The following is a 57,671-nucleotide window of genomic DNA, read 5'->3' as shown; positions in this document are numbered from 1 at the left end:
GCCGCGCGGGCCGCGCTGCGGAAGGTGACGGGGTGCAGGGGCAGCCGGGCGATGACCCACACGAACACGGCCCAGTTCGCCACCACCGCCAGTGCCAGCGACGCGACTGTGAGCAGGAGTTCCACCCGACCCGACTCGTGGATGTGCAGGCGGTCGAGGAGATGGATGATGAGGCCGCCGGAGGCCAGCACGGACAGGCCGAGGGAGATGAGGATCGCCACGAACAGTCCGATCAACGCCAGCAGGTCGGACGCCTTGGCGACGAACCAGTTTCGCTCCGTGCTGGGCTGATCCCACTGCTCGGTGAGCGCGGCCCGCAGGTTGCCGATCCAGCCCAGCCCGGCGTACGCGCCGGTCACCAGGCCGATGGAGCCGACGCCGGTGCGCGATTCCACGGCCTGGTGGATCAGGTCGTTGATCTGGCTGCCAGCCTCACCCGGAATATTCTCGACGATCTTGTGCTGGATATCGGTGAGCCACTGCGGATTCCGCGACAGCACGAAGCCGGCCACCGCGAAACCCACCATCAGCAGCGGAAACAGCGACAGCACCGTGAAATACGTGATGCCCGCGGCGTAGTAGTCGCCGCGCTGCCGCTGATAGCGCCCGCCGGCGCGGACCAGGTGGTCCAGCCAGGGGCGGCGCTGGATCTGCTGTTCGATCCACGCCTTGACGTTCCCGACGACCTTGCCGAACACTCCGCCACCTCCGCACACCCGGACGCCCCGCGGCCGGTTCAGCGGGCCAGGAAGCCCACTCGGTCGTACACCTGCGCGAGAGTCCTCCCGGCGACCTCCCGCGCCCGCTCGGCGCCCGCGGCGAGGATGCGGTCGAGTTCGCCCTGGTCGGACATGTATTCTTCCACCTTCGCGCGCAGCGGTGTCACGAACTCGATGAGCGCGTCGGCGGTATCAGATTTCAGGTCACCGTAGCCCTTGCCGGCGTAGTCCTGTTCGAGCGTGACGACCGGAGTGTCGGTGAGCGAGCTCAGGATGACCAGCAGGTTGCTCACGCCCGCCTTGTTCTCCGGGTCGTAACGGATCTCGCGCTCGGTGTCGGTGACCGCGGAGCGGATCTTCTTGGCCGAGACCTTGGGATCGTCGAGCAGATTGAGCAGGCCCGCGTCGGTGGTGGCCGACTTGCTCATCTTCGCGGTCGGATCCTGCAGATCGTAGATCTTGGCGGTGCCGGTCACGATGTGCGGCTCGGGCACCACGAAGGTCTTCTTGTAGCGAGTGTTGAAGCGCTGCGCCAGGTTTCGGGTCAGCTCCAGATGCTGGCGCTGGTCCTCGCCGACCGGCACCAGCTGGGCGCGGTAGAGCAGGATGTCGGCGGCCATGAGCACCGGGTAGGTGAACAGGCCGACGGTCGCGTTGTCCGAGCCCTGCTTGACCGACTTGTCCTTGAACTGGGTCATGCGGCCGGCCTCGCCGAACCCGGTGATGCAGTTCAGCACCCACGCCAGTTCGGCGTGCTCGGGCACCTGCGACTGCACGAACAGGGTCGACTTCTTGGGGTCCAGCCCCAGCGCCAGCAGCTGTGCCGCCGAGATCTTGGTCCGCTTGCGCAGCTCCTTGGGATCCTGCGGCACCGTGATGGCGTGCAGGTCAGGAATGAAGTAGAAAGCGTCGTAGTCGTCCTGCAACCGCACCCAATACTGCAGCGCGCCAAGGTAGTTGCCGAGGTGGAAGGAATCGCTGGTGGGCTGAATTCCGGACAGGACCCGCTGCTTACGCTCAGCGGTCGGCTCAGGACTCGACATACGCTGAGCTTAAATTGCCCCTCCGCTTCGCTCCTGGGCGGGTTCGCAGCCCCGAGGTCTCGATCCTTCCCTCCCTGCGCTCCTCCGCTACGCTCCCGCGCTCCACTCAGTCCAGAATCGAGACGGCCGCGAACCTTCAGTTCATCGACCGAAACGCTGGTCACGCGCCAATTCGGTCCGACAGTGGGCGTGGATCGACCCCCGGCATGCTGGGCCGGCCGGAGCCGATCAGGCGCTGTTCGCGGCGGGTGGCCAGCTTGTAGAGGGGGTAGCTGGGGCCGGTCAGGGGGGCGGTGAGGGGGTTGCCTACCAGTGGTGGGGAGAGTTGGGCGGTGCGGACGGCGCGGGCCAGGGTGCGGAAGGCGACCTGTTCGCGGAGGCCCCAGTCCAGTTCGTACATGTCGCGGACCCGCCTGGGCAGGCTGCCCTGGACCAGGAGCGAGAAGCCGGTCAGGGCCTGCCGCATGGGCATCGGCAGTGGGTGGGCGACGCGCTGGCCCATCAGGTAGGACCCGACCAGTTTGGCCTCTTCGGTGAGGTGGGGCTCGTCGGAGGCCAGGTAGCCGTCGAAGTAGTCGCGGAATTCGCGGTAGGTGTAGGGCGCGGCGCCGCGCGGCATGCCGAACAGTTCACCCCAGCGCACGTAGTCCTGGTACAGCCCTTCGCGTTCGGTCCGTGTGAGGCGGCGGACCAGCAGATCGTGCATGACCTCGGCGGAGTCGAAGGTGAAGGCCATGGTCATGAACATCAGGTGCGGGTCGCCGGCGGAGTAGCGGGTGCCGGCCGGGTTGGCGGCGCCCGCGTCCTCGGGGAGCACGCCGTCGACGGGGGCGTGCCGTTTGCGGGTGAAAGCCCGTGCGCGATCGGCCTCTTCGCGGGTGCCCAGGGAGACGGCCTCGAACAGGCGGCCGGTGAGGGCGAGGCGGGTGTAGGGCGTGGTCCGATGCTGGGTGTTCTCCGCGGTGCCGACATAGAGCAGTGGATGGACCGCGCCGATCACCAGCGCCCGCTGGCCGTAGGTGAGTCCGACCGCGCGCTTGCGCATGACCCGCCGGATCATCGAGTCGTCGGAGAAGTAGCCGCTCTCGGCCGCGCGTGCAGGCATCGTCGCCTCCCGGTGGGTGTGATGCGGGCCATCACATCTGGAAATAGATTCCCCCGGATTCCGAATTCTGGCAAGACCCTCTGCCAGAATCCCGGCCGTGCCAGAATCGGTTCGTGACCGGGCAACGGACCTACGGCGGCATCTCTGCGGACGAACGCCGCGCCCAGCGCCGCACCGCCCTGCTCGACGCCGCCCTCGATATCCTCGGCACCCAGGGCATCGACAAGCTCACCGTCTCCGCGCTGTGCGCCGGCGCGGGCCTCAACGAGCGCTACTACTACGAGAACTTCGACGGCCGCGATGCCGTGCTGTCGGCCCTGTTCGACAGCATCGCCGAGGAACTGGCCGGCGCCCTGCTCACCGGCCTGCCAACCGCCCCCGACGACCCGCGCGCCAAGGCGCACGCCGCCATCACCGCCGGCGTCCACATCCTCACCGACGATCCGCGCAAGGCCCGGGCGGCCCTGGTCGTCAGCTCCGCCACCCCCGAATTGCGCACCCGCACAACGCACACCATCAAGGCGTTCGCGAATCTGGTGGCGGCCGAGGGCATCGACTTCTACGGCCTCACCGAGGGCGACCCCCAGCCCATGATCGGCTTCCGCGCCACCTATCTGGTCGGCGGCCTGGTCCAGGCCCTCTCGGCCTGGCTCCAGGGCGACCTTCCCATGACCCGCGATGAACTCATCGACGCCACCACCGACGTCTTCGTGCTGCTGGGCGAGGATCTGGCCCGGAAGATCCGTGGCTGAGTCGAGACCCGAATCGCGGTCTCCGAACGGAATCCGGGTCAGCGCGCGATGGCGACGACCGCGGACGCGCCCGGGTCGTCCTCGGCGGATTCGACGTAGCAGTGGGTGTCGCCGACGGCGAAGGACACCTGGGAGCCTGGCTTGTCCGGAATCGACTGCGTCCAGCGGATGAGACCGGTGTGCGCGTCGACGGCGCGCAGGGCGCGACCGGCCAGCAGATAGAAGGCCCCCGCGCTCGGGTAACCGCCGACATCGGCGGCAACGCCCTGCGGGGAGATGCCGATGCTCCACAGCTTGGCGGCCTCGCTGCCGGGAGTCATCGCGTGCAATGCCGTGCCGTCGCACAGGTAGTACGCGTCATCGGAACCGAAGACCACGCCGGCCGTGTAGGGCAGGTCGGGTGTGGTCCAGAGCGCCGCACCGGTTTTCGGATCCAGGCCGGAGACGAGATGGGCGCCGTCGGTGGCCAGCACCGCGCCCCGGACCAGGCCGGAGGCGATGGTGGTGGCGGAGACCGCCGCGTCGCCCGCGCGGGACCAGGCGGTCGCGCCGGTGCCGAGGTCGAGGGCGGCCAGATCGCCGCCGGTGCCGGGGCTCTGGTTGTAGAGCAGAGAACCGTTGTCGGGCACGGTGAGTCCCTCGGCGTCGCAGGGCACCCGCCAGCGCACGGTCTTGCTCTCGAGGTCGACGGCCCACGCCTCGCGCCCGACCCTGTCGCGATCGGAGGCGATCAGGTAGAGCACCCGGTCCCGCACCCCGAAGACGCCGCCGAGCGCGATCCCGTCGGGTGCGTCGAAGGACCAATTGCGTTTCCCCGACGCCAGATCCACGGCCACGGCCCGGTCGCCGGTGGCGTCGGGTTCGGCCCCGCAGACCACGAGTGCGTCGTTCCAGAGGCAGGAGCGGCGGCCTATCCCGGGTGTCGCGATCGGGAACCGCCACAGCTCCCGGCCGCTCTTCGCCTCGAGTCCGGTGAGCACCGCGGCATTGTCGACCACCACCGTGCCGGTGCCGTATCGCAGTCCCCGTACCCCGCCGTCGACCCGGTATTCCCAGGCGATGCTCCCGGACGCCGCGGTGCCCGCCACCTGCCGCGGCGCGGCGCAGGCCGCCGCCACCCCGGCAGCGGCCAGAATCGCCCCGTCCCGCAACACTTTTCGACGACTGATCACCACGGAACCCCACTCGCTCGACACACTGTCAGCGACTATAGGGGGAACCGTCCCCACCCGAATACAAAACCGCCCGGCCTTTTCCAATGGATCGGGCCGGGCGGTCGAGGAGTGCGGCGCTAGCTCGCGGCGCCGGTCTTCGGGTCGAGCTGCAGGGTGGGCTGGGCGGCCGCCTTGAAGTCGAACAGGGCGTCCAGCGCGCCGGCCTTCTCGTCGAAGGAGTCGTCGCCGATGCGGCCGGTCTTCCAGTTGTCCTCGATGAACTTCAGGACCGAGGCCTGGTCGGTGACACCGTGGTCGACGAAGTTGGTCTTCGAGTACGGGGACACGACCAGCAGCGGGACGCGCTGGCCGTAACCGCAACGACCCTGATACTTGGCCGGATTCGCCTTCGCGTCACCGCAGGCGCCGGGACCGCTGTAGGCGTCCTGCTCGGAGGCGGAGTTCATGACCAGCTTGGGAGCGGTGTGGTCGTACCAGCCGTCGGAGTCGTCGTAGGCGATGACGACCGCGGTGTCCTTCCACTCCGGCAGCTTCTGCAGGTGGTTCATGGTCTCCACCAGGAACTGCTGCTCGTCCAGCGGGTCGGAGTAGGCGGCGTGGCCGTCCTGGTAGCCGGGGGCCTTCAGGTAGCTGACGGCGGGCATGTTGCCCTTGTCGGCGGCGGCCCAGAAGTCGGTCAGGTCGTACTGGTGGTTGGCCTGATCGTCGTGGCCGATCTTGTCGACCGAGGTCGGCGGCAGGTGGTGCGGGTTGGCCGTGGACGGGTAGTACTGGAACGGCTCGTGGTGCGGAATGTAGTCGCCCTTGGTGTCCCAGGCCTTGTCACCGGTCTTGCCGGTACCGCCCAGCGCCACACCGACATTGTGGGTGGCGCCGCAGACGGCCTTGCCGTCCTTGGTCTCGGTCGGTTTGAAGCCGCCCTGGAAGAAGCCCCAGCTGACGCCCTTCTTGGAGAGCAGGTCACCGATATTGGTGCCGGTCATCTGGACGGTGTCGCGGCTGGAGCAGTCGTCGCCATAGGGCTGCGGGTCGCCGACCACGGTGCCCTGGCCGTTGCCGGCGTTCTCCAGCACGGTGTCGGCGGGGAAGGGCTGGCCCGGCTTGGGCGGCTCCATCTTGGTGACGCCGTGGGTCTGGCCCGCGACCAGGTTCAGCGCGCCCACGGTGGACGGGCCGAAGGTGGAGGTCCAGGAGTTGTCGCTCATGGCGTAGTGCTGCGCGTAGTTCCACAGCGCGGTCACCGAATTGCCGTCGTAGTAGCCCATGACCAGGCCCTGCGGACCGTAGACCGGCGCCTTGCAGGACTTGCCCTCGGACACGTTGGTGTGCTCGACGAACTGGTCCATCTTGCCGCCGTTGAGGGCGAGCTGCTCGTCCTTGTACTCGTGGTCCTGGTCGCAGGTGATCTGCTGGCCCGGGCCGCCGAGGCGCACGGGCTGCGCCTTGTTGGGGTTCTTGGTGAGCAGATCCGGCGTGAGGCCGTCCACCTTCGGCGTGTTCGGCTGCGCCGTGAACTTGGTGCCGTCGGTATTGGCGGCGTTCGGGTAGGTGCCGAAGTAGTGATCGAAGGAGACGTTCTCCTGGAAGATCACCACCATGTGCTTGATGGGCGTCGCTGTGTCGGTGTCCGGGGCCACCTTGTCGGACGATGACGAACACGAGGTGGCGCTCAGCGCGAGCAGCGCGGCGAACGCGGCGGCGGCGCGGCTTCGTTTGCCGAAACGTCGGCCATGGGCGACTGCCGGGCTCGGGCGGCGGCGTCGGAGTGCCGAGGCGGGCATGGAACCTCCAGGTCTATCCGGATCGCGTCGACCGCGATCGCATAGCGGAACCATTGCAGCGTCCAGGACAGTTTTGTTCGACCGCAGGTTAACTGACGAGGAAAACCCGATGAATCAAGAATTTTCGGTTTCGGGGTCCAGAGCCAGGGGTATCACCGGCAGTCCGGGCGGCGTGGCGTCCTGGAGGACCACCCGGAACGGGATGCCGCGGGCCGCCCAGACGGCCGCGCAGTCGGCCATCGCCTCGGCGAACCAGTCGCGCTCGTCGGGCTGCCGGTCGAGCATGAGCGCGGCGTTGCGGATCACCACCACGTATCCCTGTGCGGCTCCGGCGAATTCGTCGAGATCGCGCAGGCACTCGTCGAAGGCGTCCTTGTTCTCCCCGAAGTAATAGGGGAATTGGAACGCGGCCGCGAATTCGTCGAAAACCTCGGTAACCGTGCGCATCTTGCGCCCGCGCAGTTCCCGCGCGAGGTAGCCCTCCGGAATCTGGTAACGGACACCGGAGAATTCGGCCGCCCCGACCGGCAGCACCCCGAGCACCGGGGCGGGGGCCCGGCGTTCGGCGATGTCCGCGGCGGGGGCGGAGAGGAACTGCGAGAGCGGCATGGGCTCGGTCATCAGCGCATCCTGGTGAAGGTCTTGTAGTGGTCCCCGGTGTAATACGCCGACCCGTCGCTGCCGGTGATGATGCGTTCGGCGTCGCGGGTCTGCCCGGGCTGCTTGGGATTGACGTCCCATTCCTGATAGTTGATCGCCCTGCCGGAGGCGTCCTTCCGGGCCAGGCTGCCGTCCCGGTTGTTCCAGGTGTCGCCACCGTGGGTGCCGGGCGAGTTGGCCGACCCGGGCCAGCGTCCGGCATCGATCTCCACCAGTGTCCTGTACACCTGGTCGGGCACCCCGGCCACCTTGGACGGCGGCGCCGACTGACCGACGACGCCGGGCGTGGCACCGGTTTTCGCGGCCGTCTTGACCACCGAGGTGCCAACGGGCTTGGCGCTGCCGGTGTCTCGCGGATGATCGTCGATCCGGTTGGCGACGATGGCGACGATCAGCAACAGCACCGCCACCCCCAGCGTCAGCCAGGCGCTCTGCTTCTTGGACGGCTTCTTCATCGGTGCTGCACCATCAGCCGGCAGTCGATCAGCAACCGAATCGAACTGGTTCCACCTGCCACGGCATCCCGGTTGAACAGGGAAGAAACCCTGCCACAGACCCTGTTGAGCGCCTTGCTGGTCGCTCGGCTATCCGTCATGACAGACGAATCTACGTCACTGCCCGGCAGTCGGAGCACCGCCGGAACCGTGTGTGCTGGAGAGGAACGGACAGCGGCCGTGGCGACCACCGACCTGAATGTTTCGGCACTTGAACAGGTGACCGCGCACCCAGAAGTTCGCGCCAACCTCAGTGAGACCGCGTTTCGAGCGCTTGACGGATCAGCCGCCGCGCTGCCTCACCGGTCACCGACTGGTTGACCAGAACATCGAACGTCCGGTGGTACACCCTGATTTCTCGCGGCTGAGTAATCGATAGCTCAGCCGTAATCTCTTCCACCAAAACCTTTTTGGAGTCGAACATCACGAAACCTGTGGTGGCGGTTTCGAACGGTGCAGTGCGGGGGACGATCCCCAACGTCACCCGGGGCATCCCCTGGACGGCCAGCAAGCGGTCCATCTGGCCAGCCATGACCTGATCATCACCAACCGTGGTGTACAACGCTTGCTCAGCGATGACGAAATGAAACAGGTGGTCTCGCTGATACAACACCTGCTGACGCTCCATACGCTTGGACACGCCTTGGTCCAGATCATTCGGTATCTGCTGGAACTCGATCACCTTCCGCAGAATGCCTGCGGCATAGTCGGCGGTTTGCAGCAACCCAGGAACAAGCACCGGTTCATACCAGCGGAGTATCCGAGCCTCCGACTCCCATTTGATGGACGCTTGCTGGCGTCGCCGGGTCCCGGTACTCAGCACCTTCCGCCACTCCAGATACGCCGTATCGATGTTCTGCCGGGTCGCAACCAAGTCCGAGAGCTGATCCCCCGCACCGCACTCCCGGCAATAGGCTTCCAGGTCCTCACGCGAAGGCTTGACCTTGCCATACTCGATCTTGGAAACCTTGCTCGGATCCCAATGGCTACGCCGGGCAAGCTCAGCACCGCTGATACCCGCATGAAAACGAATCTCCCGAAGCCGTGCCCCGAGAGATTCGCGCTGTTGGTGAATCGATTCAGTCACTGGGGATGGATGCCTTCCGCCCCCGTTGAGTGACCCGCTTCCGCATGTCGCTGGTTGACGTACTTCAGGTACGGGATACCCAGCGGCCAGAACCGTTCCTTCAGCCGGTTGCAGTAATCGGCAATATGCGGATCGGTGGTGACAGCTCCCGACCAGCCTCCGCGTTCCCCGAACGCCGAGAAGATCACTAGCTCATCATCCAACAACCAGAAGTCATCCGGCGGGACTTCCCCTGCCAGATGTCGCGGCAGATACCGGATGTCTTCCCCTGCCCGGGAGTTCAGCTCAGCTACCGCCAGAGAAAACTGGGTGTAGCCGGTGTGCGGCTCAGTGACGATACGAACCCGGGTGACCGCGACACCACGGCCGGCTGTTTCCTCCACAAGCTCAGTCCACGACTGAAACCAGGCGTAGTCGTCCGGTTCCCCTGCCAGGAACCGCCTCAGCGGTTCGTGCTCGTACGGTTCGGCGTAGGAGTCTAGGACCTCCAAGTGGAACGCTTCCCGCTTGCAGGACCGAAGCAGGGCCGGGAAACCCTCATCGGGTACTAGCCGCACCGTAGTACGCCCTCTCTCGTCTCGGTACCAGGATCACAGTCTCATCCTCGGCAATATCCAACTGTCCCAACGTTTCCGCATCCGTGACCGGCGCTCCCCGGAGGGTGAACGTCCCCCGACCGGTGTCGGTCAACGTCCCTCCGATGAACGTATCTGGTTCCAGGAACCCGAGTAACAGGTGAGGCAGCTCGACGGTGTCAACACGGTCGGTTTTCCACGCCTGGACTACATACCCGCGCTGGTCATCTACAAGCAGTGAAGGGCATCCGTTGCCAGTGCTTCCACCCTTGCCCAGAAAACGTAACGACATGATCGTTCCTCCCTGTGAACCCGTGCTTGAAGTTGCACGGGGTCCTTCAATTGTTGCTCCGTCGTAGTGACGATGACATCGGAATATCTGAAATGTGCACGAATGTGCATGATCGTGGACCGGTGCCGTTCACGGTTCGTAGCGTCGGTCTAGACGTTCGGGGCCGGTGAGAGAGGCCCCGTCCTGGATGCCTCACCAACCAACGACAGGGGCGGAGATGTCGGAACCAGATGGATTGCCTGAATCCCTGACGGAAGCAATCGAAATGGCACGCGCCGTGGCAGACCCGGACAAGGCAGTGATCTACATTTTCCGGCCGTTGCTGACCACGAAAGCCGACCTGAGCTGGGCGGAGTTCTACGCGCGGCAGAGAGCCCAACAGTTGGGGTTACGGGTGTCCGGTGTGCTGGTTGCGGACAACTCGGACCATGACCGTATCGGGATGCTGTACCGATTGCTGCGCCGGATCGACTCGGCGGTAGTGATCACTCCGAGCCTGGCGCATGTCGGCGGAAACCCCAGGCGTGTAACAGCTTTCGCTGAACTTCAGACCGTGAACCCTGCTGTGTGCCACCACTGGAGGACCAAGGTTCCACGCCGCGAGTTGGACGAAGCGCTGGAACCCGAAGACCACTCCGATAGCTCGGTAGCCACGGAAAGGGGTGAACTGAGGACCGACACATACCGAACGGCTCAGCGCACAGAAGCCGAGCCACCGGCTCACCCGGTGCGGTCCGCTGTCCGCACCGGAGAGATCCCCGGAACTACATTGATTCAGCCCGCAGGGGGACGGTCACAGGCGCACGGTCCGACCAGCGCTCTGCTTCTTCATCGGTACTGCACCGTCACCGGCGCGTGGTCGGACCAGCGTTCGGCGTAGGTCGCGGCCTTCTCGACCACGGCCTGTTTGGCGCGAGCGGCAATGTCGCCGCGGGCCAGCTGGTAGTCGATGCGCCAGCCGGCGTCGTTGTCGAAGGCGCGGCCGCGATAGGAGTGCCAGCTGTAGGGGCCGGGCACGCCCGGGTGCAGGTCGCGGACCACGTCCGCGTAGCCGGCGGCCAGCATGGACGACACCCAGGCGCGTTCCTGCGGCAAAAATCCCGCGTTCTTGACGTTGCCCTTCCAGTTCTTGATGTCGAGTTCGGTGTGGGCGACGTTCCAGTCGCCCATGATCACGAACTCGCCCGGGTGGGCCAGCATGCGCGCGCCGATGGCGTCCAGGAAACGGTACTTCTCGTCCTGCAGCGGCGTGTCGGCCTCGCCGGTGTGGACGTAGACGCTGGCGATGGTGAGATCCTCGAAGTCGGCCTCGATATAACGGCCGAGCGTGGCGAATTCCGCTGCGGGAGACCAGTTTCCGTCCTGGAACAGGCCGACGCCGACGCGCACCGCGTCGGGTTGGTGCCGGGAGAGGATGGCCACGCCCGCACGTCCCTTGAGGCCCGGTTCGGCATGGCTGAGGAACCAGCCGGCGTCCAGTGCGGGCGCCAGCGCGCTACGCGTTTGCTCATCGGTCGCCCGAGTCTCCTGCAGGCAGACGATATCGGCCTCGGTCGCGGCCAGCCACTCGAGCAGTCCCTTGCCCGACGCGGCACGCACGCCGTTCACGTTGCACGTACTGATGATTTTCGCCACTTCACGACCGTACAATGCGCCTTACCGACTCTCTTCACGGACATCGAGGTCCAGGAAGGGGTGACGACGATGACGTCAGGCACCACCCGGCCCACCGCCCCGCCCGCGCCCATCCGCGCGCTCCACACCGGCTCCGGCGAACCACTGCTCCTGCTGCACGGATTCATGATGTCCCCGCACTGCTGGGAGCAGGTGGCACAGCGCATGTCGAGTCATTGCGAAGTGTTCGCTCCAGCCTTCACCGGACATTGGGGCGGCCCCGAACTCGAGGGCTGGTACATCGATGTCAGCGTCCTTGCCGACCGAGTCGAGGATCAGCTCGACGAGATGGGCTGGCGCACCTGCCATATCGCGGGCAATTCGCTCGGCGGCTGGGTCGGCTTCGAGCTGGCGCGCCGCGGCCGGGCCCGCACCCTCACCGCTATCGCACCCGCGGGCGGCTGGCAAACCCCGTCCACGCTGCAATTTCGGGTCGGATTGAAGTTCCTGTCGATGGTGCCGTTCGTGCAGATCGGCAAGCATCTGCCGGATGCCATCGCCTACAGCGGACTCGTGCGGCAGGCGGTGGCGTTGCTGCTCGCCAAGAACACCGAGGCGGCCTCGCGGGCCGGTCTCGAGGCGGCGATCACCTCGGCCACGCACTGCGCGGCCATGCTGCCGATGCTGGTGAGCGGCCTGCGATTCCCGGCCCTCGAACACCTGGCGACGCTGCGCACCCCGGTGCGGCTGCTCATGTGCGAGAACGACCGGGTGATCCCGAATCGCTTGTACGCCCGCCGTTTCCTGGCGGAACTGCCGGAGTCGTCGGACCGCATCCTGGTGCACGGTGTCGGGCACGTCCCCATGCTGGAGGCGCCCGACCGCATCGCGACGCTGATCGCCGAACACGTCTACGCCAGCCGCACCCGCCTGCGCGCGGTGTGACGGGCCCCGAATCACCCTCGCTCTCCGGCACATCGGGCGTTGCCCGGAACAGCGCACCGGAACTCTTTCGGTTACATAGGATTACGACGGATCCACGTCGCCAGGTTCGCGGCCCGTCTCGTTCTGGACTGAGCGGAGCGGAGAGCGAAGCGGGGGAGCGCAAGGAGGGAAGTAACGAGACCTCCAGGGCCGCGAACCCGCCCGGAGCGAAGCGGAGGGCAAATCAGATACCGACAGGGGTGTGTGGAGAATGACGGAACAACCGAAGGTAGACCAGTCCAAGCCCAGTATCGCCCGGGTGTACGACTATCTCCTGGGCGGCAAGGACAACTACGCTCCCGACCGGGAGATCGGGGACTTCTTCATCCGGGATCTGCCCGGTTCGGTGGATATCGCGTACGCCAATCGCAACTGCCTGGTTCGCGCCGTCGGCGAGATCGCCCGCAGCGGCGTGAAGCAGTTCATCGATCTCGGGAGCGGCCTGCCCACCGCCGACAATGTGCACCAGGTGGCACAGCGGCATCTGTCCGAGCCGCGTGTGGTGTACATCGACAATGATCCGATCGTGCTGGCCCACGGCCGCGCGCTGCTCGAGACCGACGAATTCACCACCGTCATCCAGGCCGATCTGCGGGATTCCGAGAGCATCCGCCATCATCCGGATGTGGAGCGGCTCATCGACTTCTCGCAGCCGGTGGCCGTCGTCTTCAGCGCGATCCTGCACCACCTCAACAATGACGAGAAGCCGGAGCAGGTGGTCCGCTACTGGGCCGACCAGATCCCGTCGGGCAGCATGCTCTACATCTCCCACTTCCGCTCCGGCTTCAACGAGGAGACCCGGGTCGCCGAGCAGAAGCTGCTGAACAGCTTCGGCCGCGGCCGCTGGCGTTCCGACGAGGAGATCCTGGCCCTGTTCGGCGATCTCGATATCCTCGAGCCCGGCCTGGTGCCCTGCTCGCTGTGGCGGCCGGAGCCGACCGCCGAGGGTGTGGCCCGTATCGGCAGCGATCATCACGACCTCAGCGTCTGGGAGCAGCTGATCTCCGCCGCGCTGTCTCGCAAGCCCTGAGCATCGAAATCCTTTGCGGCACCCGCTGATCGCAGTGCGCGGTCAGCGGGGTTCGTTCAGTCGAACCATTCCGGATCGCCGGCGGCGATGAGCCGGCGCAGCGTGGCGGGGTCCGCGACCGCCTCCCGCAGGAGCGCCCCGAGTGCCCGCAGCGCCTCGGCGTCCTCGCCGTACGCGACGAACATGCCCGCCTCCGGATCGAAGTTCACCCGCTCCCCCAGCTCGGTCTCCTGGGTGGCGACGGCCGAGCGCGCCACCCCCGCCCAGCCGTAACCGCCTCCCTCGTAGCCGAATTCGGCGAAGACGGCTTCGGTGGCGAGCATGTGGTTGTCCGACAGCATCAGGCAGTAGTGCCCGGGTTTGTGGTCGTATTCGAAGAACACCAGTGGCGCGAAACGCTCCCGATCGGTCACGCACCGAACCCTAGCCACGACCTCCGACAAACCCGATATTAAGTGAAACACTCCCATGTTGGACGCATGACCAGTAGAGTCTGGGCGGCCATCCGATCGAGCGGTCCCGGGCCGTGTTCGACGTACTGTGGGGAGATTTCGCTGAGATGAGAACTGCGCGGGTTCTGTGTTCGGTCCTGTCCGCACTGGCCATTGTGGCCGGCGGGCCCGCGGTGGGCGGGGCGGCGCCGGCCGACAGCGGCTCCGGATCCGGGAGCTCCAGCGGGTCCGGTTCGGGCAGTGCCAGCGGGTCCGGGACCGGCAGCGCCGGCGGTGCGCCGACCAGCGTGCCCTCGCTCGGCCCCGACTTCCTGTGGGGTGTGGCCATGGCGGGTTTCCAGTCCGAAGGCCATGCGCCGGACAGCAACTGGCTGCGGTACGCGAATTCCGGCAAGGCGCACGACCCGTACGGCAATTCGGTCGACTTCTACGACCGGTACGCCGAGGACATCGATCTGGCGGCCGGGATGGGCCTGAAGGTGTACCGGCTCAGCATCGAATGGGCGCGGGTGCAGCCGCAGGCCGGGGTGTGGGACGACGCCAACTTCCGCTTCTACGACCAGGTCGTCCAGAAGATCCGGGCGGCCGGGATGCGGCCGATGCTCACCCTCGACCACTGGGTGATCCCCGGCTGGGAGGCGGACCGCGGCGGCTGGAAGAACCAGGGCATGGTGGCGGACTGGCTCGCCAATATGCGCCGGGTGGTCGACCGGTACGCGGCGGACGACCCGATGTGGGTGACGATCAACGAGCCCATGGGCTATGTCGCGCAATCGATCAAGATCGGTGACATCGGGGCGCTCGACGCGCTGCCCATGTTCGACCGGCTCGTCCAGGCGCACTCCGCGATCTACGACTACATCCACAGCCGGCAGCCCGGCGCCAAGGTGACCAGCAATATCGCGCAGTACCCGATCGTGCAGAACCTGACCGACCTGCTGTTCGCAGACCGCATCCGCGGCAAGCTCGACTACATCGGCGTCGACTTCTACTACGGCGCCTCCCTGACCCACCTGCCGAGCACCGCACTGCTGGGTGACGAACTGTGGAAGAACGCCATCGAACCCGAGGGCATCTACTACGACCTGCGCACCTACACCGAGAAGTTCCCGGGCCTGCCGATCTACGTGGTGGAGAACGGACTTCCCACCGACAACGCCGCCCCGCGCAGCGACGGCTACGACCGCGCCGACCACCTGCGCGACACCGTCTACTGGCTGCAGCGCGCCAAGACCGACGGCATCAACGTGATCGGCTACAACTACTGGAGCCTCACCGACAATTACGAATGGGGCAGCTACTCACCACGTTTCGGCCTCTACACGGTGGACGCCAAGACCGACCCCACCCTCACCCGCCGCCCCACCGATGCCGTCCCCGCCTTCAAGGTCATCACCGCACAGGGCGGCGTCCCCGCCGACTACCGCCCCACCCGCAAGCCGGCCCTCTGCTCGATCATCCTGCCTCTGGAGAGCTGCCTGCGGCCCGTCTCGGTTCCGTAGACCGCATGCCTCCGGGGCCGCCACCGGCGACGGGTGGCGGCCCCGGAGTCCTGCTCGCCTAGTAGGCGAGCAGGCCCTTGGCGACGTGGGTCACCTGGATCTCGTTGCTGCCCGCGTAGATCATCAGCGACTTGGCGTCGCGGGCCAGCTGTTCGACGTGGTACTCGGACATGTAGCCGTTGCCGCCGAAGAGCTGGACGGCGTCCATGGCGACCTCGGTGGCGATCTCCGAGCAGTACAGCTTCATGGCCGACGCCTCGGCCAGCGTCGGCGGTTTGCCGGCGCGGGACCGTTCGAGGGCGTGGAAGACCATGTTCTGCACATTGATCCGTGCGATCTCCATCTTGGCCAGCTTCAACTGAACCAGCTGGAAGCGGCCGATCTCCTGACCCCACAGCTTGCGGGTCTTGGCGTAATCCACACAGAGCCGGTGGCATTCGTTGACGATGCCGAGCGCCATGAAGGCCACGCCGATGCGTTCGGCGGTGAAACTCGAACGAGCGCTCTCGCGTCCGTCGCCGCCCTCGTGCTGTTCGGTCTCACCCAGCAGCCGATCCTTGCTCAATCGCACATTGTCGAAGAACAATTCGCCGGTGGGTGAGGCGTGCAGGCCCATCTTCTTGAACGGCTTGCCCTGGGTGAAGCCCTCCATGCCCTTGTCGAGCACGAAGGTCAGCACCTTGCGATCCCGCTTGTCCGCGCCGTCACCCTGGTCGAGCTTGGCGTAGACGATGACGATGTCGGCATAGGGTCCGTTGGTGATGAAGGTCTTCTGCCCGTTGAGGATGTAGTCCTCGCCGTCGCGTCGGACATATGTCTTCATCCCGCCGAAGGCATCCGAACCCGAGTCGGGTTCGGTGATCGCCCATGCCGCAACCTTTTTCATCGTCACGATGTCGCCGAGCCAGCGCTCCTGCTGCGCGAGGGTGCCACGCGAGAGAATCGTGGTCGCGCCGAGGCCGATGCTCACCCCCATGGCGGTGACCAACCCCATGCACACCCCGGACAGCTCGCTGACGAGCACCGCCATCAGCGATTCCTGCCCGGAGAACGGCCCGCCGTCACCGGACTTCGCCTTCTGCTCCGGCAACGGCTCCCCGGCGGCCAGCGCCTCCTCCCGCCTGCGTTGCTTGGCGAGCAGTTTGGCGATCGATTCCGCGCCCAGCGCGTCGATGCCGAACTCCGCGAACAGCTTCCGGATGATCGGGTACGGCAGCATCTCGCCGCTGTCGAGGGCGTCCAGGTGCGGGCGCACCTCCTTGTCGATGAAGCCGCGCACCGCGCCGCGGATCAGCTCATCGGTCTCGGACCATTCGAACATCGTTGTCCGCCTTTCTGTTACGGCAGTCGCCCGGCGATATCGTCGATGGACCAGGGCCCCTCGGTCTCGATGGTCTTCACGTCGTGCCAGCCCGCCAGTTCGGAGATCGCACCCCCCTGCACCGCGAACACCTTGCCGGTGATCGGGCACTTCTCGGTGGCAAGATACGCCACCAGCGGCGAGATATTGGCCGGACTGAAGGCATCGAATTCGCCTTCCTCCAGCCCGGCCTGCTGCGCCGCCATCATCGCGCCCATGCCCGGGGTGGCCAGGGTGAGCCGGGTGCGCGCGATCGGCGCGATGGCGTTCACCCGCACGCCGTAGCGGGCCAGTTCATCGGCCGCCACCAGGGTGAGCGCGGCGATGCCCGCTTTGGCCGCACCGTAATTGGCCTGCCCGGCATTGGGGAGTGTGGTGCCCGAGGCCGACGCGGTGTTGATCACCGCCGCGGCAGGCTGGTTGCCCGCCTTCGACTGGTCCTTCCAGTACCCGGCCGCGTGCCGCAGCACCGCCGCGTGCCCCTTGAGGTGCACGGCCAGCACCGCGTCCCACTGCGACTCGTCCATGCCCGCCACGAATGCGTCGCGCAGGATGCCCGCGTTGTTCACCACGACATCCAGCCGTCCGAACTCCGAGACCGCCTGGTCCACCAGGTTTTTCGCGCCCTGCCACTCGGCCACGCTGTCGGTGTTCGCGATCGCCCGCCCCCCTGCGGCGATGATCTCGTTCGCCACCTCCTGCGCCGGGCCGGTGTCCGCGCCCTCACCGGCATTGCTGCCGCCGAGGTCGTTCACCACGACCGCCGCGCCCTCGCGGGCGAACAGCAGCGCGTGCTCGCGGCCGATACCGCGCCCGGCCCCGGTGATGATGGCGACCCGTCCGTCGAGTGCACCCATGAAAGTCTCCCTAAGAGTTGTCGGAAATCTCGGCCAGGCCGTCGCTCAGCACGGTGTCGTCACCGCGCACGGTCCGGAAGGCATACGTGGTGACCCCGTGCGCGCTGCCGACCTTCCAGATCTGCGTCTCGAGGTCGTCGTTCGGGAACACCATCTTGGAGAAGCGCACCGCATACCGTTGCAGCCGAGCCACATCCGAGCCGGCGACCTGGCTCAGCACGCCCCACGACGACATGGCCATGGTGCAGAGCCCGTGCGCGATGATGCCGGGCAGACCGGCGTCCCGGGCGACCTGATCGTCGAGGTGCAGCGGCACCGGATCACCGGACGCCGGTGAATACCGGTACGTCTGATCGGCGTCCACGTGCGCGGCCACGGTGGCCAGCGGCTCCTGCTCCAGCAGCGCCGGATCGAACCGGTGCGGCGGCGCCTGGTCACCCACCTGTTTGCCCGCGTCCACATTGCGGAAGAACGCGGTCAGGTACTGCTCGTTGACCAGTTCCCCGTCCTCGGCCCGGCATTCGATGAGGATGGTGATGGTCGAGCCGTTGTCCTTGCCCTCGAAGCCGATGGCCTTGGCCCGCGACACCAGCTTGTCGCCGGGACGGATGGGCCGGTGGAAGTGGAAGTCCTGCTCCCCGTGCACCACCCGCCCGAAGATGCTCATCGGGGCCACGTCGATGACGGGCATCATCATGGCCTCGAAGACCGGCACGATGGCGAAGATGGGCGGGGCCGCATCGCCTTTCAGGTGCGCGGGGATGGGATCGTTGGTGGCTGCGGCGTATTCGGCGATCCGCTCGCGGGTGACCTCGAACGCCTCCTCGTCGGACCAGGCGCCCAGCCCGGACTCGTTGAATTCGACAGCGGTGGAAGTCATCTCGTCCGCCCGCCCGCGCTCAGGCCGCCGTGGCGAGGGCGTCGAGCGCGGCGAGCGTCTTGTCCAGCTGCGTGAGGCCGTCCTTCTCCACCGCCTTGCCCAGCGCGCCCTTGATCAGCGCGCCCTCGAAATCGCCGGACACCGCGAACCGGCTGCCGTCGCCCTCGGCGGTGATGTCGAAGGAGAATTGCACCTTCACCCCCGCCATGCCGGTGCCGCTGAGCACCAGCTTGTTCGGGGCGTCGACGCTCTCGACCACCCACTCGATCTTGTTGGCCATGCCGAGCATCAGGATCTTGGCGGTCAGCTTCGCGCCCGGCGCCAGCACGGCCGGCGGCTCCTCCATCCAGCGTTCGTGGATGGAGAACCACCTGTCCCAGGTCTGCGGGTCGGAGACCACGGCCCACAGACTGTCGGGGGCGGCGTTCAGGTCATTGGAGGCTTCGATGTGTCCCATGGGATTACCTCTTCGTAGGTCAAGGATGAAAGGGGCGGGTCAGCGGTCCGCGCGCTGGTAGGCCGTCACGACGGCCGCGCCGCCGAGCCCGATGTTGTGCTGCAGGGCGGCGGTGACGTTGTCGACCTGCCGCTGGTCGGCGGTGCCGCGCAGCTGCCAGGTGAGTTCACTGCACTGCGCCAGACCCGTTGCGCCCAAGGGGTGTCCCTTGGAGATCAGGCCGCCGGAGGGGTTCACCACCCACTTGCCGCCGTACGTGGTCGCGCCGGAATCGACGAGATGCCCGGCCTCGCCTTCCTCGGCCAGCCCGAGCGCCTCGTACAGCAGCAGCTCGTTGGCGGAGAAGCAGTCGTGCAGCTCGATGACCTGGAAGTCCTCGGCGCCGAGTCCCGCCTGCGCGTAGACCTTCTCGGCCGCACGGACATTCATGTCGTAGCCGATGAGGTTCTTGGCGCTGCCGTCGAAGGTGGACTGGAAGTCGGTGGTCATGGCCTGACCGACGATCTCCACCGCCTGCCGCGACAGGTCGTGGCGGTCCACGAACTCCTCCGAGGCCAGGATGACCGCGCCGGAGCCGTCGGAGGTCGGCGAGCACTGCAGCTTGGTGAGCGGGTCGTAGATCATGCGCGAGCCCAGGATGTCGTCGAGCGTGTACTCGTCCTGAAACTGCGAATACGGGTTGTTCACCGAGTGCTTGTGGTTCTTGTACCCGATCTTGGCGAAGTGCTCGGCGGTGGTGCCGTACTTCTGCATGTGCTCACGCCCGGCCGCGCCGAACATCCACGGGGCCACCGGGAACAGCACCTCGGAGATCTCCGCGAGCGCCATGATGTGGCGCGCCATCGGCTGTTCGCGATCGTCCCAGGTGGAGCCGAGCGAGCCCGGCTGCATCTTCTCGAAGCCCAGCGCCAGCGTGCAGTCGGCCAGCCCGCCCCGGATCGACTGTGCCGCAAGGTAGAGCGCGGTCGATCCGGTGGAGCAGTTGTTGTTGACATTGACCACCGGAATGCCGGTCAGGCCCAGCTCGTAGACGGCGCGCTGACCGGAGGTGGACTCCCCGTAGACGTAGCCGACATAGGCCTGCTCGATCTCGCGGTAGTCGATTCCGGCATCGGCGAGGGCCTTGGTCCCCGACTCGCGGGCCATGTCCGGGTAATCCCAGTCACTGCCGTCCTCGTTCTTGCGCCGCCCCGGCTTCTCGAACTTCGTCATGCCGACGCCGACGACGTAGACCTTGTTCGTCATCGAACTCCTCACATAGGGGAACGGAAACAAACATACAAAGCTGTATGTAAGCAGGCAAGGGTTCGGCGCGATTCTCAGCTTCCCGCGCAAGATCGGCAGCTCCGGACCGTGCGGCAGGGCATACCGCCGATGCGGTCGCCCCACCCTCGCGAACGACGAAGGCCCCCACCACGAACAGTGGCGGGGGCCTTCGAGCGGAAGTGATCAGCTATTCATCGGCGATCCGGAAGTCGGGCATCCGTGCCTCGGCCGCCAGCCGCAACTGCGCCGAGGCACGCAGCCAGCGCCGGTGCGCGCGCTCGGGATCGGGAGAGATGAAGTTGGTCACCAGGATTCCGCGCAGCGTGTCCATGGCGGTGTAGGCGAAATCGCGAACGTTCTTGCGGTCCAGCTCATTCGGCACCAGCTGGGCGACGGCCAGCAGCACCGCGTTGTTCACGAACGGCTCGACCTTCTCCATCTCGACGGCGAGCACCCTATCCGTGCGGCTGGCCACCCACAATTCGATGGCCGCGATGAACAGCGGGCCCTGATGCAGCTCCCACATGGCCTCCAGGGTCTCGCCGATCGGATCGTCCCCGATGCGGACCCGCCGGATCTCCGCCATGGCCGCCTCGGTGCGGCGCTGCGCCAGATGACTGATCGCCGCGACCACCAACTCGCTCTTGGAACCGAAATGGTGCACCTGCGCGCCCCTGGTTACCCCCGCGCGCTCAGCCACCCGCGGCGTCGTCGTCCCGGCGTAGCCGTACTCGACAAGGCACTCGATGGTGGCGTCCAGCAGTCGCGTCCGGGTCTCGCTGCTGCGTTGTTCCTGGGTGCGGCGCGGCGGTTTCGAGACGGCGGAGCTGGTCATGGGTGGATCTTACACTTACATACAACCGTGTATGTTCGCGCCGGAATTGCGGCTGTGCGCGCCCCCTGGCTCAGGCCCGAGTCCGCGAACGGCGGGCGATCAGGACGGTCGATCCGAAGAGGGCGGTGCCGACTACCGCCAGGGCGGTGCCGATCGCGGCGGGGGCGGTGTAGCCGAGACCGGCGGCGATCACCAGGCCACCGAGCCAGGCGCCGGCGGCATTGGCGATATTGAGGGCGGCGTGGTTGAGGGCGGCCGCGAGGGTCTGGGCATCGTGGGCCACATCCATCAGGCGGGTCTGGAGGGCGGGAGCCAGGGCCGCGCCCGACGCGCCGACCAGGAAGGCGCCGAGGGCCGCGGTGTACGGATTGTGCGCTGCCGCAACATAACCGGCGAGGATCACCACCATGGCCACCAGGGCGATGAAGACCGCGCGATCCACACCGCGGTCGGCGAGGATGCCGCCGGCGATATTGCCCGCGACCATGCCGAGTCCGAAGAGCATGAGCACCACCGGAACCAGACCGACCCGGAGACCGGCGACATCGGTGAGGGTGGTGGTGATGTAGGTGTAGACCGCGAACATGCCGCCGAAGCCGACCGCGCCGACCAGCAGCGTGAGCAGGACCTGGGGCCGGCGCAGGGCGGTCAGCTCGGTGCGCGGGTCGGTCATGCGGATGCCGTGCAGTTCGGGCACGAAGCGGAAGATGGCGGCGACGGTCGCGATACCGATCACGGCGACCACCACGAAAGCGTCCCGCCAGCCGAGGCTCTGGCCCAGCCAGGTGGCCGCGGGAACGCCGACGACATTGGCGGCGCTCAAACCCAGCATAACCACGGCAACCGCCTTGGCCCGCTGTCCCACCGGCGCCAGCGAGGCCGCCGCGAGCGAGGCCACGCCGAAGTACGCGCCGTGCGGCAGACCCGACACGAACCGCGCCACGGTCAGCGTCGCGAAACTGGGCGCGACCACACTGGCCGCGTTGCCCAGCGTGAACGCCACCATCAATGCCATCAGCAGCCGCTTGCGCGGGACCCGCGCGCACAGCGCGGCGATCACCGGCGCACCGACGACCACGCCCAGGGCGTACGCCGAGACAATGTGTCCCGCGGTCGGTTCGGACGCCTTCATGGCCGAGGCGATATCCGGCAGCAAACCCATCGTCACGAACTCGGTGGTGCCGATGCCGAACCCGCCGAGGGCGAGCGCGAGCATCGCGGCCACCGGCCACCGCCGCACCTCCGGCACGGCCACGGAGGCGCTGCGGTCGAGGTCGTCGAGGGCCGCGTCGGTCCCGGGTGCGGAGTTCGCCATGGAATTGCGCAACACCGGGCCGGGCATCCCCCATCCCGTCACGGTCGTGAGTCCGCTCACGCCCCGGCCGGGTGCCGGAGGTCAGACCGGGGCGTCGAGGATGGCCCGGTCCAGCTCGGTGAGCGGCGCGGCCACCGGGAAGTTGCTGCGGAACACGCCCCGCGGATCGACCCGGCGCTTGATCTCCCACAGCCGGTCCAGCTCGCCGCGTTCGAAGGCGTCGGCCGGGGTGTCACCGGAATCCAAGTAGGTGAACGGCTTTCGGCCCGAGGAGTAGCGGGACAGCTCGGTGGCGATCGCGGCGCGACGCTCCACCACGGCCGCCGCGTGCTGCGGCGACGGCGCCGGGCCCAGCATGGACAGCAGGTAGGGCTCCGGAATGCCGCCCGCCACACCGGCATTCGCCGGCGGCCGGGTCAGCGCGCCGCCCAGATGCCGCACCTGCACCAGCGCCAGCGGATACACCAAGCCGCCGGGCGCGGCCGCCGCCAGCAGCGCCTCGGCCACCGCGTCCGAGAATTCGGTGAGCAGCTCCCCGCGCACCCGGGCCGGGCTCGGATCGACCGGCTCCATGCAGATGCCGCCGATACCGGTGGGGTCCAGGGGCCGGCGGGTATCGAGCACGACGCCCGGAATCTCGTCGAACCGGCGCAGCGGCCCGGTCACCTCACCCTGGGCGAGTACGTCGACGGCCACCATGGACTGCCCGCGCAGCAACGCGGGAACCTGTGGAAAGGGCGGGAATTGGATGAGCGTCAGCCAGATGCTCAGCTCCTCGGCCGCTTCCGCCGTCGCCTCCCGGAACGCGCCCAGCACCGCTGCCGCGCGCTCGGCCGGCCACAGCATCCGACCGCCGAAAAGCGCACCGGCCTCGAACAATTCGAATTCGAGCGCCGTCACCAGCGCATAGTCGCCCCCGCCGCCCCGCAGCGCCCAGAACAGATCCGGCTCCGAATCCGCGTCCACCCGAACATGATTCCCGTCGGCGGTCACCACATCCAGCGCCCGCACCAGCGTCGCCGCCAGACCCCGGCCGCGCGCGAACCATCCGGCACCGCCGCCCAGCGTGTACCCGGTCACCCCGACCACCGGTGAGCTCCCCATGGCGCCCACCAGCCCGTGCCCGGCGGATTCGGCGACCACCTCACCCCAGCGCACCCCCGCCTGAACCCGCGCGACCCGCGCCGCCGCATCGATCTCGATCCCGCTCAGCGACCCGGTCCTCACCAGCACGGTGCCGTCCGCCGCCGCGGTCGGAGTGTGCCCGGTGGCCCGGGTGCTCACCGCCAGCCCGGCCCGGCCGGCGTACCGCACCACCGCCGCCGCGTCGGCCGCGTCCGCGACCTCGACCACCGCCGAAACCCGCTGCTCCACAGCCAGATTCCAGGCCCGCCGCGCCTCGTCGAACCCGCTCTCCCCCGGTACGCGCACCTGCCCGCGCACCACCCGCCGCAGATCATCCCCAATGGCCGACATCCGTCCTCCTACAGCGCCGCGCACAAACCCTGACACACCGATACGGCCATCACACCGGTCAGGTCATGACGATTTCATGACCTGACACCCTGCCCATTCGGCTGATGCGAAACCGGTTCGTGTAATTACGAATTCGCCATCGGACCGGAACCGGACCTGTTCGAACAGTCCGATCATCCTGTGCCGCACACTTCTTCAGCTTCCACCGGACCCGGAAAACAGTTCGGGCACCCGCCCGCCCACCGGTTCCGGTGGGGGCAGGTGCCCGTGTGGCGCGGTGAATGGTCCTGGCCGGGACTGTGGTCCCGGCCGCCATCTTCACCGCTTCGCGCTGTTCACGTTCGTCGGCGCGTCTTCCCAGGACGTCGGAACGTCCGCGGGAGTTCTTCCTTCCCCGAGCGCGGGGAATTCCTAGCGCAGCTCGCGAGCCAGGTTGGCGTCCAGCACGCCGAGGAACTCCTCGGTGGTCAGGTAGCCCTGGTCGCCGCCGACCAGCAGCGCGAGGTCCTTGGTCATCTGGCCGGACTCGACCGTCTTGATGACGACGTCCTCGAGCGTCTGGGCGAAGCCGATCACCTCGGGGGTGTTGTCCAGCTTGCCACGGTGAGCCAGGCCACGCGTCCACGCGAAGATCGAGGCGATCGGGTTGGTGGAGGTGGGCTTGCCCTGCTGGTGCTGACGGTAGTGCCGGGTCACGGTGCCGTGCGCCGCCTCGGCCTCACAGGTACGGCCGTCCGGGGTGAGCAGCACGGAGGTCATCAGACCCAGCGAGCCGAAGCCCTGCGCCACGGTGTCGGACTGCACGTCGCCGTCGTAGTTCTTGCAGGCCCAGACGTAGCCGCCCTCCCACTTGAGCGCGGAGGCGACCATGTCGTCGATGAGGCGGTGCTCGTAGGTGAGACCGGCCGCGTCGAACTCGTCCTTGAACTCGGTCTCGAACACCTCCTGGAAGGTGTCCTTGAACATGCCGTCGTAGGCCTTGAGGATGGTGTTCTTGGTCGACATGTACACCGGGTAGTTCTGCTGCAGGCCGTAGTTCAGCGAGGCCCGCGCGAAGTCCCGGATGGAGTCCTGGAAGTTGTACATGCCCATGATCACGCCGCCGCCCTCCGGCATGCGGACGACCTCGTGCTGGATCGGCTCGGAGCCGTCCTCGGGCGTGAAGGTCAGGGTGACGGTGCCCGCCTGGTGCACCTTGAAATCGGTGGCGCGGTACTGGTCACCGAAGGCGTGGCGGCCGATGATGATCGGCTTGGTCCAGCCCGGAACCAGTCGCGGCACATTGGAGATGATGATCGGCGCGCGGAAAATGGTGCCGCCGAGGATGTTGCGGATGGTGCCATTGGGCGACCGCCACATCTTCTTCAGGCCGAACTCCGTGACGCGGGCCTCATCGGGGGTGATCGTCGCGCACTTCACGCCCACGCCGTGCTTCTTGATGGCGTTGGCGGCGTCGATGGTCACCTGATCATCGGTCTTGTCGCGGTACTCGATGCCGAGGTCGTAATACTCGAGGTTCACATCGAGATACGGGTTGATCAGTTTGTCCTTGATGAACTGCCAGATGATCCGGGTCATCTCGTCGCCATCGAGTTCGACGACGGTCCCTTCAACCTTGATCTTGGACATGGATCTTCGTGTCCTCCTAGGAAGGTGGTGCTCCCATTGCACGGCCGGTGAGCACCGCTTGTAGCGGACCCCAGCTGTTCAACAGACAACGTATACGCATGGCGCTCGGCACGGGACCTGTGGTGCCAAGTCCACGTACGCTGTGGCGTCAAGCAAGACAAGCGTACTGCTGCTATCGATCTCACCGCGCGGGTGGCCCCCGCTGTGCGGGATTCAGTGCGGTTACCGATTAGTAGCTTTTCGCGTGACTTTCCGCACTTTCCAGGATGCGAAAACCCGCGGACCGCGGCAACCCCCAAACCCGCGAACCGCGGATTGCAGGTTGTCGCGACCCGCGAATGAGAATTCGATCGTTCACACACCCACGTGCACGTGCTCCGCGCCCTCGAGCAGATTCTGCGGCTTGTCCCGGACCATGAAGGCCACGATCGGAATGCACAGCAGGAAGAATCCCGCGCCGATGTAGAAGGCCACGTCATAACTGTGGATCGCGGCCCGCTGCAGCACGTGATCCACGCCCGCGTTGTTGCGCGCGTACCGCTCGGCGGCCTGCACCGAAATGGTGGTCAGCAAGGCAGTGCCGATCGAACCGCCCACCTGCTGAGCGGCATTCAGCAGGGCGCTGGCCACACCCGAATCCCGCTCGTCGACCTGGTGCAGCGCCGTGGTCTGCATGGACACGAACAGCCCGCCCATACCGAGCGCGATCAGGATGATGGCGGGCAGCAGCGAACCCGCGTAGCTGTCGCCGAACTCCAGCTGCGCCAGCCACAGCAGGCCCGCGGCGCCGAGGATCGACCCCGCCAGCATCAGCGGCCGCGGCCCGATCCGGGGCAGCAGGGCCGAGGCGATGCCCGCCGAGACCACGATGCCGGCCGGGAAGGGCAGGAAGGACACGCCGGCCTTCAACGCCGAGTAGCCCTGGGTGATCTGCAGGTAGAAGCTCAGGTTCAGGAACATGGCGAACATGGCGATCGGCACCAGCAGCGCCACCAGATAGGACCCACCCCGGTTGATCTCACCCGGGATACGCAGCGGCAGAAGCGGATTCGCGGACCGACGCTCGATGGCCACGAACGCCGCCAGCAGCGCCACCCCGGCGATGAGCAGGGCCAGCGTGGTGGAGGCGGTCCAGCCGTCGGAGGCCGCGCGGCTGAAGCCGTACACGATGGAGATCAGGCCCAGGGTCGCGGTGACCGCGCCCGGCAGGTCGTAGCCGCCGGTGCGGGGCAGCGGCACATCCTTGATCACGAAGGCGAACGCGCCGACCAGCGCCAGCAGCGCCACGGGCGTGTTCACCAGCAGCGACCAGCGCCAGTTGGCGTACTCGGTGAGCGCACCGCCGGCGATCAGGCCGATGGCCGCGCCACCCGCCGACACGCCCGCGAACACGCCGAAGGCCCGGGCCCGCTCCCTGGCCTCGGTGAAGGTCACCGACACCAGGGACAGGGCGGCGGGCGCGAGCAGCGCGCCGAACGCGCCCTGCAGGCCGCGGCCCATGAACAGCTCGGCGGCGTTCTGCGCCAGGCCCGCCAGCGCCGAGGCTCCGGCGAAGCCGACCAGGCCGATCATCAGCATGCGGCGGCGGCCGAGGTAGTCGGCGAGCCGGCCGCCGAGCAGCAGCAGGCCGCCGAAGATCAGGGTGTAGGCGGTGAGCACCCACTGCTTGTCGCCGTCGCTGATGTGCAGGTCCTGCTGAGCGAACGGCAGCGCGATGGTGACGATGGTGGCGTCCAGCACCACCATGAGCTGGGCCATGGCGATCACGCCCAAGGCCCACCAGCGCCTGGAATCACTTGTCTTACTTGATCTTTCGTCAGATTCGAGTGTTGCTGTCGCGGCGGTCATGTCGTCTCCTCACGGACGGTCCGGGACACCCTCCACAATCTTGACCCCTGACGCCAATTGACGTCAAGGGAAATTTGTCGCACTGCGTCAGTTGGCATACTTAGACAGGAAATGGGCTCGAACCCTTACCATGGAGGCATGTCGGAGTTGTCAACCCACCTCGGTGCGATCGCACGTCACCGGCCGGGACTGCGTGAGCGGAAGAAGGAACAGACCCGGGCGCGGATCGTCGACGTCGCTCTGCGGCTGTGCGACGAGCAGGGCTTCGACGCCACCACCGTGGAACAGATCGCCGACGAGGCCGACGTCTCACCGCGCACCGTGAACCGGTACTTCGAGAGCAAGGAAGACATCGTCATCGCGCCCATCGCCGACTGGGCGCGGGCGCACGCCGACGCGCTGCGCGAGCAGCCCAGCACCGGCAACGAGCTCAAGGCGCTGCTGGACAGCTTCCTGGCCATCGTCGACCGCGTCATCGAACACGACGAACCGCTGCCCTTCCGCTGGTTCCAGCAGATGCAGCGCATCATCCGGGCCACCGCCGCGGTGCGGGCGTGCAGCATGGCCGCCTCGGAGAACAAGACCGAGCAGACCGCGCAGGTGCTGGCCGAACGACTCGGCACCACCGTCGAGGATCTGCGAGTTCGATTGCTGCTCGGCACCTTCCACGCCATCATGCGCGCCGGTACCGAATCGGACGGCGCGGACGGCTTCGCCGACGAGCGTCTGATCCAGTCACCGCGCGGCATGGCGGACGCCGTGGTCGCCGCCTATCACGAATTCGTCCGCACCTGCGCGGCCCCTGTTGTGTGCGGCCCCACTTCCGAAACAGCGGCGTCCGCCCGTTAGAATCGCGCAACAGGTCAAGAGCATCAGCGTTAAGGCCCCGGCTTGCTGATCGGCAACCCTCCAGCTGCGGTGGGGTGCTCCGGGTGCAGACCGGGCGCTCGAAGGCCGAGCGCAAGCGCAACTAGGAGGTCTACCGAAATGTGTTGTTGTCGAAGCCCATTCGCCTCTCGATAACGTCAAACTTCCGCCATTCGGCGACCTTGTCTTTGGAGCAGAACACATGAGTGACTCGACCGCGCCCGCGGCCGTCGCGGCTGACGGCACCCTGGATCCGGCCGGCTGGTCCTTCGAGACCAAGCAGATTCACGCCGGCCAGGCTCCCGATCCGGCCACCGGAGCCCGCGCCCTGCCCATCTACCAGACCACCTCCTACGCCTTCCGCGACACCGATCACGCCGCCGCGCTGTTCGGGCTGGCCGAGCCGGGCAATATCTACACCCGCATCATGAACCCCACCCAGGACGCGGTGGAACAGCGCATCGCCGCGCTCGAGGGCGGCGTGGCCGCGCTGCTGCTGGCCTCCGGCCAGGCCGCGGAGACCTACGCGATCCTGAACCTGGCGCAGGCCGGCGACCACATCGTGGCCAGCCCGCACCTGTACGGCGGCACCTACAACCTGCTGCACTACTCGCTGCCCAAGCTGGGCATCGAGGTCAGCTTCGTCGAGGATCCCGACGATCTCGAGCAGTGGCGCGCGGCCGTGCGGCCGAACACCAAGGCGTTCTACGGCGAGACCGTCGCCAATCCGAGCAGTTCGGTGCTCGACATCCCGGGCATCGCCGAGGTCGCGCATGCGGCGGGCCTGCCGCTGATCGTGGACAACACCGTCGCCACGCCGTACCTGATCCAGCCGCTGCGGCTGGGCGCCGACATCGTCGTGCACTCGGCCACCAAGTACCTGGGCGGGCACGGCTCCGCGGTCGCGGGCGTGATCGTGGACGGCGGCGCCTTCGACTGGACCGTGCGGGACGCGGCGGGCGAGTCCCGCTTCCCCGGCTTCACCACCCCGGACCCCAGCTACCACGGCGCCGTGTTCGCCGATCTCGGTGCGCCGGCCTACGCGCTCAAGGCGCGGGTGCAGCTGCTGCGCGATCTGGGCGCGGCGGTCTCCCCGTTCAATGCCTTCCTGATCGCACAGGGCATCGAGACGCTGAGCCTGCGGGTCGAGCGGCACGTGGCCAATGCCCAGGCGGTCGCCGAGTTCCTGGCCGAGCAGCCCGGCGTCGAGAAGGTCTACTACGCGGGACTTCCCAGCTCGCCCTGGTTCGAGCGGGGCAAACAGCTGGCGCCCAAGGGCGTCGGGGCCATCGTCTCCTTCGAACTGGCGGGCGGCGTGGACGCCGGTAAGAAGTTCGTGGAGGCGCTGGTGCTCCACAGCCATGTCGCTAACATCGGGGATGTGCGCTCGCTCGTCATCCACCCGGCCTCCACCACGCATTCCCAACTGACGCCCGCCGAGCAACTGGCATCCGGTGTCACCCCTGGTCTGGTGCGGTTGGCCGTGGGTATCGAGGGCATCGGCGACATCCTGGCGGATCTGCGCGCCGGACTGACGGCGGCGGCAAGTTGACCGTGAACATCGAATCGAGCACATCCCGTCACGCGGCGGAGCTCCTGCTGCCGCCGCCGGACGGGACGCTCGGCAGCATCGCCATCGGGGATGTCGAGCTCGAGACCGGAGCCGTCATTCCCGATGTGACGCTGGCGGTACAACGGTGGGGCGAACTATCGGCGAACGCGGACAACGTGGTGCTCGTGGAGCACGCGCTGACCGGCGACTCGCATGTGGTGGGCCCCGCCGACGCACATCACGGCCAGGCCGGCTGGTGGGACGGCATCGTGGGCCCCGGCGCGCCGGTGGACACCCGCGAATGGTGCGTCATCGCGACCAACGTGCTCGGCGGCTGCAAGGGCAGCACCGGCCCGTCCTCGCTGGCCGCGGACGGAAAGCCCTGGGGCGCACGGTTTCCCGAGATCTCCATCCGTGATCAGGTGACCGCCGAGATCACGCTGTTCGACCTGCTCGGCATCGACCGCCTGGCCGCCGTGGTGGGCGGTTCCATGGGCGGCATGCGGGTGCTGGAGTGGATGATCGCCAGGCCCGAGCGGGTCGGCGCGGCGCTGGTGCTGGCGGTCGGCCCGCGCGGCACCGCCGACCAGATCGGCACCCAGACCACCCAGATCGCGGCCATCACCGCCGATCCGGACTGGCAGGGCGGCAACTACCACGGCACCGGGCGCGCGCCCATGACCGGCATGGGCATCGCCCGCCGGATCGCGCACCTGACCTACCGCACCGAGTTCGAGCTCGACCACCGCTTCGAGAACCACGCCCAGGGCGACGAGAACCCCTGGGCCGGTGGGCGTTACGCGGTGCAGAGCTACCTGGAGTACCAGGCCGACAAGCTGATCTCCCGCTTCGACCCGGCCACCTACGTGCTGCTCACCGAGGCCATGAACCGCCACGACGTGGGCCGGGGCCGCGGCGGCATCGCGGCGGCGCTGGGGTCGACGCCCGTGCCGTGCGTGGTCGGCGGGGTGGACTCGGATCGGCTCTTCCCGCTGCGCACCCTGCAGGAGCTGGCGGATCTGCTGCCGGGTTCCAAGGGCCTGGAGATCATCCGGTCCCGGGACGGCCACGACGGCTTCCTGACCGAGACCGAGGCCGTCGGCAAACTCATGCTCGAGACGATGGATCTGGCCCGCGCCCAGCGCGGGTCCGACCGCTGAAACAGCACTGCCCGTTCGCTGCATCTCCGCTGCCCGTCCGGAGGCGCGTTACCTCGCGTATCACGTCCGTTTCGCGCGAATTGCCCTGACGTGCTTCCGGTTTCGCCCAGATGACGCCTCCGTAACCGGCTGCGCGGAATACGTGTGCGGAAGGCCCCGCACACGTAATGTATTCAGGCATGACCGCCGCATTCGATGATATGGATCTACGCGATCTCGTCGATCTGCTCTCCGAGGACGAGCAGCGTGAACTTCGCCCGGCCATACTCCGTGTCCTGCACAGACTCCCCGACCAGGAAGTGTTGCGCCGTGAACTCGGCCGCCGCATGACCTCGGTCTAGCAATCCCCCAGCGCCGCGGGTTCACCCCCGGCGGCAAACCCTCTCCGATCGAATACCCAGCGCCGCGACCTCCCGGTCGCGGCCCCGACCTCGGCGCGGTCTAGGTGACGCCGAGGCTGCTGATGGTCGCGGCCAGCACGATGATCGCGCCGCCCAGTACCGTCAGCCAGGCCACGTCGAAGCCCTTGCTGCGCACCGCGAGCAGACCCGCCCGGTCGGTCGGCAGCACCAGCCGCAGTGCCGCGGCCAGCAGCGTCCCGCCGCCGAAGAAGAAGGTGCCGCGCCGCCAGCGGTCCCAGGCCAGGAAGACCACGGCCACCACCAGCACCACCGCCACCAGCAGGATGGGCAGATTCTCCCGGACGAACTCCCCCGCACGACTGCTACGGCTCTCGGGTGCGGCATGGGCTGGACTCACCGCACGAGCTTATCCGGCCCTCTGCGATGCTGGAGCCCGTGTTCCATCTCGTGTTCTTCGAACCTCGCATCCCCCCGAATACCGGCAATGCCATTCGGCTGGCGGCCGGCACCGGCTGCGAACTGCACCTGATCGAACCGCTCGGCTTCGACCTGTCCGAGCCGAAGCTACGCCGGGCCGGGTTGGACTACCACGACCTGGCCGTCGTCACCGTGCACCCGAATCTCGCCGCCGCCTGGGATGCGATCGAACCCGAACGGGTTTTCGCGTTCACCGCGACCGCCACCACCCACAGCACCGAGATCGCCTATCGCTCGGGCGATGTGCTGCTGTTCGGGCCCGAGCCGACCGGGCTGCCCGAGGAGGTGCTCGCCGATACGCGGGTCACCGAGCAGCTGCGCATTCCGATGCTGCCGGGCCGTCGCTCGATGAATCTGTCCAATGCCGCGGCGGTCGCCGTGTACGAAGCCTGGCGGCAGCTGGGATTTCCGGGCGCGGTCTGAGTTCTCCGGTCCCCGGTCAGTCGTCGATCTCGAAGCGTTTGAAGCGGGAGGTCGCGCCGCCGGTCAGGCGGACCGCGGACTTGGGGACCCCGTAGTGGGCGGCCAGCAGCTCGATGGCGGCCTTGTTGGCCTTGCCCTCCACCGCCGGGGCGCGCACGTACAGCTGCAGCGCCCCATCGTCGAGAATCTCGACCAGGGGTCCCTTCTTGCTGCCGGGCTTGATGGTCGCCCGGACCACTGTGGCCACGCCGCGCTCCCTTCCTGACTCGTCGAGGCCCATTGTCTCGGATGCGTCCGGGGTCAACAGCCGGGGTCTGCGATAGAAGCCACAGGAAACGGGGTAAGCGGGGGAGGGCGTGAAGCCGTAGTGTCCGAAGGGCGGGGAGGCGGAGCGGTGCCGTGGCGGAAGGTCGCCCGGAAAGGAAAGCAAGATGGTCAAGCGTCTCGTATTACTGCTGTCGGCCTTACTGGGGGTGATCCTGCTGGCGACGGGGACGGCCGCGGCCGGACCGGTCACCGTGCACGACGACTCCAAGGTGCTGGATGTCGCCAAGGTGACGAATGCGGCGAACCAGCTGTCGAATCCGGTGCAGATCTTCACCACGGAGAAGTTCTCCGACGATCACGGCAAGTTCGATCAGGAGGCGCAGAGCCACGTCAAGGATCCGGCGGACGTGGTGCTGGCCATCAACACCAAATCCAAGTTCCTGTCGATCCGCACCGGCTCGAACTCGCATATTCGCGAAACCGGTTCCGCCGGAACGGCATTCAAGAACGCCTTCGGCAGCGGTGATTACACGGGCGCGACCGTCGCGGCACTCGGTGCGCTGAAGTCGGCGACCGACCAGGCCGCGCCCACCAGCGCCCGGGCCGGCAATCCGGCGCCCGCGCCCGCCGCCAAGCCCGAGTCCAAGAGCAGCGGCTGGGGCTGGCTGGGCCTGCTGTGCCCGATCGTGGTCATCGGCGGCATCATCGCGGCGGTCGTCGCGTTCCTCCGCCGCCGCCGCGGCAATCCGCCGCCCCCGCCCGCGCAGTTCGACGGCAGCGGTTTCGGTGGCGGCTATGCCCCAGGCGGTCCCGGCTACGGCGCTCCCGGGTACGGCAATCCGCCCTACGGCGGCGGGCGGGGCGGCATGAGCACCGGCGCGGCCGCGGGTCTCGGCGCGGTCGGCGGCGCGATCGGCGGCGGTCTGCTCGGCTATGAACTCGGCCGGATGGAAGGCGAACACGAGGAGCGCGAGCGCCACGACTACGGCCCGCCCCCGGAGTCCGGCGGTGGCTACGACCCCGGCCCGCAGCAGTGGGGCGGGGGCGGCGGAGACTACGACTTCGGCGGCGGGGGCGGCGACTCCGGCGGGGGCGGCGACTTCGGCGGCGGTGGCGACTTCGGCGGTGGCGGCGGCGACTTCTGACCGCTCACTCGCGTCGGCCCGCACCGATACCGGCTCCGCCCCGGCGGAGATCCTCACCCGAGGTGCGGGGCGCTCGTCTGCGCGGCCCGACCGACGCGGCGAACAGGCCCGCGGAGAAGGGCTTTCAGGACAGCGGCGGGGTGAGAGTCTGTATGCGGGCATGAACGGCACGCATGCGGTCGACGGAGGCCGGGTGGCTGCTGAGCAGGCCGGCACGGAGCGGTTGCGGGCCCGCGGCCATTTCGCGGTGGGCCCACGATTCCAGGACGGAGTAGAGGGCCGGCCCGTAGCCGAGGTCGACGGCGGTGCGGTCGGCGCGGAGTTCCTCGTTGCGGGACAGGGCGGCCTGGAGGAAGGGCAGGGCCAGCAGGAGCAGCACCAGGGCGGTCGCACCGACCGGGCCGACCGCGCGCTCCCCGGCGCGGAACACGCCGCCGACGATGCCGAGGCCGCAGCAGGCGAAGACCAGCCACAGCAGCGGGGCCAGCCGACTCAGCACGGCCGAAATCCCGGTCACCGCAAAGAGTCCCCAGCGCCAGGCCACGCGGGCGGGCGTGCAGTACCAGTGCGCCAGCAATCGTGCCGCGGCGTGGCCGCCCAGATGATGGCCGAGTTCGTGGGCGAGCACGGCCTCCAATTGCTGGGGCAGCAGGCTGGTCAGCGACCAGCGGGTCACCGACACCAGGTGCCCGGCCGCCGCGAAGGCATTGATCTGCCGCGAATCCTCCACCCACAGTGAGTATTCGGCCCCGTTGATGCCGGCGCGCGCGGTCACCCGGTTCCAGGCCGTGCCGAGCAGCGCCGCCTCCTCGGGCAGTGGCCGCCGCACCCGGTAATACCAACGCGCCAAGGTGTTCTCGACGGCGGGCACGAACACCAGTCCCCCGGACGCCAGCCAGGCCAGGGTGATCAGCAGGGCCCACACCCCGCCCAGCGTCGCCCCGAGGGTCAGCACGATGAGCAGACTCGTCAGGGCCGCGGGGACCGACAGCAGCAGCGAGGCGGCCGTGGACAGGTGCAACTGCCGCTGGACGGGCGGCGGCGCGAATCCCGCCACCGGTCCCCGGCCCGCATTCGGCGGCACATTCCCGGCGAGCCCGGTCCACGGGGTGGTCGGCACGGGCCCACCGCCATACACGCCCTGGTTCATCGCCGGGTTGCCGGGCGGCACCGCGTCGACGGGCGGACGTTCCGGCGCGGACGGCATTCCGCCTGCGGGCCAAGGGGATGCGCCCGGTCCGGACCGGGCGGGTGCGGGCGCCGCGGGCGAGGCCGGCGCGACCCGGGCGGTGGCGGTCAGAGCCTGCTGGGCGGCATGCGCGAAGGCGGTGCAGGAGGGGTAGCGCTGGGACGGTTTCTTGGCGAGTGCGGTGGCGAGGACCGCGTCGAGTGCCGGAGGCAGGTCGGGCCGGTGGCGGCGGACCGAGGGCGCGCCGGCCCGGAGATGGGCCTGGATGATGGCGGCCGGGTTGTCGGCGGGATACGGCGGCGTGCCGGTGAGCAGGTGAAAGAGGGTGCAGGCCAGGGAGTACTGGTCCGTGCGATGGTCGAGGGGGTGGCCGACCAGCTGTTCGGGCGCGGCGTAGGCGAGAGTGGCGGTGAAGGTGCCGGTGCGGGTCAGCCGGGTGGCGGCGTCGTGCAGCTGGGCGATGCCGAAGTCGGTGAGCAGCGCGCGCTCGGAATGCCCGTGTTCCAGCAGGATATTGGCGGGTTTCACGTCGCGGTGCAGGACGCCGCGGGTGTGGGCGTGATCGAGGGCCGCGGCGACCTGCGTGACGATCCGGATGGCGCCGGCGGGCGGCACGCGCACCGATTCGGCGTCGGTCCCGTCGATGTACTGCATGGCGATCCACGGCCCGCCGAGTTCGAGCCCGCGATCGTGCACGGCGACGATGTTCGGGTGCTCCAGCCGGGTCACCGCCTCGGCCTCGCGTTCGAAGCGGCCGCGAATCTCGGTGTCGGCGAACAGCTCCGGGCTCAGGAGTTTGAGCGCGGTCCAGCGCGGCAGCCGGGGATGCCGCGCCAGGTACACCGCGCCCATCCCGCCCCTCCCCAGCAGCCGTTCGATGGTGTATCCGGCGAAAACGTCCCCCCGCTGCAGCAAATCCCCCACCCCTGTACGTGATCGTCGAGCCGAACTGTACCGGCATCCTCGGATGCCGATCCGTTCGTGACAACCGAAATATGGTGCCGGCGGCCGTCTTCAGCGGAAGTCGCGGGAGCGGCCCTCGATGCGCAGGTCCATGCGCTGCAGATGGTCGGCGACGATGGTGACCGCGCCCTCCGCGTTCTGCACCCGCCCCCGGATGAGCAGAGCGCGCGCGGTGGTGGCCAGGCGGCGGTAGCGGGCCCACAGCCCGACCGAGCAGACCACGTTCACCATGCCGGTCTCGTCCTCCAGATTGAGGAAGGTGACCCCGCCCGCGGTGGCCGGCCGCTGCCGGTGGGTGACCGCACCGCCGACGAGAACCCTTGTGCCGTCGCGAATGTCGAGCAGCTGGTCGGCGGGAATGACGCCGAGCGCGTCGAGGCGCTCGCGCAGGAACTCGGTCGGATAGCTGCCGGGCGAGACACCGGTGGCCCACACGTCGGCGGCGGCCAGTTCCAGTGCGCTCATGCCGGGCAGGGCGGGGGCGGCGGTGGCCGCACCGGTGCCGGGCAGCCGGTCGGGCCGCTCCGCGGCGGCCGCGCCCGCCGCCCACAACGCCTCGCGCCGGGTGCCGCCGAGACTGGTCAGCGCGCCCGCGGTGGCCAGTGCCTCGGCCTGCGGCACGCTCAGTTCCACGCGCCCGGTCAGGTCGAGAAACGTGGTGTAGGGCCCGGTTTCGCGAGCGGCCACGATCTGCTCGGCCAGTTCGGCGCCGATGTGCCGGACCGCGGCCAGCCCCAGCCGGATCTCCATACCGCGCGCCTCGAGGGTGGCCTCGGCCAGGCTGTGGTTGATGTCGGGGCCGTGCACCACCACCCCGTGCCGGCGCGCGTCGGCGACCAGCGACTGCGGCGAGTAGAACCCCATGGGCTGGGCGCGCAGCAGCCCGGCGCAGAAGGCGGCCGGGTGGTGCAGTTTGAACCACGCCGAATAGAACACCAGCGAGGCGAAGCTCTGCGAATGGCTTTCCGGGAAACCGAAATTCGCGAAGGCGTACACCTTCTCGTAGATGCGGTCGGCCACCTCGCCGGTGATCCCGTGCAGGTCCCGCATGCCCTGGTAGAAGCGGGCCCGCAGCCGTTCCATCTTCTCCGGTGACCGTTTGGAGCCCATGGCGCGGCGCAGTTGATCGGCCTCGGTCGCGGTGAATCCGGCGACGTCCACGGCCATCTGCATGAGCTGTTCCTGGAACAGCGGCACGCCGAGGGTGCGTTTCAGCGAATTCTCCAGTGCCGGATGGTCGTAGTCGGGTTTCTCCCGGCCGTTGCGGCGCCGGATGTAGGGGTGCACCGACCCGCCCTGGATCGGTCCCGGCCGGATCAGCGCCACCTCCACCACCAGGTCGTAGAAGGTGCGCGGCTTCAGGCGCGGCAGGGTCGCCATCTGCGCGCGGGATTCGACCTGGAAGACGCCGACGGAGTCGGCGCGGCACAGCATGTCGTAGACGGCTTCCTCGCCCAGGTCCAGCCGGTGCAGTTCGATGGCGTGCCCTTTGTGCTCGGCCACCAGGTCGATCATGTAGTGCAGCGCGGACAGCATGCCCAGTCCGAGCAGATCGAACTTGACCAGTCCGGCCGAGGCACAATCGTCCTTGTCCCACTGCAGCACACTGCGATTGGCCATGCGCGCCCATTCGGTGGGGCACACGTCGGCGATGGGCCGGTCGCAGATCACCATGCCGCCGGAGTGGATGCCCAGATGCCTCGGGAGTCCCTCCAGTTCACCGGCCAGCGCGAGCACGGCATCGGGGATCTCGGTGTGCTTCTCCTCCGCCACTCCGGTCCAGCGGCTCACCTGCTTGCTCCAGGCGTCCTGCTGCCCGGGCGAAAAGCCCAGGGCGCGTGCGGCATCGCGCACCGCGGAGCGTCCGCGATAGGTGATCACATTGGCCACCTGCGCCGCGTACTCGCGCCCGTATTTGGCGTAGACGTGCTGGATGGCCTCCTCGCGCCGATCCGATTCGATGTCCACGTCGATATCGGGCGGCCCGTCCCGTTCCGGCGACAGGAACCGTTCGAACAGCAGTTTGTTGGCGACCGGGTCCACATTGGTGATGCCGATGGCGTAGCAGACGGCCGAATTGGCCGCCGAACCCCTTCCCTGGCAGAGGATGTCGTTGTCGTGGCAGAAGCTGACGATGTCGTGCACGACCAGGAAGTAGCCCGGAAAGTTCAGGGCGGTGATCACCTCCAGTTCGCGCTCCAGCTGCCGGTAGGCGTCCGGGTTTCCAGCCCGGGGGCCGTAGCGGCGGGCCGCGCCGCGCAGGGTGAGCTCGCGCAGCCACGAGTTCTCGTCGTGGCCCTCCGGCACGTCGAAGGGCGGCAGTTCGGGCGCGATCAGCCGCAGGTCGAACGCGCAGTCCCGGCTCAGCGCAACGGCATTCGACACCGCTTCGGGGCAGGCGGCGAACAGCCGCGCCATCTCGTCGCCGGAGCGCAGGTGCGCGCCACCGGTGGGCGCCAGCCAGCCGGCCATGTCGTCGAGGCTGGAGCGGGCCCGGATGGCGGCCAGCGCCATGGCCCGGCGCCGGTGCGGCGGGGCCGCGAAATGCGCTCCGGTGGTGGCGAGTACGGGCAGCCCGACCCGGTCGGCGAGGGCGATGAGCCGGGCATTGCGCTCATCGTCCTCGGGGATGCCGTGGTGGGTGAGTTCCACGCTCACGTGTTCGCGCCCGAAGCGTTCGATGAGATCGCGCAGGGCCGCTTCGGCCGCCGCGTCGCCCTGCCGGAGTGCCTGCCGCACAGTGCCTTTGCGGCAGCCGGTGAGGATGTGCCAGTGCCCGTCCGCCGCGGCGGTGAGCCGGTCCAGGTCGTAGCGCAGGATGCCTTTCTCGCCGGCCGCCATGTGCGCGGCGGCCATCTCCCGCGACAGCCGCCGGTATCCCTCCTGCCCGCGCGCCAGTACCAGCAGGTGCGGTCCGGCCGGGTCGGGGGTGCCGGTGCGCGGCTCGGAATTCAGTGCGTCCGACCCGGATTCGCGGCCGCGCCGCCGTCCACGCGGCACCAGGTGCGCGCCGGCGCGGGCCGCGGTGCCGATGGACAGCTCGGCTCCGAAGATGGTCGGCATCTTCCATTCCCGGGCCGCCTCCGCGAACCGCACCACCCCGTAGAAGCCGTCGTGATCGGTGAGCGCGAGGGCCTCCAGACCCAGTCGCACGGCCTCCTCGACGAGTTCCTCGGGCTGGCTGGCCCCGTCGAGGAAGCTGTAGGCCGAGTGGGTGTGCAGCTCGGCGTAGGGCACCGCCGATCGCGCGACCCGCCCGAGTTCGCCCGCCTCGTACTTCTCCCGCTTCCGCGACCAGGCGGGGCTGTCGCCCCCGTCGCCGTCGACCTGTCTGCGCGCCGGATCGGGCCGTCCGGACAGCACCCGTTCCATCTCCGCCCACGAAGGCGGGCCGTTGTGCCAGCCCATGACGCACCTCCTCCGCGATCCGACCGGTCTCGAGTATCGAACATACATTCGAAACCGATTGGTCTCTACAGCGGCACGCGCCAATTCCCCGAAGGTGGGTTCGAAGGTGGGCAACCGCACCATGGCGCAGTAACTTACTTTGGAGTAAGTTCTAGGCAATTCCACCTGCAAGGGAGCAGCGATGACCGATATCTCCGCAGATCACGACGCCGGCTACCGGGCCCGTCGGCGCGCCCGCCGCGACCTGAGCGGCAAGCACATCGTCATCACCGGCGCATCCTCCGGCATCGGCCGCTCGGCTGCGCTCGCCGTCGCCGAGAAGGGCGCGGTCGTCATCCTGCTGGCCCGTCGCGCCGACGAACTGTCCGCCGTGGTGGACGAGATCACCGCCGCGGGCGGCACCGCCTTCGGCTACCCGTGCGACGTCACCGATCAGGATTCGGTCGACGACACCCTGCAGACCATTCTCGACACCCACGGGCACGTCGACATGCTGGTCAACAACGCCGGCCGCTCCATCCGCCGCGCCGTGCACCGCTCCACCGACCGCATGCACGACTTCGAGCGCACCATGGCCGTCAACTACTTCGGCGCCGTGCGCATGACCCTGGGCCTGCTGCCCGGCATGCGGGAGCGCGGCGACGGCCACATCGTGAACATCTCGAGCGCCGGCGTCCAGGTCGCCACCCCGCGCTTCGCCGCCTACCTGGCCAGCAAGGCCGCCCTGGACATGTTCGCCGAGGTGACCGCGGCCGAAATGCGCTCCAGCAACATCACTTTCACCACCATCCACATGCCGCTGGTGCGTACCCCCATGATCACCCCCAGCGGCGACCAGGGCACCGGCACCCAGTCGCCCGAGTGGGCGGCGGCGCTCATCGTCCGCGCCCTCGCCGAGCGTCCCCGCCGCATCGACGTCCCCCTCGGCACCCTCGCCGAATACGGCGCCATGTTCGCCCCCGGTATCAAGGAGCGGGTCCTGCACCGCTACTACCGCGCCAATCCCGACTCCCCCGCCGCCAAGGGCGAGACGGTGCCCGAAACGGAGACCGGCGACATGGATACCGTTGCCCCGCAACGCCGTCGTCGCACCGTCCCGCCCGCGGTCCGGGTCACCGGCACCGCGCTGCGCCGCGCGGCCCGGCTGGTCCCCGGCACCCACTGGTGACCAGCCGCTGACCGGCCTCGCTCAGGGCCGCACCCGGTGGGTGTCGCGCGGGAAAAGCGTTGCCCACCTGATGTTGCCGGCCCCGAGCAGCCGCGACACCCACCGTTCCAGACCGATCGCGAAGCCGCCGTGCGGCGGCATGCCGTGGCTCATGGCCGCCAGATACGCCGGATACCGGGCCGGGTCGTCGCCACGCGCGGTGAGCGCTGCCAGGTAGTCGGCGTGCTCATGCAGGCGCTGTCCGCCAGTGACCAGCTCCAGACCCCGGAACAGCAGGTCGAAGGAGTTCGTCCAGCGCGGGTCGCCGGGCTGCGGATGGGTGTAGAAGGGGCGTTTGGCGGCGGGGTGGCCCTCGACGGCGAGGAAGTCGGAGCCGAACCGCTCCAGCGCCCATTTCCCCAGCAGCCGTTCGTGTTCCGGGGCCCCGGGAGGTGTGGGCGATCGGGTCCGTCGCGGTGCCACCACACCTTCACGACCGAGATCCGGCCGCCTCTGTTCGGTCGATTTCACGGTGACCAGCCGCCGCGGCTCGGAGTTCGTCACGCTCGTCATGACCGCCCGCCGATGCTAACCCCCACCCCGCGGCGAACGCCCCTCATTTTCCGGCCCTGATCCGGCCCGACCGGCCCGTCACGACCGGGACCTCGGCAGTGGGCCGCACCTCTCTTGACGCGTCTCGGGACTCGAGTTCTACTATTCGAACAAACTTTCGATTATGTTAGGTAGCTGAGTCGGTGCTGGCTCGTTGGGTTCCCGTCGACTGGGAGAGGTGGTCACTGGATGGGTGCGGCAGCGGAGGCTAGACGGGAGCAGCTGACGGAGCTGCGGCGGCGGATGGCCGCGATACCCGCGCGCGGCACGGAGTCCTCGGCTCATCGGCCCGTGTCCGAGGAGCCGCGGCGGGAGGCGCTGCCGGTGCCCGGCGCACTCGAAAACCTGTTGCCCGACGGTGGTTTGGCGAAGGGATCGGTGGTCGTCTACAACGGCGCCGGGTCCCTGATCTCCGGCTTGCTGGCCGCGGTGACGAGCGCGGGCGGGCATGCCGCGGTGGTGGGGCTGCCGCGGCTGGGGCTACTGGCCGCCGCCGAGATGGGGGCCCGGCTGGACCGGCTGGCCGTGGTCTCCGATCCCGGCCCGGACCCGCTCGAAGTTGCCTCCGTATTGCTGGATGGCTTGGATCTGGTGGTGCTCGGGCTGAACGGGCTGGCTGTTCCCATGTCCCGCGCCCGCATCCTCGCCGCGCGCGCCCGCAGCAAGAACTCCACGCTCATGGTGACCAACGGTTCCTGGTCCGGTTCCGCCCTGCACATCGACACCCGGGTCGCCGGATACAGCGGCCTGGGTCGCGGCTGCGGCCGGCTGCGCACGGTCCGCCTCGATGTCTCGGTCCGCGGCCGCGCCGCGCAACCCCGGCGCGGCCACCTGGCCCTCAGCCCCGCCGATGGCCGCGTCGAATGGGTCTCCACCGCCGACGCCGCTCCCGAGCAGCCGCTGCGGCTCGCCGGTCATGCCGCGTCCTGACCGCCTCGGCGCGCTGGGCAGCAGGGGTTTTCGAGTAAACGGCAAAGCCTCGAGAGCGGGTCGGCCGTGAAGGCGCGGCGGGTGCTGGTCGTGTGGTGCCTGGATTGGCCGGCGGTGGCGGCCGCCGCCGAGGCGGGTGCGGAGGTCACCCGCGCGGTGGCGGTACTCGCCGCCAACCGGGTGGTGGCCTGCACCGCGACGGCGCGAGCGGAGGGCATCCGCCGCGGCCTGCGCAAGCGCGAGGCCCAGGGCCGCTGCCCGGATCTGCTGATGGCACAGGATGATCCGGACCGCGACGCCCGCCTGTTCGAGCCCGTGGTGGCGGCGGTGGACGCGACCGTGCCGGGCGTGGAGGTACTGCGTCCGGGCATGCTGGCACTGTCCGCGCGCGGCGCGGCCCGGTTCTTCGGTTCGGAGGAGGCCGCGGCCGAACGCCTGGTGGACGCCGTGGCGGCGGTCGGCGTGGAATGCCAGATCGGCATTGCCGACGAGCTGTCCACCGCGGTCTTCGCCGCCCGCCGCGCCACCCTGGTCCCGCCCGGTAAGGGCGCGGAATTTCTTGCGCCCATGCCGGTTTCGGAACTGGCCGTGGAACCGGTGCTGGCTGCGCCGCAGCGCGTCGAACTGGTGGATCTGCTGCACCGGCTGGGCCTGCGCCGCATCGGTGACTTCGCGGCTCTCACCCCCGCCGAGGTGGCGTCGCGGTTCGGCGCGGACGCCATCGTCGCGCACCGCTGCGCCCGCGCGGTCCCGGAGCGCCCGCCCGCCGCCCGCCTGCCCGCCGCCGACCTGACCGTGGAGCACCGCTGCGATCCCCCGATCGAACGCGTCGACATGGCCGCCTTCGCGGGCCGCCTGCTCGCCACCGAGCTGCACACCAAGCTCTCCGCCGCCGCCGTGGCCTGCACCCGCCTGGTCATCCACGCCGAAACCGAAGCGGGCGAGGAGTTCTCCCGCAGCTGGCGCTGCGCCGAACCGCTCACCCCGGACAGCACCGCCGACCGCATCCGCTGGCAGCTCGACGGCTGGCTCACCCGCCGCGCCCTCGACCGCGGCCGCACGCGCCCGGCGCCGGGTACCCACGGCGACTGGGATTCCGGCCCGGACGCCGCCATCACCCTGCTGCGCCTGGAACCCGTCGAGGTGGTGTCGGCTGGCGCCCTGCAACTGGGCCTGTGGGGTGGGGTCGGCGAGGACGAGGAGCGGGCGCGCCGCGCGCTGATCCGGGTGCAGAGTCTGCTGGGCGGTGACGCCGTGCGCATGGGTGTGCTCAGTGGCGGCCGCGGCCCGCAAGAGCGCATCACCATGGTCACCCTCGGTGACGAGCCGGTGCCCGCGACCGATCCGGCTCAGCCCTGGCCCGGCCGGCTGCCCGAGCCCGCCCCGGCGCTGGTGCTCACCCATCACCCGGAGGTGCGCCTGGAGGCCGCCGACGGCTCCCCGATCTGGGTCACCGATCGCGGCCTGTTCACCGCCGACCCGGCCCAGCTGCACTGGGGCAGCAGCTCCTGGCGGCTGACCGGCTGGGCGGGGCCCTGGCCGGTCGACGATCGTTGGTGGACACACCGTTTCGAGCACGGCTTCGCGGCCCGCGCCCAGGTCCAGCTGGACGACGAGGACGCCACTCGCCTGCGCGCTCTGCTCCTGCTCGGCTACAACGGCGCCTGGCATGTGGAGGGTCTGTACGAGTAGGGGCTCGAATACACAGCGGCTGTGCCGCTCAAATACCCAGCGACAGGCGCAGATCCATCATGGTGGGCCAGAGTTCGGTCCAGGGGTGCACGGGTCCGCGGCAGACCATGATGGCGACATCGGTGTTGACGCCCGGGAATCCGTTCGGGATGTCCAGGTGCCCCACGACCGTCACCTGGCCGAACTGCCGTTGCAGCGTTTGCTCGGCGCTGTCGAGCCCGACGTAGAGGATGGAACCGGTGTCCGAGGGCGGCGGCCCGAAGTAGCCGAAGCCGCGGTTGGGGCTGTAGACGGGCGGCAGGTCGTAGTCGCGGCCGAAGTTCTGGATCGCGGCGGCCTGCCAATAGTTCTGAGCGACGATCGCTTTCGGGCGCTCGGCCTCCGGGAGCTGCTGGTAGACGTCGGCGACCTTCGCGGTCAGATCCGACCAGCCCGAGGAGCCGAAGATGCTGGTCCGCATCGCGAAGTCGGCCTGGGTCCGGATGGCGCCGTGCACCCGGGAGGGCGGCTGCGGCAGGGTGACCAGCAGCGTGGCGATGATGGCCAGCGACAGCACTACGATCGGCGGCGCGATGATGCGCAGCAGCCGGCCGCCGCGGTCGTTCACCGAGTAGGGCAGCGAGGCCGCGCCGATGCCGAAGAGCACCGGCAGGAATCCCGCTGTGTAGTAAGGACGTCCGTGCCCGACGAGCACGACGAGCACCAGCAGCGCCGAGGCGACGAGCATGAACATGTAGGGCCGCAGCCACCGCTGCCGGGCCAGGCACCAGAAGGCCCAGGCGGCGAGCAACCCACCGAGCAGACCGGTCAGTCCGATCATCTGCGGCATGCACGCGAGCGGTCCGCCACCCGCCGCGTCCTGTTCGGCGCCGATCACCTTGCTCATGGCCAGCGCCGGCCAGCTGTGCGTGTTCTGCCACCACAGGCCGGGGACCGCGGAGAGCGCGAAGATCGCCGCGCCCTGCCACAGCGCGGGCCGCCACAGCAGCTGCCGCGGTCCCGCGACGAGTACGCCCGCGCCCAGGCAGAGCAGGATCGTCGGGATGAACCATTTGACCTGGAGGTCGATGGCCGCGACGACGCCGAGCGCGATGAGCAGCCGGTCGTCGCGGGTGCGGATCCAGCGGATCAGCAACCAGATGATGGCGGCCTGCAGGGTGGCGTCGAAGGAGAAGGTGCTCAGCTGGACGGCCTGGGTCGCGGCGAGTGGCGAAACCCCGTAGGCGGCCGCCGCGACCAATTGCGCGGTGCGCGAGCCACCCAGCTCGTAGGCGACCGCGGCGCTGATCACCACCGCGGCCGCGGTCATGAGGACCGCCGGCAATCGCAGCACGGGCGCCGACCCGGGCGCCACGGCGTCGGCGAGGTGGGCCATCAGCGGTATCAGCACGCCCTGGTCGGCGTAGGTGACGCTGCGGTGGGCGCCCGCTGCGACGAAATACAGCTCGTCGCCGAAGAAGTCGTAGCGCAGCGTGGGGATGGCGAGGAAGGCCCCGCTGAGCGCGGCTAGGAGCAGGACCCACGCCGTGGCGAAGGTGGGCCGCGGCGGGCTCGGTTCCTGAAGATCCTGGAGATCGACCGCGGGGGCGGCAGCATTGAGAACCATTTTTCCCCGACAGAAAAAGCTATTAGCGAATCGGCAATGACGCTACCGTCACGGTTGACCGATTATCGACAATGTGAAAGTGATCTATTTCACATATTGTAGCAAGCCGACATCGCGCCAGGATGCGCTGGGTTTCGCCATCATTCGCCATTGGAATGAATCGGCAACCGAGTCGGTAATTCGATATGGCGCTGCGCACAAACTGCGGCCTCACCCGGACCGCGATCCGTACTCTGGACCATCGTGGAGTCAGCCGTCACCCGGGTCGAGTTCGATGACGTCGCGATCGCCTATCGGGATTCCGGGGCGACGGGCGGCCATCTCCACAGCGATACCCCCGTGATGCTGGTGCACGGCATGGGCGGAGACGGCCACACCTGGGATCGATTCGCCACCCAGCTCGTGCGGCGCGGACGCCGCGTGATCATTCCCGACCTGCGCGGCCACGGCCGCAGCGCGCACACCGCGTCCTACCGGTTCCCCGAGTTCGGGGCGGATATCCTGCGGCTCTGCGACCGGCTCGGACTGGAAACGGTGGACCTGGTCGGGCACTCGCTCGGCGGATACGCGATCTCGTGGCTGGCGATGGAACGTCCGGAACTGGTGCGGCGCTTGGTGATCGAGGAACAACCACTGCCGCTGCGCTCCGGTGACGAGCAACTGCGATTGACGCGGCGGCTGCCGTCGATCCCGGAACTCTGGCATGCCACCACCAGCCTCATCCGGCATCCGCGCGCGGTGCTGGCCTTCGATCGATCCATGACCGGGGTGGCGCTAGAGCAGTTCCGCAAGCCGTATCCGGAATGGTGGGAGGGGCTGTCCGGCATCACCGCGCCCACCCTGTTCCTGCGCGGCGGGCCCGGCGGCATGGTGGACCCGGACAAGCTCGCGCAGGTGTCGGCGAGCGTGCCCGATTGCACCGTCCGCGTCTTCGGTTGTGGGCACAGCATCCATCGCGACCGGTATCACCGGTTCGAGGCCGAAGTGCTCCCCTTCCTGGGGCACTGAGCTGCCGGAATCTACAGTTGAACGGTGTCCGCATCCGAGCGTCCCACGCTGTGGTTTCCCGACGAGCAGTCGTTCCGGGACTGGCTGTCGGCCAATCACGCGTCGGTGGACGGCATTTGGCTGAAGTTCGCGAAGAAGAGCTCCGGCTACGCCTCGCTCGACTATGACGGCGCGCTGCGGCAGGCGCTGTGTTTCGGCTGGGTCGACGGGCAGTCCAGGAATCTCGATGAGGACTTCGTCGTCATGGGATTCACCCCACGGCGGCCGCGCAGCCAGTGGTCGGAGCGCAGCGTCGACCTGGCGGGCGAGCTGATCGCGGCCGGGCTCATGCACCCCGCCGGGCAGGCCGAGGTGGATCGGGCCAAAGCGGACGGACGCTGGGACAACGCGGTCGGCCGGGATCTGCCGGAGGACTTCCTGGCGGCGCTGGCCCGGTATCCCGAGGCGGCTGCCTTCTTCGAGACGCTGCCCACGCAGTCGCGTATCGCGGTCGGCTACCACCTGGGCAGCGCGGTGCGGCCGGAGGCCCGGGCGCGGCGGCTGGCGCAGGTCATTCGGAAGCTGATCGACGGGAAGCCACTGTGAGCGGGTTCGAGGGATTGTCGTGTTCGGCTGCGGCGCTGGAGGTTCCGCTACCCGGAAGCGCGACCCGCAGCACCGGCTGGCTGTGCGTCGAGCAGCCCGGCGCGTGGGGCCGCGACGTGATCGGAGACGAGGTGCTCGGACCCGACATCACGCCGGAACTGGGAGCGCGCACCAAGGCGGCCCACGTCCGGCCCACCCTCATCCGGCGGCCCGGGCGCCATGGGTTCACCGGCCTGCGAACGGTTCTGCTGGCCAGTTCACGGCCCGAGGGCTCCTGGTGCGAGCGCCTCGAGATCGGCGATCCGCGCGAGCTGCTGGACCTGGACCTGCGCCTGCTCAACGGCCCGGCCCCGGGAATCGGTGCGGCCGTGACGGATCCACTGGTCCTGGTCTGCGCGCACGGCAAACGCGACCGGTGCTGCGCCCTGCTGGGCCGTCCCATCGCCGCGAGCCTGTCCGCCGCCCACCCCGATCGGGTCTGGGAGTGCTCCCACACCGGTGGCCACCGCTTCGCCCCCGCCGTCATCGTCCTGCCCACCGGCCTCACTTACGGTCGCCTCGACGAGGATTCGGCCCATGCCATGCTCGCCGCCGCCGACAAGGGCGAGGTCTCGCTCACCGGCCTGCGCGGCCGCAGCTGCTACACCCCGGTCGAACAGGTCGCGGAAGTCGCGATCCGACGGCGCATCGCGGACACCGCCGCGGGCCTCGACGACCTCACCGTCGAACCGGCCCCGGATGGCACCGAATACGCCACCGATCCGGCCACTTTCGCGGGCGCGGCCCGGGTCACCCATCGGGACGGCCGCCGCTGGCTGGTCACCGCCCGCACCGTCGCCTATCCGCCCCGGCAGGCCAGTTGCGGCGCGGCGCCCAAGCTCGCCACCACGGTCGTGGCCGACCAGATCGAACAATTGCCCTGATGGCCTCGCGGTGAAATACCGCTGGGAATTCGAATTCGCCCAGTGGCGACCGGGATGTTCATTTTTCGACCGGTCGCGGCAGTCACAATGCGATAGCCCCGAAAATTAGGGGCAGGCGCCATCGCGGGCCATTGTGATAAAGAATACGGCCGCACCGAAGATAGTTCGGGAGACGGGACCGACAGCACCGGGAGTGCCGGCGCCGGCCGCCTCGACGGACCGGTTCGTCCGGAAAGCTCTACGCCCGCAAGATTGTCCCCACCCCTTCCGCACTGCCACGGCGAAGCGAAACGCGCTGTGTCCGTATGGGTCTGGAAGGAATTTCCAGGTCCACCCCTGGATGACCAGCAAACCCCAGGTTTCGAACCAGGCCAGTCAGGATGGTTTTCCGCTACCCTGCACCCGTGACCGAACGCGCCCGTCCCATTGTCGGCCCCGACTATCTGGTGGCCGGCCGCTACCGCCTGCAGTCGAAGCTGGGCGGTGGTGGCATGGGCGCCGTATGGCTGGCGACCGATCGGCTGCTGCACCGCGATGTCGCCATCAAGCAGGTCCTCACCACGCAGGGGCTCAGCGAGGAAGAGGCGCAGGAGGTTCGCAGCCGCATCATGCACGAGGGGCGGGTGGCGGCCAAGCTGTCGCACGAGCACGCCATCGCCGTGTACGACGTGGTGCTGGAGGCCGGCGAGCCCTGGCTGGTGATGGAGTACCTGCCGTCGCGCAGTGTGGCCAAAGCCCTTGCGCTGGTGAACGAACTGTCCCCGATCGAGGTGGCGCAGATCGGCGCGCAGGTGGCCGACGCGCTGGCGACCGCGCACTCGGCGGGCATCGTGCACCGCGACATCAAGCCCGGCAATATCCTGGTCGCCGATCGCGGCGACGAGGTCGGCAAGGTCAAGCTCAGCGACTTCGGCATCTCCAGCGGCGCCAACGACGCCACCGAGGAGATCGGTGATGTCATCACCGGCACCCCGGCCTACCTGCCGCCGGAGGTCGCGCGCGGCGCCCGGCCCACCACCGCCAGCGACGTATTCTCGCTCGGCGCAACGCTGTACACCGCCATCGAGGGGCAGCCGCCCTACGGTTTCGACGAGGACAGCAATGTCATCGTGGAACGCGCCGCCATGGCCCAGATCGTGCCGCCCTCCCGCAGCGGCCCGCTGACCGAGGTGCTGCTGCACATGATGGAGCCGGCCCCGCAGCGCCGCCCCACCATGACCGAGGCGCGCAACGAAATCCTCACCGCCGCCTTCGGTCCCGGCACCGCGCCCTACATTCTGGGCGCGCCGGTCCGCACCGAGGACGGCACGATTCCGGCCTGGGCGGCCCGCAACTCCGCGGCCGGGCTGCGTAGCCCGCACTCCACCCCGCTCCCCCGTCCGCAGCGGCAGCCGGCGGCGGCTCCGGCTGCCCCGCAACCCAAGCCGAAGGGCTTCGACTTCAGCGCCCTGGGCCCGAACGCGGGACCGCTCGCGGTGGCGATCGGCCTGCTCATCGGCCTGCTGATCATCATTGTGATCTTGGTCGTGCTGTAGCCGCCTCCCCCGCGACCTCAGCGCAGGGCTCAGGTGCCGTTAACAGTCGTGCACGCGTGCCGGCGGTCGAGTGCCGAACCGATTTTCGGGCGTACCGACGAGCTACCGTCGACGCACGAAATCAGTTGTCGCCTTGGGTAATTTCAATCGATACGACGCCGGTGCGCCCAGCGGGTGAGGGCGTTCCGGTTCGACTGCTGGGTCTTGCGCAGTACGTTCGACGCGTGCGTCTCGACCGTCTTCACCGAGATGAACAGGGTCTCGGCGATCTCACGGTAGGTGTAGCCACGGGCCAGCAGGCGCAGGACTTCCAGCTCGCGCGGGGTCAGTGAGTCCAGTTCCGGATCCAGCGGGGGCTCGGGCACGGGCGACTTGCCGGTGAAGGAGTCCAGCACGAATCCGGCCAGCCGCGGCGAGAACACCGCGTCGCCGCCGGAGACCCGGCGGATCCCGTCGGCCAGCTCCGGGCCCGAGATGGTCTTGGTGACATATCCGCGCGCGCCCGCCCGGATCACCGCGATCACGTCTTCGGCGGCATCGGAAACGCTGAGCGCCAGGCACACCGGCCCCGGGTCGATGCCCTGCAGCACCGCGACGCCGCCACCGTCGGGCATGTGCACGTCGAGCAGCACCACGTCCGGCGCGGTCGTCTTGATCCCGGCGATGGCCTCGGCCACCCCGCCCGCCTCGCCGACGACCTCCATATCGGATTCGCGGCTCAGTTCCGCCCGCACCCCCGACCGGAACACGGCATGGTCGTCGACCAGAAAGACCCGGACGCTCACCTACATCTCCTCACCTGACACCGAACCCTGCCCCATCGGTACCACATTCCGCGGCTCACAGCTGGGCGGCGTCTTCCGGGGTGTCGGTCTGCACCACCAGCCGCTCGTCGCCACCGTCCTTGCGCGGCATGTAGATTCGAACCTCGGTGCCGTTGCCGGGGGCGGACTTGATCTCCACGCGCCCGCCGCGGCGTTCGATGCGGGCGTGGATGGATTTGGCGACGCCCTGCCGGTCCTTCGAGACCGTGTCCGGGTCGAAGCCCTTGCCACGGTCGCGCACGAAGACGCTCACCTGATGCGGTTCCACCTCGGCGTACAGGTCGATGGTCGGGACTCCGGCGTGCTTGGCGGCATTGACCAGCGCCTCCCGGGTGGCCCCGAGCAGCGCGGTGAAATGCTCCTTGGGCAGCCCGATTCCGCTGTCGTCGAGGTCCATGGACACGTCGCCCACGGTGACCGGGGTGACCTTCACGCCGTGCTGGTCCTCCACCTCGCCGGCGATGGTGCGCAGCGCGGCGGCCAGACTGGACTGCGCCGGCCCGGTGTCCTCGAAAAGCCACTTCCGCAGCTCGCGTTCCTGACTGCGGGCCAGCCGCACGACTTCCTGCGGGTCGTCGGCCTGCCGCTGGATCAGGGCCAGGGTCTGCAGCACGGAATCGTGTAGATGCGAGGCGATCTCCTCGCGTTCGTCATTGCGGATCCGCGCCGAGCGTTCGGCATTGAGGGCGCGCATCATGCGCAGCCACAGCGGCACGGTCAGCAGCCCTGCCCCGACCAGGGTCACGGCCACCGCCAGCAGCGCCGACCCCAGCGAACTGAGATTGATCCGCCCCAGCACCACCACACCCAGCCCGACCACGATCAGCGTGGCCCCGCCGACGATCCGCGCCCAGGTGACCACCGACGGTTTGGCGGGCAGCCCGATGACGGATCTCGGCCCGTCCGCGTCGAATTCGCGCCACACCAGCGCCGCGCCGACCGCCACCACGATGATGGGCCCCACCACATGCGCGGCCGTCCCGTTGAACACCCAGGCGGTCGAGACCGCCAACGCCATACCGAGCAGCGCCAATCCGATGGCCTGCCGCCGCTCCGACCCGGTCGGCGGAGCCGCGTCACCACCCGCGGGCGTGAAGATCCACAGCATCCCGTAGGCGACGATCCCCGCCCCGGCCAGCGCGGACAGCAGCACGAACCCTATCCGCACCTTGAACACGTCGATGCCGAGGTGATCGGCGAGCCCGCCCGCCACCCCGCCCACGATGCGCCCACCGGTACGCCGCACCAGCTTGGGCTGGGTCACGGGTGTGACCGCCCCGCGGGCAGGGTCGTACAGGGGCGCGGACGGGTACATGCCTTCGATACTGGCATGGGCCACCAACCCCCGGCATCCGGAAACACCCCGATTCGATCCCTGATGCGGCCCGCCGCCACGGCGAATGACGTGTGCCGGGCCGTGTGAATCGGCCACCGTGTTCCACCGGCCGATTTCGCCCGCAAGCTATTGACTGGCGACCCTTTCGGCGAGACACTTGACTTCACACCAGAACACCAGGGCGCGTCATAGTGTCGGACGAGACGTCGAAAGACACGGGTGATACAGCTCGAGGATCTGGCCAGGCCCCCGGCAAGCCAGTTGGATGAAGAGTATTTCAGCGACGACTGAGACTCGGAATTCAATGGAGACTACCGGGGACTGATCTATTTCAGGGGCATTTCAGCCGGTCAGGCAGGCATTTCAAGCCGCACCCCGCGACCCGCATCGGCCGCGTGCGTTCCGTGCCCGGCACCACTGGCCTACAGTCCGGACGGATCGCCCAACTCCCGTACCACCCACCCTGCTGATCGGCCCTTGACCTCAATATTGGTTGAGAATCAATCTGGTCTCGCCTACCGCCCCCACCGATCCCCACAGCCGACTCCCAGGAAACCCGCAGTGACCGTGGAGTTTCGGCGCTGATCATCGACAGCGGCCCGCGCTGCGTGCCGCAGATTTGGGCAGGATCGCGGGGAGAACAATGCAGGGCGCACGGGTACTGACGGCTGTCACCGCGGCCGTCGGGACGGCAATGGTCATCACAGCACAGGCGAGCGCAGCGTACGCGCCGCACGAGAAAACCTATTCGACGGCAAGCGGATTCACGTTCACCGTCGGGCAGCGCGACCTGGACGTCAGGTCCGTCGCACCATTGAACGGGATGCCGACGAATCGAGAAGTGTTCCTGGACAGCACTTCCTACGGGACCGTGCCGGCCGGCGGCAGCGGGCATCTGAAGACCGGGTACTACGTGGCCTGCCAGGCCGATATCGACGCCAAGCTGCATCTGGACCCGGAACTGGACCTCAATCCAGCCGTCACCGCCAACGCCGGACTCGACACCTCGCTCGGCCCGCACGCCGGCGTCGACCTGAGCGTCGGGCCCACGGTCACCGGCGGCATCGGCGTCGACGTCTCCATCGCCCCGGGCAAGATCGCCGACGTGGTCGCCGGGGAGAAAGACCTGCGAGGCGACGGCGGCACCGGGACCCTCCTGATCCAGGACTTCCACCTCATGGTCGGCGGCTGCGGCGGACCGCTCACGATCCGGCCCTACACGCTCCTCAGCGCCGACTCCGGACCCGACGGCGGCAGCGGCGCGGTCTACGGCGACCCCATCACCCTCTAGGGTCGCGCCCGCCCATCGCCGCCGGTCGGACCCGGACCCGGCCGAAGTTCAGGTACCCATTCAGGGTGATCCCCGATGCGCCCGGACCGCGCCCAACAGCACGATGGAAGCCATGACGAGAACGAGCGACTGGTCCAAGAGCGCCGGGCGTACCGGCTTCTCCGATCAGCTTCACGACCTGTGGCAGACCCGGCCCATGCGCTTCCCGAAGGACGGACCCATCGCGGGCGTCGCCGTCGGCTTCGGCCGCCGCTACAACGTGGACCCCGTCCTGGTGCGGGTGGCGTTCGTGGTGTCGGCGCTGTTCGGCGGGGCAGGCATCGTGCTCTACCTGCTCGGCTGGCTGCTGCTGCCGCAGGCGGGCGACCAGTCCTCCGCAGCGGAATCGCTGTTCGGGCGCGGCCAGTCCTCGCAGAACTCGTCCAGGACCATCGTGCTCATGGTGGCGTTGGGGATCGCCGTGAGCACGATGGGACCCGTCGGAGTCGGGCTCGGCGGGTCCGGCGTCATCAGCTTCGCGCTCATGCTGGCCGGCTGGTGGCTGCTCTACCAGCGCCAACCCCAGCCGCCCGCAGCCTATTTCGAGCAGACGGCCGCCGACAGCCTCCTCAACACCGGCTACCCGGGTACCACCAACCCGTACTGGACCGGCTACCCGGGCACCAATGCCGTCACCTTCCAGACCTACGGGCCATACACCACCCTGCCCGACCATTACGAGCCCGACCCGAACCAGCCGCCCGCACCGGAATCAGCTTCCGCGCAGTCCATGTCGCAGCCCGGCACGGAGCAGCCGGCCCCGGCCGGCGACGCCGGCACAGCGGTACTTCGCACCAACCCGTCCGACGCGGACACGGCCGTCCTGCGCCCGGAATCATCTACCCCGCAGCATGTTTCGGACGTAGAGGTCACCGAGGTGCTCGACACCCGCTACGCTCCGGCATCTTCGGTCGCCGACACGGTGGTGATGCACAAGTCCGGATCTCCGTCGGGCCCAGCCACTTCGGAGCAGTCGATCGACGCCGTCCCGGATCAGGACGCACTCGCCGGGAACAAGGCCACACCGGTCGACATGCGCAAACCCGGCATCCCGACCACGGCCGCGCCGATGCCCGCCGCATCGCCGGGCATCGGGGACGCCGAGGGAGACGGGACGGCCCCCGAAACCGGCGAACCCCGTACGCTGCACCGCATTCCGTCGGCCTCCGACAGCCCGCGCACCGCCTTCGGGCCCGCACCGATCTCCCCCGACTTCGGCCCCACCCCGCCCGGCTGGGACCCGCTCGGCGTGGCCCCGCTGGCCTGGGAACTCCCCGAACCGCGCATGCCGATCCAGCGGGCTTTCGTCGAGGCTCCCCCGCGCCGACCCCGCTCCCGGCTGACCGCGGTCACCATCGGCCTCGCCATCCTGGCCGCCGCCGCGGCGGGTTCCGTCGCCGCCTCGGGGGTGGACTGGATGACCCCCGCCCGGATCGGCGCCGCCGCCCTCGCGGTGATCGCGCTCGGCCTGATCATCGGTGCGTTCCTGCGCCGCGGCCACGGTCTCATGGTGCTGCTCGCCCCGCTCGCCGGATTCGTCATCCTGGCCTCACTGGTCGGCCCCATCGAGTTCGACCAGGGCGCCATGGGCGACCACAAGTGGACCGCCGCAACGGCTTCCGAGCTGCTGCCCGTGTACCACGTCTCCATGGGCTCCGGCACCCTCGACCTGACCAAGCTGCAGCTGACCGAGGACCGCGACGTCGCGCTCGAGGTGCGCATGGGCGACGCCCGGGTGGTGTTGCCGCCGAACCTGCGGGTCAACACGACCTGCACTGTCCGCATGGGTGATTCGAACTGCCTGAGCGGAATGTCCGGCCCGGCAACGGGTCCCGTCCTGAACCTGACCGTCGACGTGCAGATGGGAAATGCGGAGGTGAACCGTGGCTGAGAACCAGAACAAGAACCGTCGCCCCTCGTTCGGGCTGCTGCTGGCCGGCCTGCTCGGCCTGGGAGTGAGCATCTGGGCCTTCGTCGGCCCGCACTCCTGGCCCGTCTCCGGCGGCCTGTCCCTCGGCTGGATCGTCGTGATCGCCGCCATTGTCGTCGGCATCGTCCTGGTTCTCACCCCGAGGAAGAACCGCGACTGACGAGCCGACCGCGCTGCCCCTTCCCCTCGCCGGGGTAGCGCACTCTCCTTCTGGGAACTGCCCTTCCGAGAAGGCTCCCCCGCCTCCCCGTATCAGTTGTCACACTGGGAGACGAGAGAATCAAGATGGCCCGCACCAGCCAGGTGCGGGCCATCTCGGCGTCAACGGGAAATTCTCACTCCCACTCGATGGTCCCCGGCGGCTTGCTCGTCACGTCGAGCACCACGCGGTTGACCTCCGCCACCTCATTGGTGATGCGGGTCGAGATGCGCTCCAGCACCTCGTAGGGCAGGCGGGTCCAGTCGGCCGTCATGGCGTCCTCGGACGAGACCGGGCGCAGCACGATCGGGTGACCGTAGGTGCGGCCGTCGCCCTGCACGCCGACGCTGCGAACATCGGCCAGCAGCACCACCGGGCACTGCCAGATGGACTTGTCCAGACCGGCGGCCGTAAGCTCCTCGCGCGCAATGGCATCCGCCTGACGCAGCAGCTCCAGCCGGTCGTGGGTCACCTCGCCGATGATGCGGATGGCCAGACCCGGACCCGGGAACGGCTGGCGGGCAACGATTTCCTCCGGCAGGCCCAGTTCCCGGCCGACCGCGCGCACCTCGTCCTTGAACAGCAGCCGCAGCGGCTCGACGAGCGCGAACTCCAGATCGTCGGGCAGACCGCCGACATTGTGGTGGCTCTTGATGTTCGCCGTGCCAGCACCGCCGCCGGACTCGACCACATCCGGGTACAGGGTGCCCTGCACCAGGAACTCGACCTTGGTCTCGCCCTGCTCGCCGACCACCTCGGAGACCGCGTCCTCGAACGACCGGATGAACTCCCGGCCGATGATCTTGCGCTTCTCCTCCGGATCGGTGACGCCCTTCAGCTCACCCAGGAACTTGTCCACCGCGTCCACGGTGACCAGCTTGGCGCCGGTGGCGGCGACGAAATCGCGCTGCACCTGCTCGCGCTCACCAGCACGCAGCAGACCGTGGTCGACGAACACACAGGTGAGGCGATCACCGATGGCCCGCTGCACCAGCGCCGCCGCGACCGCGGAATCCACGCCGCCGGACAGACCGCAGATCGCGTGCCCGTCACCGACCTGCTCGCGCACCTGGCCGACCAGCGCCTCGGCGATATTGGCCGGCGTCCACGCGCCCGGAATCCCGGCGATCTCGTGCAGGAACCGGCTCAGCACCTGCTGGCCGTGCGGCGAGTGCAGCACCTCCGGGTGGTACTGCACACCCGCGAGCTTGCGCGACCGATCCTCGAAGGCGGCGACCGGCGCGCCCGCCGACGTCGCGGTCACCTCGAACCCGGCCGGGGCGTCGGTGACGGCGTCGCCGTGGCTCATCCACACCGGCTGCCGGGTCGGCAGGCCGCCGTGCAGGATGCCGCCGTCCACGCTCAGCTCGGTGCGCCCGTACTCGCGAGTCCCGGTGTGCGCCACCGTTCCGCCGAGCGCCTGCGCCATGGCCTGGAATCCGTAGCAGATACCGAAGACCGGCAGCTCCAGATCGAACAGCCGCGCGTCCAGCTGCGGTGCGCCCTCGGCGTACACGCTGCTCGGCCCGCCGGAGAGAATCACCGCGAGGGGCTTCTTCTCCGCGATCTCCTCCACGGTGATCGTGTGCGGAACCACTTCGGAATACACACTCGCTTCGCGCACCCGGCGCGCGATCAGCTGCGCGTACTGCGCGCCGAAGTCGACGACAAGGACTGGTCGCTGGGTTTCTGCCACCGCCACAGTCTAGTGAGCGATACAGGACACAGTTCCGCCTCCCCGCACCTTCAGCGGACAGCCGAGTGCCGTAAGGCTATCCGCACCCGTGCCGGCGGTTGGGAGCCGAACCGATTTCGGAGGTACCCGGCGAGTTACCCCTGGCGGCACGAAATCAGCCGGCGCCTGTCGATCGCTTTGGACCGCCACCCCGGGCCGAGCGGACCGCGGCCTCGGAAGCGGTAACCGCACGGCCCGGAAGTGGTGGCAACGGGACGGTATGCGCGGCACCCACGTCGCCGATAGGGACTTCCGGCCCATACCTCACATTCCCCGGCAAGTCGCGACGCGTGTCGCGGCGAAATCCGCGGTGCCGCACCGTAGTCCCGCGCACCGTCCGGCGGTAGAGCCCTCCGCCTCCGTATCCCGGGGAATTCCGGCCCGGCCGCACGGGGTCCAGCGGCACCCGGTGGGGCGCTCGAACAGGAAAGCTCGCCAGTTTGTCACCGCTGCTGGCTATCCTCTACCTCGTGCCATTCGCCCGTGCGATCGACGCCGAGATCCACTACGAAGACAGCGGGGGCGAAGGTCCGGTAGTGCTGTTGGGGCACGAATTCCTCATGGACCGAACGATGTTCGCGTCGCAACAGGCGGCGCTGACACCCGAGTTCCGAATCGTGACCTGGGACGCGCGCGGGCACGGCCGCACCCGTGACGAGGGGCTGCCGTTCACGTACTGGACCTCCGCCCGGGACGCGCTGACCGTACTGGATCTCCTGGGCGCGGAACGTGCCGTGGTGGGCGGGATTTCGCAGGGCGGCTTCATCGCCCTGCGCACCGCGCTGCTCGCCCCCGACCGCGTCGCCGCCCTCGTCCTGCTCTCCAGTGAGGCGCACGAACCCACCGCGACCGAACTCGCCAATGCCCGTAGGTTTCTCGATAAATGGTACGAGGACGGTCCCCGCCCCGCCCTCGCCGAATACCTGGCCCGCTGGCTCATCGGCGACGACGACTGGTACCGCGCCGTGTGGGTGAAACGCTGGCTGGCCCGCGACCCCAATGCCACCGAGGTGGCCGCCGGCGCCCTGCTGGGCCGCGACTCGGTGCTGGACCGACTACCCGAAATCACCTGCCCCACATTGGTCATCCATCCCACCCACTCCGGCGTCCCCCGCTCGCATGCCCGCGAGCTCGCCGACCGCCTCCCCAATGCCCACTACCTCGAAATCGAGGGCGCCCGCCAAACGGTGAACATGACCCACCCGGTGGCCGTCAACACCGCGCTCCGAGAGTTCCTGCGCGGCATACCCGCCACTCCGGCAAACCCCGGATACGGCT

51 protein-coding genes and 1 riboswitch (1 of these 52 running past the window's edge) are annotated in these 57,671 nt (G+C 68.6%); of the genes, 21 read left to right on the top strand and 30 right to left on the bottom strand.

Going from position 1 to position 57,671, the window contains the following annotated elements:
* From yhjD to ON33_RS05105, 3 genes are all read right to left on the bottom strand, one after another.
* Positions 1-698, bottom strand: the 5' portion of a protein-coding gene (gene yhjD, locus ON33_RS05115) for an inner membrane protein YhjD (RefSeq protein ID WP_040855726.1). It extends 328 nt beyond the left edge of the window; only the first 698 of its 1,026 coding nucleotides appear in the window; the start codon lies at positions 696-698; its stop codon lies beyond the left edge, outside the window.
* A 38-nt stretch (positions 699-736) separates the two neighbouring features.
* Positions 737-1,762, bottom strand: a complete 1,026-nt coding sequence (gene trpS, locus ON33_RS05110; RefSeq protein WP_040855722.1) for a tryptophan--tRNA ligase — start codon at positions 1,760-1,762, stop codon at positions 737-739.
* A gap of 160 nt (positions 1,763-1,922) precedes the next feature.
* The gene (locus ON33_RS05105; RefSeq protein ID WP_040855719.1) at positions 1,923-2,867 is read right to left on the bottom strand and encodes an oxygenase MpaB family protein; all 945 of its coding nucleotides are present in this window, start codon (positions 2,865-2,867) and stop codon (positions 1,923-1,925) included.
* A gap of 113 nt (positions 2,868-2,980) precedes the next feature.
* Here ON33_RS05105 and ON33_RS05100 point away from each other — a divergent pair, with 113 nt between their 5' ends.
* Positions 2,981-3,619, top strand: a complete 639-nt coding sequence (locus ON33_RS05100) for a TetR/AcrR family transcriptional regulator (protein WP_040855716.1) — start codon at positions 2,981-2,983, stop codon at positions 3,617-3,619.
* Positions 3,620-3,657: 38 nt separating this feature from the next.
* On the opposite strand, the gene ON33_RS05095 is transcribed toward ON33_RS05100, so the two are convergent.
* The 7 genes from ON33_RS05095 to ON33_RS05065 all read right to left on the bottom strand — a co-directional run bounded on the left by ON33_RS05095 (position 3,658) and on the right by ON33_RS05065 (position 11,318).
* The gene (locus ON33_RS05095; RefSeq protein ID WP_157184416.1) at positions 3,658-4,815 is read right to left on the bottom strand and encodes an outer membrane protein assembly factor BamB family protein; all 1,158 of its coding nucleotides are present in this window, start codon (positions 4,813-4,815) and stop codon (positions 3,658-3,660) included.
* Positions 4,816-4,910: 95 nt separating this feature from the next.
* Entirely contained in the window at positions 4,911-6,575 is a 1,665-nt protein-coding gene (locus ON33_RS05090) for a phospholipase C (protein WP_083868603.1), read from the bottom strand.
* 114 nt (positions 6,576-6,689) lie between these two features.
* Positions 6,690-7,196, bottom strand: coding sequence for a barstar family protein (locus ON33_RS05085; protein ID WP_040855710.1), 507 nt, complete (start codon positions 7,194-7,196; stop codon positions 6,690-6,692).
* On the bottom strand, positions 7,196-7,690 hold the full coding sequence (locus tag ON33_RS05080) for a guanyl-specific ribonuclease (protein ID WP_040855706.1): 495 nt from the start codon (positions 7,688-7,690) through the stop codon (positions 7,196-7,198). Before ON33_RS05080 ends, ON33_RS05085 begins: the two co-directional genes overlap by 1 nt.
* Positions 7,691-7,979: 289 nt before the next feature.
* On the bottom strand, positions 7,980-8,816 hold the full coding sequence (locus ON33_RS05075) for a helix-turn-helix domain-containing protein (protein WP_040855703.1): 837 nt from the start codon (positions 8,814-8,816) through the stop codon (positions 7,980-7,982).
* Positions 8,813-9,373: a DUF6879 family protein gene (locus ON33_RS05070; RefSeq protein ID WP_051151659.1), complete on the bottom strand. Its 561-nt coding sequence runs from the start codon at positions 9,371-9,373 to the stop codon at positions 8,813-8,815. Before ON33_RS05070 ends, ON33_RS05075 begins: the two co-directional genes overlap by 4 nt.
* A gap of 1,138 nt (positions 9,374-10,511) precedes the next feature.
* On the bottom strand, positions 10,512-11,318 hold the full coding sequence (locus ON33_RS05065) for an exodeoxyribonuclease III (RefSeq protein ID WP_040855701.1): 807 nt from the start codon (positions 11,316-11,318) through the stop codon (positions 10,512-10,514).
* 69 nt (positions 11,319-11,387) lie between these two features.
* On the opposite strand from ON33_RS05065, the gene ephH reads away from it, so the two are divergent.
* Together ephH and ON33_RS05055 are read left to right on the top strand one after the other, a co-directional pair.
* Positions 11,388-12,242: an epoxide hydrolase EphH gene (gene ephH, locus ON33_RS05060; RefSeq protein ID WP_051151658.1), complete on the top strand. Its 855-nt coding sequence runs from the start codon at positions 11,388-11,390 to the stop codon at positions 12,240-12,242.
* A gap of 250 nt (positions 12,243-12,492) precedes the next feature.
* Positions 12,493-13,311, top strand: a complete 819-nt coding sequence (locus ON33_RS05055; protein WP_040855698.1) for an SAM-dependent methyltransferase — start codon at positions 12,493-12,495, stop codon at positions 13,309-13,311.
* A gap of 56 nt (positions 13,312-13,367) precedes the next feature.
* On the opposite strand, the gene ON33_RS05050 is transcribed toward ON33_RS05055, so the two are convergent.
* The gene (locus ON33_RS05050; protein ID WP_051151657.1) at positions 13,368-13,724 is read right to left on the bottom strand and encodes an Imm51 family immunity protein; all 357 of its coding nucleotides are present in this window, start codon (positions 13,722-13,724) and stop codon (positions 13,368-13,370) included.
* Between the two features lie 146 nt (positions 13,725-13,870).
* Here ON33_RS05050 and ON33_RS05045 point away from each other — a divergent pair, with 146 nt between their 5' ends.
* Positions 13,871-15,265 carry a family 1 glycosylhydrolase gene (locus ON33_RS05045; RefSeq protein ID WP_040855812.1) on the top strand — a complete coding sequence of 465 codons (1,395 nt, stop codon included), beginning with the start codon at positions 13,871-13,873 and terminating at the stop codon, positions 15,263-15,265.
* A gap of 58 nt (positions 15,266-15,323) precedes the next feature.
* Here ON33_RS05045 and ON33_RS05040 read toward each other — a convergent pair whose 3' ends face one another.
* The 10 genes from ON33_RS05040 to ON33_RS04995 form a co-directional block, all read right to left on the bottom strand.
* Entirely contained in the window at positions 15,324-16,586 is a 1,263-nt protein-coding gene (locus ON33_RS05040; protein ID WP_040855696.1) for an acyl-CoA dehydrogenase family protein, read from the bottom strand.
* 17 nt (positions 16,587-16,603) lie between these two features.
* Positions 16,604-17,482, bottom strand: coding sequence for an SDR family oxidoreductase (locus tag ON33_RS05035; RefSeq protein ID WP_040855693.1), 879 nt, complete (start codon positions 17,480-17,482; stop codon positions 16,604-16,606).
* Positions 17,483-17,492: 10 nt separating this feature from the next.
* The gene (locus ON33_RS05030; protein WP_040855691.1) at positions 17,493-18,362 is read right to left on the bottom strand and encodes a MaoC/PaaZ C-terminal domain-containing protein; all 870 of its coding nucleotides are present in this window, start codon (positions 18,360-18,362) and stop codon (positions 17,493-17,495) included.
* Between the two features lie 19 nt (positions 18,363-18,381).
* On the bottom strand, positions 18,382-18,819 hold the full coding sequence (locus ON33_RS05025; RefSeq protein WP_040855689.1) for a type II toxin-antitoxin system Rv0910 family toxin: 438 nt from the start codon (positions 18,817-18,819) through the stop codon (positions 18,382-18,384).
* A gap of 39 nt (positions 18,820-18,858) precedes the next feature.
* Positions 18,859-20,064, bottom strand: a complete 1,206-nt coding sequence (locus ON33_RS05020) for a lipid-transfer protein (RefSeq protein WP_040855686.1) — start codon at positions 20,062-20,064, stop codon at positions 18,859-18,861.
* Between the two features lie 208 nt (positions 20,065-20,272).
* Positions 20,273-20,920: a TetR/AcrR family transcriptional regulator gene (locus ON33_RS05015; RefSeq protein WP_040855685.1), complete on the bottom strand. Its 648-nt coding sequence runs from the start codon at positions 20,918-20,920 to the stop codon at positions 20,273-20,275.
* Positions 20,921-20,990: 70 nt separating this feature from the next.
* Complete coding sequence (locus ON33_RS05010; protein ID WP_083868614.1) at positions 20,991-22,235, bottom strand: MFS transporter; 1,245 nt, start codon at positions 22,233-22,235, stop codon at positions 20,991-20,993.
* An 81-nt stretch (positions 22,236-22,316) separates the two neighbouring features.
* Positions 22,317-23,711, bottom strand: a complete 1,395-nt coding sequence (locus tag ON33_RS05005; RefSeq protein ID WP_051151656.1) for an FAD-binding oxidoreductase — start codon at positions 23,709-23,711, stop codon at positions 22,317-22,319.
* A gap of 411 nt (positions 23,712-24,122) precedes the next feature.
* A complete protein-coding gene (locus ON33_RS05000; RefSeq protein ID WP_040855683.1) occupies positions 24,123-25,340 on the bottom strand; it encodes an NADP-dependent isocitrate dehydrogenase in 1,218 nt (405 codons plus the stop codon).
* Between the two features lie 354 nt (positions 25,341-25,694).
* Positions 25,695-27,188, bottom strand: a complete 1,494-nt coding sequence (locus ON33_RS04995) for an MFS transporter (protein ID WP_040855682.1) — start codon at positions 27,186-27,188, stop codon at positions 25,695-25,697.
* A 138-nt stretch (positions 27,189-27,326) separates the two neighbouring features.
* Between ON33_RS04995 and ON33_RS04990 the strand changes: the two genes are divergently transcribed.
* From ON33_RS04990 to ON33_RS42195, 4 genes are all read left to right on the top strand, one after another.
* Complete coding sequence (locus ON33_RS04990; RefSeq protein ID WP_051151655.1) at positions 27,327-28,037, top strand: TetR/AcrR family transcriptional regulator; 711 nt, start codon at positions 27,327-27,329, stop codon at positions 28,035-28,037.
* A 12-nt stretch (positions 28,038-28,049) separates the two neighbouring features.
* A riboswitch (SAM riboswitch) is annotated at positions 28,050-28,161 on the top strand.
* Positions 28,162-28,257: 96 nt separating this feature from the next.
* Entirely contained in the window at positions 28,258-29,607 is a 1,350-nt protein-coding gene (locus tag ON33_RS04985; protein ID WP_051151654.1) for a bifunctional o-acetylhomoserine/o-acetylserine sulfhydrylase, read from the top strand.
* On the top strand, positions 29,604-30,767 hold the full coding sequence (metX, locus tag ON33_RS04980) for a homoserine O-acetyltransferase MetX (RefSeq protein ID WP_083868599.1): 1,164 nt from the start codon (positions 29,604-29,606) through the stop codon (positions 30,765-30,767). The genes ON33_RS04985 and metX overlap by 4 nt, the downstream gene beginning before the upstream one ends.
* Positions 30,768-30,946: 179 nt before the next feature.
* On the top strand, positions 30,947-31,108 hold the full coding sequence (locus ON33_RS42195; protein WP_169336776.1) for a hypothetical protein: 162 nt from the start codon (positions 30,947-30,949) through the stop codon (positions 31,106-31,108).
* 100 nt (positions 31,109-31,208) lie between these two features.
* Here the strand turns inward: ON33_RS42195 and ON33_RS04975 are convergent, their stop codons facing one another.
* Complete coding sequence (locus tag ON33_RS04975) at positions 31,209-31,526, bottom strand: DUF3017 domain-containing protein (RefSeq protein ID WP_051151653.1); 318 nt, start codon at positions 31,524-31,526, stop codon at positions 31,209-31,211.
* 38 nt (positions 31,527-31,564) lie between these two features.
* On the opposite strand from ON33_RS04975, the gene ON33_RS04970 reads away from it, so the two are divergent.
* Positions 31,565-32,029: a tRNA (cytidine(34)-2'-O)-methyltransferase gene (locus ON33_RS04970; protein ID WP_040855798.1), complete on the top strand. Its 465-nt coding sequence runs from the start codon at positions 31,565-31,567 to the stop codon at positions 32,027-32,029.
* Positions 32,030-32,045: 16 nt separating this feature from the next.
* On the opposite strand, the gene ON33_RS04965 is transcribed toward ON33_RS04970, so the two are convergent.
* Positions 32,046-32,309 (bottom strand): DUF167 domain-containing protein, encoded by a 264-nt coding sequence (locus ON33_RS04965; protein WP_051151652.1) that lies wholly within the window; start codon positions 32,307-32,309, stop codon positions 32,046-32,048.
* Positions 32,310-32,460: 151 nt separating this feature from the next.
* Between ON33_RS04965 and ON33_RS39330 the strand changes: the two genes are divergently transcribed.
* Positions 32,461-33,441 carry a hypothetical protein gene (locus ON33_RS39330; protein WP_051151651.1) on the top strand — a complete coding sequence of 327 codons (981 nt, stop codon included), beginning with the start codon at positions 32,461-32,463 and terminating at the stop codon, positions 33,439-33,441.
* 124 nt (positions 33,442-33,565) lie between these two features.
* Here the strand turns inward: ON33_RS39330 and ON33_RS37945 are convergent, their stop codons facing one another.
* Both ON33_RS37945 and ON33_RS04950 read right to left on the bottom strand, forming a co-directional pair.
* Positions 33,566-35,554, bottom strand: a complete 1,989-nt coding sequence (locus ON33_RS37945) for a protein kinase domain-containing protein (RefSeq protein WP_051151650.1) — start codon at positions 35,552-35,554, stop codon at positions 33,566-33,568.
* Between the two features lie 90 nt (positions 35,555-35,644).
* Positions 35,645-39,001: an error-prone DNA polymerase gene (locus ON33_RS04950; RefSeq protein WP_040855677.1), complete on the bottom strand. Its 3,357-nt coding sequence runs from the start codon at positions 38,999-39,001 to the stop codon at positions 35,645-35,647.
* A gap of 181 nt (positions 39,002-39,182) precedes the next feature.
* Between ON33_RS04950 and ON33_RS04945 the strand changes: the two genes are divergently transcribed.
* Positions 39,183-40,169, top strand: coding sequence for an SDR family NAD(P)-dependent oxidoreductase (locus ON33_RS04945; protein ID WP_040855676.1), 987 nt, complete (start codon positions 39,183-39,185; stop codon positions 40,167-40,169).
* 21 nt (positions 40,170-40,190) lie between these two features.
* On the opposite strand, the gene ON33_RS04940 is transcribed toward ON33_RS04945, so the two are convergent.
* Positions 40,191-40,721 (bottom strand): amino acid--tRNA ligase-related protein, encoded by a 531-nt coding sequence (locus ON33_RS04940; protein ID WP_040855674.1) that lies wholly within the window; start codon positions 40,719-40,721, stop codon positions 40,191-40,193.
* Between the two features lie 228 nt (positions 40,722-40,949).
* Between ON33_RS04940 and imuA' the strand changes: the two genes are divergently transcribed.
* Entirely contained in the window at positions 40,950-41,690 is a 741-nt protein-coding gene (gene imuA', locus ON33_RS04935; RefSeq protein WP_040855673.1) for a DnaE2-dependent mutagenesis accessory factor ImuA', read from the top strand.
* 81 nt (positions 41,691-41,771) lie between these two features.
* Complete coding sequence (locus ON33_RS04930) at positions 41,772-43,382, top strand: DNA polymerase Y family protein (protein ID WP_083868613.1); 1,611 nt, start codon at positions 41,772-41,774, stop codon at positions 43,380-43,382.
* A gap of 28 nt (positions 43,383-43,410) precedes the next feature.
* Here ON33_RS04930 and ON33_RS04925 read toward each other — a convergent pair whose 3' ends face one another.
* The gene (locus ON33_RS04925) at positions 43,411-44,988 is read right to left on the bottom strand and encodes an ArnT family glycosyltransferase (RefSeq protein WP_040855669.1); all 1,578 of its coding nucleotides are present in this window, start codon (positions 44,986-44,988) and stop codon (positions 43,411-43,413) included.
* 243 nt (positions 44,989-45,231) lie between these two features.
* On the opposite strand from ON33_RS04925, the gene ON33_RS04920 reads away from it, so the two are divergent.
* From ON33_RS04920 to ON33_RS04905, 4 genes are all read left to right on the top strand, one after another.
* On the top strand, positions 45,232-45,996 hold the full coding sequence (locus ON33_RS04920) for an alpha/beta fold hydrolase (protein ID WP_040855667.1): 765 nt from the start codon (positions 45,232-45,234) through the stop codon (positions 45,994-45,996).
* Positions 45,997-46,020: 24 nt separating this feature from the next.
* The gene (locus ON33_RS04915) at positions 46,021-46,581 is read left to right on the top strand and encodes a YdeI/OmpD-associated family protein (RefSeq protein ID WP_040855666.1); all 561 of its coding nucleotides are present in this window, start codon (positions 46,021-46,023) and stop codon (positions 46,579-46,581) included.
* Positions 46,578-47,504, top strand: coding sequence for a ferredoxin family protein (locus tag ON33_RS04910; protein WP_040855664.1), 927 nt, complete (start codon positions 46,578-46,580; stop codon positions 47,502-47,504). Before ON33_RS04915 ends, ON33_RS04910 begins: the two co-directional genes overlap by 4 nt.
* Positions 47,505-47,908: 404 nt before the next feature.
* Entirely contained in the window at positions 47,909-49,039 is a 1,131-nt protein-coding gene (locus tag ON33_RS04905) for a serine/threonine-protein kinase (RefSeq protein WP_373281015.1), read from the top strand.
* A gap of 143 nt (positions 49,040-49,182) precedes the next feature.
* On the opposite strand, the gene ON33_RS04900 is transcribed toward ON33_RS04905, so the two are convergent.
* A complete protein-coding gene (locus ON33_RS04900) occupies positions 49,183-49,824 on the bottom strand; it encodes a response regulator (protein WP_040855660.1) in 642 nt (213 codons plus the stop codon).
* A gap of 55 nt (positions 49,825-49,879) precedes the next feature.
* Entirely contained in the window at positions 49,880-51,178 is a 1,299-nt protein-coding gene (locus tag ON33_RS04895) for an ATP-binding protein (protein ID WP_051151649.1), read from the bottom strand.
* Positions 51,179-51,842: 664 nt separating this feature from the next.
* On the opposite strand from ON33_RS04895, the gene ON33_RS04890 reads away from it, so the two are divergent.
* From ON33_RS04890 to ON33_RS04875, 3 genes are all read left to right on the top strand, one after another.
* Positions 51,843-52,490 (top strand): MspA family porin, encoded by a 648-nt coding sequence (locus ON33_RS04890; protein ID WP_040855658.1) that lies wholly within the window; start codon positions 51,843-51,845, stop codon positions 52,488-52,490.
* 112 nt (positions 52,491-52,602) lie between these two features.
* Positions 52,603-54,420: a PspC domain-containing protein gene (locus tag ON33_RS37940; RefSeq protein ID WP_085996676.1), complete on the top strand. Its 1,818-nt coding sequence runs from the start codon at positions 52,603-52,605 to the stop codon at positions 54,418-54,420.
* A complete protein-coding gene (locus tag ON33_RS04875) occupies positions 54,413-54,619 on the top strand; it encodes a hypothetical protein (protein ID WP_040855656.1) in 207 nt (68 codons plus the stop codon). Before ON33_RS37940 ends, ON33_RS04875 begins: the two co-directional genes overlap by 8 nt.
* A 175-nt stretch (positions 54,620-54,794) precedes the next feature.
* Here the strand turns inward: ON33_RS04875 and guaA are convergent, their stop codons facing one another.
* The gene (guaA, locus tag ON33_RS04870; protein WP_040855654.1) at positions 54,795-56,360 is read right to left on the bottom strand and encodes a glutamine-hydrolyzing GMP synthase; all 1,566 of its coding nucleotides are present in this window, start codon (positions 56,358-56,360) and stop codon (positions 54,795-54,797) included.
* A gap of 503 nt (positions 56,361-56,863) precedes the next feature.
* On the opposite strand from guaA, the gene ON33_RS04865 reads away from it, so the two are divergent.
* A partial coding sequence (locus ON33_RS04865; RefSeq protein WP_157184415.1) for an alpha/beta fold hydrolase occupies positions 56,864-57,671 on the top strand: 808 nt, incomplete at its 3' end.

This window comes from Nocardia niigatensis NBRC 100131 (genome assembly GCF_000308655.1).
In the GTDB taxonomy this organism is placed as follows: domain Bacteria; phylum Actinomycetota; class Actinomycetes; order Mycobacteriales; family Mycobacteriaceae; genus Nocardia; species Nocardia niigatensis.
The sequence above is the reverse complement of the archived record's forward strand: the minus strand, read 5'-3'. Positions and strand labels throughout refer to the sequence as shown.

Bases quoted from the DNA above. Each gene is read 5' to 3' on its own strand.
- ON33_RS05055 (WP_040855698.1), top strand. From the start codon at position 12,493: ATGACGGAACAACCGAAGGTAGACCAGTCCAAGCCCAGTATCGCCCGG.
- ON33_RS04895 (WP_051151649.1), bottom strand. From the start codon at position 51,178: ATGTACCCGTCCGCGCCCCTGTACGACCCTGCCCGCGGGGCGGTCACA.
- ON33_RS04940 (WP_040855674.1), bottom strand. From the start codon at position 40,721: ATGACGAGCGTGACGAACTCCGAGCCGCGGCGGCTGGTCACCGTGAAA.
- ON33_RS04990 (WP_051151655.1), top strand. From the start codon at position 27,327: ATGTCGGAGTTGTCAACCCACCTCGGTGCGATCGCACGTCACCGGCCG.
- ON33_RS05040 (WP_040855696.1), bottom strand. From the start codon at position 16,586: ATGTTCGAATGGTCCGAGACCGATGAGCTGATCCGCGGCGCGGTGCGC.
- ON33_RS05005 (WP_051151656.1), bottom strand. From the start codon at position 23,711: ATGTCGGCCATTGGGGATGATCTGCGGCGGGTGGTGCGCGGGCAGGTG.
- ON33_RS04890 (WP_040855658.1), top strand. From the start codon at position 51,843: ATGCAGGGCGCACGGGTACTGACGGCTGTCACCGCGGCCGTCGGGACG.
- imuA' (WP_040855673.1), top strand. From the start codon at position 40,950: ATGGGTGCGGCAGCGGAGGCTAGACGGGAGCAGCTGACGGAGCTGCGG.
- ON33_RS04995 (WP_040855682.1), bottom strand. From the start codon at position 27,188: ATGACCGCCGCGACAGCAACACTCGAATCTGACGAAAGATCAAGTAAG.
- ON33_RS05085 (WP_040855710.1), bottom strand. From the start codon at position 7,196: ATGACCGAGCCCATGCCGCTCTCGCAGTTCCTCTCCGCCCCCGCCGCG.
- ON33_RS04945 (WP_040855676.1), top strand. From the start codon at position 39,183: ATGACCGATATCTCCGCAGATCACGACGCCGGCTACCGGGCCCGTCGG.
- ON33_RS39330 (WP_051151651.1), top strand. From the start codon at position 32,461: ATGGTCAAGCGTCTCGTATTACTGCTGTCGGCCTTACTGGGGGTGATC.
- trpS (WP_040855722.1), bottom strand. From the start codon at position 1,762: ATGTCGAGTCCTGAGCCGACCGCTGAGCGTAAGCAGCGGGTCCTGTCC.
- ON33_RS05035 (WP_040855693.1), bottom strand. From the start codon at position 17,482: ATGGGTGCACTCGACGGACGGGTCGCCATCATCACCGGGGCCGGGCGC.
- ON33_RS05105 (WP_040855719.1), bottom strand. From the start codon at position 2,867: ATGCCTGCACGCGCGGCCGAGAGCGGCTACTTCTCCGACGACTCGATG.
- ON33_RS05025 (WP_040855689.1), bottom strand. From the start codon at position 18,819: ATGGGACACATCGAAGCCTCCAATGACCTGAACGCCGCCCCCGACAGT.
- ON33_RS37940 (WP_085996676.1), top strand. From the start codon at position 52,603: ATGACGAGAACGAGCGACTGGTCCAAGAGCGCCGGGCGTACCGGCTTC.
- ON33_RS04985 (WP_051151654.1), top strand. From the start codon at position 28,258: ATGAGTGACTCGACCGCGCCCGCGGCCGTCGCGGCTGACGGCACCCTG.
- ON33_RS04950 (WP_040855677.1), bottom strand. From the start codon at position 39,001: ATGGGCTGGCACAACGGCCCGCCTTCGTGGGCGGAGATGGAACGGGTG.
- ON33_RS42195 (WP_169336776.1), top strand. From the start codon at position 30,947: ATGACCGCCGCATTCGATGATATGGATCTACGCGATCTCGTCGATCTG.
- ON33_RS04925 (WP_040855669.1), bottom strand. From the start codon at position 44,988: ATGGTTCTCAATGCTGCCGCCCCCGCGGTCGATCTCCAGGATCTTCAG.
- ON33_RS05030 (WP_040855691.1), bottom strand. From the start codon at position 18,362: ATGACTTCCACCGCTGTCGAATTCAACGAGTCCGGGCTGGGCGCCTGG.
- ON33_RS05045 (WP_040855812.1), top strand. From the start codon at position 13,871: ATGAGAACTGCGCGGGTTCTGTGTTCGGTCCTGTCCGCACTGGCCATT.
- ON33_RS05000 (WP_040855683.1), bottom strand. From the start codon at position 25,340: ATGTCCAAGATCAAGGTTGAAGGGACCGTCGTCGAACTCGATGGCGAC.
- ON33_RS05020 (WP_040855686.1), bottom strand. From the start codon at position 20,064: ATGACGAACAAGGTCTACGTCGTCGGCGTCGGCATGACGAAGTTCGAG.
- ON33_RS04965 (WP_051151652.1), bottom strand. From the start codon at position 32,309: ATGGGCCTCGACGAGTCAGGAAGGGAGCGCGGCGTGGCCACAGTGGTC.
- ON33_RS05010 (WP_083868614.1), bottom strand. From the start codon at position 22,235: ATGGCGAACTCCGCACCCGGGACCGACGCGGCCCTCGACGACCTCGAC.
- ON33_RS05015 (WP_040855685.1), bottom strand. From the start codon at position 20,920: ATGACCAGCTCCGCCGTCTCGAAACCGCCGCGCCGCACCCAGGAACAA.
- ephH (WP_051151658.1), top strand. From the start codon at position 11,388: ATGACGTCAGGCACCACCCGGCCCACCGCCCCGCCCGCGCCCATCCGC.
- ON33_RS05080 (WP_040855706.1), bottom strand. From the start codon at position 7,690: ATGAAGAAGCCGTCCAAGAAGCAGAGCGCCTGGCTGACGCTGGGGGTG.
- ON33_RS05090 (WP_083868603.1), bottom strand. From the start codon at position 6,575: ATGCCCGCCTCGGCACTCCGACGCCGCCGCCCGAGCCCGGCAGTCGCC.